Annotated in this window: 52 protein-coding genes, 1 tRNA gene, 1 other RNA gene and 1 pseudogene (1 of these 55 running past the window's edge); 32 read left to right on the top strand and 23 right to left on the bottom strand. The window is 35.0% G+C overall.

Annotated elements, in window-relative coordinates:
* The 3 genes from IPI15_RS18870 to IPI15_RS18860 all read left to right on the top strand — a co-directional run.
* Positions 1 to 1,993 carry the 3' portion of a TonB-dependent receptor gene (locus IPI15_RS18870; protein WP_287421755.1) on the top strand. The gene continues 806 nt to the left of window position 1, outside the view, so only the last 1,993 of its 2,799 coding nucleotides appear in the window; its start codon lies beyond the left edge, outside the window; its stop codon occupies positions 1,991 to 1,993.
* A gap of 43 nt (positions 1,994 to 2,036) precedes the next feature.
* On the top strand, positions 2,037 to 3,542 hold the full coding sequence (locus IPI15_RS18865; protein WP_287401374.1) for a T9SS type A sorting domain-containing protein: 1,506 nt from the start codon (positions 2,037 to 2,039) through the stop codon (positions 3,540 to 3,542).
* 78 nt (positions 3,543 to 3,620) lie between these two features.
* The gene (locus IPI15_RS18860; protein WP_287421754.1) at positions 3,621 to 3,941 is read left to right on the top strand and encodes a DUF4870 domain-containing protein; all 321 of its coding nucleotides are present in this window, start codon (positions 3,621 to 3,623) and stop codon (positions 3,939 to 3,941) included.
* A gap of 217 nt (positions 3,942 to 4,158) precedes the next feature.
* Here IPI15_RS18860 and IPI15_RS18855 read toward each other — a convergent pair whose 3' ends face one another.
* The 8 genes from IPI15_RS18855 to IPI15_RS18820 all read right to left on the bottom strand — a co-directional run bounded on the left by IPI15_RS18855 (position 4,159) and on the right by IPI15_RS18820 (position 14,196).
* Complete coding sequence (locus IPI15_RS18855) at positions 4,159 to 4,611, bottom strand: GyrI-like domain-containing protein (RefSeq protein ID WP_287401373.1); 453 nt, start codon at positions 4,609 to 4,611, stop codon at positions 4,159 to 4,161.
* 7 nt (positions 4,612 to 4,618) lie between these two features.
* Positions 4,619 to 4,906, bottom strand: a complete 288-nt coding sequence (locus IPI15_RS18850; RefSeq protein WP_287421753.1) for a T9SS type B sorting domain-containing protein — start codon at positions 4,904 to 4,906, stop codon at positions 4,619 to 4,621.
* 8 nt (positions 4,907 to 4,914) lie between these two features.
* Positions 4,915 to 9,054 (bottom strand): L-type lectin-domain containing protein, encoded by a 4,140-nt coding sequence (locus tag IPI15_RS18845; protein WP_287421752.1) that lies wholly within the window; start codon positions 9,052 to 9,054, stop codon positions 4,915 to 4,917.
* Positions 9,055 to 9,263: 209 nt separating this feature from the next.
* Positions 9,264 to 9,998 carry a hypothetical protein gene (locus IPI15_RS18840; protein WP_287421751.1) on the bottom strand — a complete coding sequence of 245 codons (735 nt, stop codon included), beginning with the start codon at positions 9,996 to 9,998 and terminating at the stop codon, positions 9,264 to 9,266.
* Positions 9,999 to 10,052: 54 nt separating this feature from the next.
* On the bottom strand, positions 10,053 to 10,622 hold the full coding sequence (locus IPI15_RS18835) for a YqgE/AlgH family protein (RefSeq protein ID WP_287401370.1): 570 nt from the start codon (positions 10,620 to 10,622) through the stop codon (positions 10,053 to 10,055).
* Positions 10,623 to 10,652: 30 nt separating this feature from the next.
* Positions 10,653 to 11,531: an ACP S-malonyltransferase gene (fabD, locus tag IPI15_RS18830; protein ID WP_287401369.1), complete on the bottom strand. Its 879-nt coding sequence runs from the start codon at positions 11,529 to 11,531 to the stop codon at positions 10,653 to 10,655.
* A gap of 153 nt (positions 11,532 to 11,684) precedes the next feature.
* Positions 11,685 to 12,398 carry a Sir2 family NAD-dependent protein deacetylase gene (locus IPI15_RS18825; protein WP_287401368.1) on the bottom strand — a complete coding sequence of 238 codons (714 nt, stop codon included), beginning with the start codon at positions 12,396 to 12,398 and terminating at the stop codon, positions 11,685 to 11,687.
* Positions 12,399 to 12,693: 295 nt separating this feature from the next.
* The gene (locus IPI15_RS18820; protein WP_287401367.1) at positions 12,694 to 14,196 is read right to left on the bottom strand and encodes an NAD(P)H-hydrate dehydratase; all 1,503 of its coding nucleotides are present in this window, start codon (positions 14,194 to 14,196) and stop codon (positions 12,694 to 12,696) included.
* Positions 14,197 to 14,306: 110 nt separating this feature from the next.
* On the opposite strand from IPI15_RS18820, the gene IPI15_RS18815 reads away from it, so the two are divergent.
* Genes IPI15_RS18815 through IPI15_RS18805 form a run of 3 tightly spaced genes read left to right on the top strand, consistent with a single transcriptional unit; the run spans position 14,307 to position 20,782 of the window.
* A complete protein-coding gene (locus tag IPI15_RS18815) occupies positions 14,307 to 15,335 on the top strand; it encodes a PorP/SprF family type IX secretion system membrane protein (protein ID WP_287421750.1) in 1,029 nt (342 codons plus the stop codon).
* A 28-nt stretch (positions 15,336 to 15,363) separates the two neighbouring features.
* Entirely contained in the window at positions 15,364 to 17,775 is a 2,412-nt protein-coding gene (locus IPI15_RS18810) for a hypothetical protein (RefSeq protein ID WP_287401365.1), read from the top strand.
* Positions 17,776 to 17,809: 34 nt separating this feature from the next.
* Entirely contained in the window at positions 17,810 to 20,782 is a 2,973-nt protein-coding gene (locus IPI15_RS18805; RefSeq protein ID WP_287401364.1) for a PKD domain-containing protein, read from the top strand.
* Between the two features lie 639 nt (positions 20,783 to 21,421).
* Here IPI15_RS18805 and IPI15_RS18800 read toward each other — a convergent pair.
* Complete coding sequence (locus IPI15_RS18800; protein ID WP_287401363.1) at positions 21,422 to 21,820, bottom strand: DoxX family protein; 399 nt, start codon at positions 21,818 to 21,820, stop codon at positions 21,422 to 21,424.
* A gap of 58 nt (positions 21,821 to 21,878) precedes the next feature.
* Here IPI15_RS18800 and ffs point away from each other — a divergent pair.
* The 3 genes from ffs (at position 21,879) to IPI15_RS18785 (ending at position 23,412) form a co-directional block, all read left to right on the top strand.
* Positions 21,879 to 21,972: signal recognition particle sRNA small type (ffs, locus tag IPI15_RS18795), an RNA gene on the top strand.
* Between the two features lie 51 nt (positions 21,973 to 22,023).
* Entirely contained in the window at positions 22,024 to 22,683 is a 660-nt protein-coding gene (fsa, locus tag IPI15_RS18790; protein ID WP_287401362.1) for a fructose-6-phosphate aldolase, read from the top strand.
* 60 nt (positions 22,684 to 22,743) lie between these two features.
* Entirely contained in the window at positions 22,744 to 23,412 is a 669-nt protein-coding gene (locus IPI15_RS18785; protein WP_287401361.1) for a tRNA1(Val) (adenine(37)-N6)-methyltransferase, read from the top strand.
* Here the strand turns inward: IPI15_RS18785 and IPI15_RS18780 are convergent.
* Positions 23,409 to 23,660, bottom strand: coding sequence for a DNA-binding protein (locus tag IPI15_RS18780; RefSeq protein ID WP_287401360.1), 252 nt, complete (start codon positions 23,658 to 23,660; stop codon positions 23,409 to 23,411). The two genes, IPI15_RS18785 and IPI15_RS18780, sit on opposite strands and share 4 nt — an antisense overlap.
* A 170-nt stretch (positions 23,661 to 23,830) precedes the next feature.
* Here IPI15_RS18780 and IPI15_RS18775 point away from each other — a divergent pair, with 170 nt between their 5' ends.
* Complete coding sequence (locus IPI15_RS18775; RefSeq protein WP_287401359.1) at positions 23,831 to 24,802, top strand: quinone oxidoreductase family protein; 972 nt, start codon at positions 23,831 to 23,833, stop codon at positions 24,800 to 24,802.
* Between the two features lie 2 nt (positions 24,803 to 24,804).
* Positions 24,805 to 25,302: a metallophosphoesterase family protein gene (locus IPI15_RS18770; protein WP_287401358.1), complete on the top strand. Its 498-nt coding sequence runs from the start codon at positions 24,805 to 24,807 to the stop codon at positions 25,300 to 25,302.
* On the opposite strand, the gene IPI15_RS18765 is transcribed toward IPI15_RS18770, so the two are convergent.
* A complete protein-coding gene (locus IPI15_RS18765; protein ID WP_287401357.1) occupies positions 25,299 to 26,393 on the bottom strand; it encodes a TolB family protein in 1,095 nt (364 codons plus the stop codon). The two genes, IPI15_RS18770 and IPI15_RS18765, sit on opposite strands and share 4 nt — an antisense overlap.
* A 90-nt stretch (positions 26,394 to 26,483) precedes the next feature.
* Here IPI15_RS18765 and IPI15_RS18760 point away from each other — a divergent pair, with 90 nt between their 5' ends.
* Together IPI15_RS18760 and IPI15_RS18755 are read left to right on the top strand one after the other, a co-directional pair.
* Positions 26,484 to 27,725 carry a M28 family peptidase gene (locus tag IPI15_RS18760; protein WP_287421749.1) on the top strand — a complete coding sequence of 414 codons (1,242 nt, stop codon included), beginning with the start codon at positions 26,484 to 26,486 and terminating at the stop codon, positions 27,723 to 27,725.
* A gap of 4 nt (positions 27,726 to 27,729) precedes the next feature.
* On the top strand, positions 27,730 to 28,572 hold the full coding sequence (locus tag IPI15_RS18755) for a hypothetical protein (RefSeq protein ID WP_287401355.1): 843 nt from the start codon (positions 27,730 to 27,732) through the stop codon (positions 28,570 to 28,572).
* Between the two features lie 20 nt (positions 28,573 to 28,592).
* Here the strand turns inward: IPI15_RS18755 and IPI15_RS18750 are convergent.
* Positions 28,593 to 28,670: transfer RNA gene (locus IPI15_RS18750), tRNA-Val, on the bottom strand.
* A gap of 67 nt (positions 28,671 to 28,737) precedes the next feature.
* On the opposite strand from IPI15_RS18750, the gene IPI15_RS18745 reads away from it, so the two are divergent.
* A complete protein-coding gene (locus tag IPI15_RS18745) occupies positions 28,738 to 28,941 on the top strand; it encodes a hypothetical protein (RefSeq protein ID WP_287421748.1) in 204 nt (67 codons plus the stop codon).
* A gap of 217 nt (positions 28,942 to 29,158) precedes the next feature.
* On the opposite strand, the gene IPI15_RS18740 is transcribed toward IPI15_RS18745, so the two are convergent.
* The 8 genes from IPI15_RS18740 to alaS form a co-directional block, all read right to left on the bottom strand.
* Positions 29,159 to 30,208, bottom strand: a complete 1,050-nt coding sequence (locus IPI15_RS18740) for an NAD(P)H-dependent glycerol-3-phosphate dehydrogenase (protein ID WP_287401353.1) — start codon at positions 30,206 to 30,208, stop codon at positions 29,159 to 29,161.
* A gap of 31 nt (positions 30,209 to 30,239) precedes the next feature.
* On the bottom strand, positions 30,240 to 32,093 hold the full coding sequence (yidC, locus tag IPI15_RS18735) for a membrane protein insertase YidC (RefSeq protein ID WP_287421747.1): 1,854 nt from the start codon (positions 32,091 to 32,093) through the stop codon (positions 30,240 to 30,242).
* 39 nt (positions 32,094 to 32,132) lie between these two features.
* Positions 32,133 to 32,669 carry a dCTP deaminase gene (gene dcd / locus IPI15_RS18730; protein ID WP_287401351.1) on the bottom strand — a complete coding sequence of 179 codons (537 nt, stop codon included), beginning with the start codon at positions 32,667 to 32,669 and terminating at the stop codon, positions 32,133 to 32,135.
* A 64-nt stretch (positions 32,670 to 32,733) separates the two neighbouring features.
* Positions 32,734 to 33,180, bottom strand: a complete 447-nt coding sequence (gene rplI / locus IPI15_RS18725) for a 50S ribosomal protein L9 (protein ID WP_287401350.1) — start codon at positions 33,178 to 33,180, stop codon at positions 32,734 to 32,736.
* Positions 33,181 to 33,203: 23 nt separating this feature from the next.
* Positions 33,204 to 33,470 carry a 30S ribosomal protein S18 gene (gene rpsR, locus IPI15_RS18720; RefSeq protein WP_287401349.1) on the bottom strand — a complete coding sequence of 89 codons (267 nt, stop codon included), beginning with the start codon at positions 33,468 to 33,470 and terminating at the stop codon, positions 33,204 to 33,206.
* 31 nt (positions 33,471 to 33,501) lie between these two features.
* Positions 33,502 to 33,987, bottom strand: a complete 486-nt coding sequence (rpsF, locus tag IPI15_RS18715; RefSeq protein WP_287421746.1) for a 30S ribosomal protein S6 — start codon at positions 33,985 to 33,987, stop codon at positions 33,502 to 33,504.
* Positions 33,988 to 34,398: 411 nt separating this feature from the next.
* Entirely contained in the window at positions 34,399 to 34,824 is a 426-nt protein-coding gene (locus IPI15_RS18710) for an RNA recognition motif domain-containing protein (protein ID WP_287401347.1), read from the bottom strand.
* A gap of 236 nt (positions 34,825 to 35,060) precedes the next feature.
* Positions 35,061 to 37,703 (bottom strand): alanine--tRNA ligase, encoded by a 2,643-nt coding sequence (gene alaS / locus IPI15_RS18705; protein WP_287421745.1) that lies wholly within the window; start codon positions 37,701 to 37,703, stop codon positions 35,061 to 35,063.
* A gap of 188 nt (positions 37,704 to 37,891) precedes the next feature.
* On the opposite strand from alaS, the gene IPI15_RS18700 reads away from it, so the two are divergent.
* Together IPI15_RS18700 and IPI15_RS18695 are read left to right on the top strand one after the other, a co-directional pair.
* Positions 37,892 to 38,869 (top strand): M23 family metallopeptidase, encoded by a 978-nt coding sequence (locus IPI15_RS18700; RefSeq protein WP_287401345.1) that lies wholly within the window; start codon positions 37,892 to 37,894, stop codon positions 38,867 to 38,869.
* An 84-nt stretch (positions 38,870 to 38,953) separates the two neighbouring features.
* Complete coding sequence (locus IPI15_RS18695; RefSeq protein ID WP_287421744.1) at positions 38,954 to 40,411, top strand: aldehyde dehydrogenase; 1,458 nt, start codon at positions 38,954 to 38,956, stop codon at positions 40,409 to 40,411.
* Positions 40,412 to 40,528: 117 nt separating this feature from the next.
* Here the strand turns inward: IPI15_RS18695 and IPI15_RS20070 are convergent, their stop codons facing one another.
* Positions 40,529 to 40,873 (bottom strand): fatty acid desaturase, encoded by a 345-nt coding sequence (locus IPI15_RS20070; RefSeq protein WP_353738735.1) that lies wholly within the window; start codon positions 40,871 to 40,873, stop codon positions 40,529 to 40,531.
* 61 nt (positions 40,874 to 40,934) lie between these two features.
* Positions 40,935 to 41,888, bottom strand: coding sequence for a GSCFA domain-containing protein (locus IPI15_RS18690; RefSeq protein WP_287401343.1), 954 nt, complete (start codon positions 41,886 to 41,888; stop codon positions 40,935 to 40,937).
* A gap of 251 nt (positions 41,889 to 42,139) precedes the next feature.
* On the opposite strand from IPI15_RS18690, the gene IPI15_RS18685 reads away from it, so the two are divergent.
* The 11 genes and pseudogenes from IPI15_RS18685 to IPI15_RS20065 all read left to right on the top strand — a co-directional run bounded on the left by IPI15_RS18685 (position 42,140) and on the right by IPI15_RS20065 (position 54,415).
* A complete protein-coding gene (locus IPI15_RS18685; protein ID WP_287401342.1) occupies positions 42,140 to 43,189 on the top strand; it encodes a PorP/SprF family type IX secretion system membrane protein in 1,050 nt (349 codons plus the stop codon).
* 60 nt (positions 43,190 to 43,249) lie between these two features.
* Positions 43,250 to 43,666 carry a bactofilin family protein gene (locus IPI15_RS18680; protein ID WP_287421743.1) on the top strand — a complete coding sequence of 139 codons (417 nt, stop codon included), beginning with the start codon at positions 43,250 to 43,252 and terminating at the stop codon, positions 43,664 to 43,666.
* 6 nt (positions 43,667 to 43,672) lie between these two features.
* The gene (locus tag IPI15_RS18675; RefSeq protein ID WP_287401340.1) at positions 43,673 to 43,903 is read left to right on the top strand and encodes an AtpZ/AtpI family protein; all 231 of its coding nucleotides are present in this window, start codon (positions 43,673 to 43,675) and stop codon (positions 43,901 to 43,903) included.
* An 822-nt stretch (positions 43,904 to 44,725) separates the two neighbouring features.
* Positions 44,726 to 48,286, top strand: a complete 3,561-nt coding sequence (smc, locus tag IPI15_RS18670) for a chromosome segregation protein SMC (RefSeq protein WP_287421742.1) — start codon at positions 44,726 to 44,728, stop codon at positions 48,284 to 48,286.
* 120 nt (positions 48,287 to 48,406) lie between these two features.
* Positions 48,407 to 48,667: a phosphopantetheine-binding protein gene (locus IPI15_RS18665; protein ID WP_287401338.1), complete on the top strand. Its 261-nt coding sequence runs from the start codon at positions 48,407 to 48,409 to the stop codon at positions 48,665 to 48,667.
* Between the two features lie 3 nt (positions 48,668 to 48,670).
* Positions 48,671 to 49,876 carry a beta-ketoacyl-[acyl-carrier-protein] synthase family protein gene (locus tag IPI15_RS18660; protein WP_287401337.1) on the top strand — a complete coding sequence of 402 codons (1,206 nt, stop codon included), beginning with the start codon at positions 48,671 to 48,673 and terminating at the stop codon, positions 49,874 to 49,876.
* A 1-nt stretch (position 49,877) separates the two neighbouring features.
* A complete protein-coding gene (locus tag IPI15_RS18655) occupies positions 49,878 to 50,876 on the top strand; it encodes a beta-ketoacyl synthase chain length factor (RefSeq protein ID WP_287401336.1) in 999 nt (332 codons plus the stop codon).
* Positions 50,877 to 50,912: 36 nt separating this feature from the next.
* Positions 50,913 to 52,139 carry an exodeoxyribonuclease VII large subunit gene (gene xseA, locus IPI15_RS18650; RefSeq protein ID WP_287401335.1) on the top strand — a complete coding sequence of 409 codons (1,227 nt, stop codon included), beginning with the start codon at positions 50,913 to 50,915 and terminating at the stop codon, positions 52,137 to 52,139.
* Positions 52,140 to 52,328 carry an exodeoxyribonuclease VII small subunit gene (gene xseB, locus IPI15_RS18645; protein WP_287421741.1) on the top strand — a complete coding sequence of 63 codons (189 nt, stop codon included), beginning with the start codon at positions 52,140 to 52,142 and terminating at the stop codon, positions 52,326 to 52,328.
* Positions 52,329 to 52,434: 106 nt separating this feature from the next.
* On the top strand, positions 52,435 to 53,136 hold the full coding sequence (locus tag IPI15_RS18640; RefSeq protein WP_287401333.1) for a response regulator transcription factor: 702 nt from the start codon (positions 52,435 to 52,437) through the stop codon (positions 53,134 to 53,136).
* Positions 53,137 to 53,204: 68 nt separating this feature from the next.
* Positions 53,205 to 54,415 (top strand): annotated as a pseudogene (locus IPI15_RS20065) (IS256 family transposase).
* Between the two features lie 89 nt (positions 54,416 to 54,504).
* Here IPI15_RS20065 and IPI15_RS20060 read toward each other — a convergent pair.
* Positions 54,505 to 54,615: a hypothetical protein gene (locus IPI15_RS20060; protein WP_502711658.1), complete on the bottom strand. Its 111-nt coding sequence runs from the start codon at positions 54,613 to 54,615 to the stop codon at positions 54,505 to 54,507.
* 359 nt (positions 54,616 to 54,974) lie between these two features.
* On the opposite strand from IPI15_RS20060, the gene IPI15_RS18615 reads away from it, so the two are divergent.
* From IPI15_RS18615 to IPI15_RS18595, 5 genes are all read left to right on the top strand, one after another.
* Entirely contained in the window at positions 54,975 to 55,244 is a 270-nt protein-coding gene (locus tag IPI15_RS18615; protein WP_353845335.1) for a TetR/AcrR family transcriptional regulator, read from the top strand.
* Between the two features lie 493 nt (positions 55,245 to 55,737).
* On the top strand, positions 55,738 to 55,875 hold the full coding sequence (locus IPI15_RS18610) for a hypothetical protein (protein ID WP_287421737.1): 138 nt from the start codon (positions 55,738 to 55,740) through the stop codon (positions 55,873 to 55,875).
* 391 nt (positions 55,876 to 56,266) lie between these two features.
* Positions 56,267 to 56,455, top strand: coding sequence for a hypothetical protein (locus IPI15_RS18605; RefSeq protein WP_287421736.1), 189 nt, complete (start codon positions 56,267 to 56,269; stop codon positions 56,453 to 56,455).
* A 630-nt stretch (positions 56,456 to 57,085) separates the two neighbouring features.
* A complete protein-coding gene (locus IPI15_RS18600; protein ID WP_287421735.1) occupies positions 57,086 to 57,436 on the top strand; it encodes an efflux RND transporter periplasmic adaptor subunit in 351 nt (116 codons plus the stop codon).
* Positions 57,437 to 57,518: 82 nt separating this feature from the next.
* Positions 57,519 to 57,665, top strand: a complete 147-nt coding sequence (locus tag IPI15_RS18595) for an HlyD family efflux transporter periplasmic adaptor subunit (protein WP_287421734.1) — start codon at positions 57,519 to 57,521, stop codon at positions 57,663 to 57,665.
* Positions 57,666 to 57,671 lie beyond the last annotated feature (6 nt).

The following is a 57,671-nucleotide window of genomic DNA, read 5'->3' as shown; positions in this document are numbered from 1 at the left end:
TTTCTTTGGTTATAAAATAAACTTCTTTCATCTGCGAGCTAATGATTGGGAAGCTGATAATTATGATGCTGTCTTTGAGTCAAGAGACAAATCGACCAACCCTGGTGGCTATGATGCGGTGAATATTTATGGTGATGAAGATGATAATAGATTCAAAAATAGTAATCTAAATGGCTATAAAGGTCTTACCACTTGGTCGAGAAAGGGATATAAGGAAGTCGATCTTGTTGATTATAATACAAGAAACACCAAAGCCAATATTGCCTTACATTTTAAGACATCTCCAAAAAAGGATATTGAATCTCCAGAATTGATTTTATCATCAAGTTTTGGCTCAGGTACCACTGTTTACCAAGGGGACAATAGATTTAGCTTGAAAGATATCCTCTTTTTTCAAAATAAACTAGAGTTCAGAAAGAAAGATAAATTTTTTATACGAGCATATGCTACACATGAGGATGCGGGCAATTCTTATGATCCATACTTTACCGCGTTACAGCTGCAAGAAAGTAATAAAACTAGTGAAAAGTTCTACTCCAATTTTATAAAGTATTGGCAGACAAATTTGAATAAAAGAATTACAGAAACCGGCTACCCTAAATTAGTTGCAATGCCAGATGGATCTTACCAATTCGAAGCAGGCAAGTTGGAGCAATGGTTTGGCACTCATCAGGATTCTCTCAATTCTTGGTATTCAGAGGCAAAAAATTATGCAGATGGTCTGGTCATTTTACCTGACGAAAATGGATTTTATGAGCCTGGGACAGAAAGATTCAATAAAAAATTCAATGAGATTACTAGTGCAACTTCAAACAGTAAAGGTGAAAAATTAGGGAGTAGATTTTTTGATAAATCAGCATTATATCACGTTCAGGGCGAATATAAGTTTAATGATAATTTTGCATATTACACTGTCGGTGGAAATGGTAGATACTATACACCAAATAGCAATGGAACAATATTTTATGATACTGCTGGAATAAAAATCACTACTTACGAATATGGTGTTTACGGAGGTCTAGAGAAAAAACTTTTTAAAGATAAATTTACATTTAATGCAGCTGTAAGAGCTGACAAAAACAAAAATTTTGATTTACTCATCTCACCTGCAGCAAGCGTAGTGTGGAATCCATCTCCTAATAATTATTTCCGCTTCTCATTTTCTTCGGCGATTAGAAACCCTACCTTGACTGATCAATACCTGAATCTGAATGTAGGTCCTGCTACCTTAGTTGGGAATCTCTATGGGGCAGATAGTGTTATTACAGTTGAATCCTTTATTGATCACCTTACAGATCTAAGTAACAAGGTAGAATATTTTAACATTGATCCTATTAAACCAGAAAAAGTTAAGTCATTTGAACTTGGCGCCAGAACAACTTTATTTGAAAAAATATATGTTGATGCCGGCTATTTCTATAGTATCTATAATGACTTCATCGGATATAATATTGGTATTAAGTCTGAATTTGATCCTGTGACTAGCCTTCCAAATTTTGTCAATGTATATAGATATGCTGCCAATTCAACCAATACTGTTACTACACAAGGTTTCAATATTGGGTTGAACTATTATTTTGCAACTTATTATATGGTTGCTGCGAATTATTCGTGGAACAAATTAAATAAGACATTTGCTGAAGATCCAATTATTCCAGCTTTCAATACTCCTGAACATAAATACAATGTTTCAATTTCAGCTAGAAATCTTGAGATTAATCTTGGAAGAAAATCTTTAAAAAATATAGGCTTTAATGTAACTTATAAATGGCTACAAGGGTTCATATTTGAAGGTTCACCTCAATTCACAGGTTTTATTAATAGTTATGCGCTCATGGATGGGCAAATTTCACTTGGATTGGATAAAATTAATTCTGTCGTTAAAATAGGTGCTTCAAACTTACTTAATAATAAAGTCTACCAAACATACGGTGGCCCGAGAGTAGGGAGAATGGCATATATTAGTGTAGTATATAATTTTGTAAAAAAATAATTATTTGTATTTTAAAATGTAATTTTATAAAAAAATGAATTCTATGATGAAGAAAAGTTTACTAACTTTATTTTTGGCTTTTATGATAATATGTAGCTCTTATAGCCAAAAAAGATACCTGGAACCGGTTTTTTCAGGTGTCACTAAAAACACATTAATCTATGGATATAACTTCCATATATTATTTGTTCCTGTAACTGGACACTCAACTTTACAGCCGTTAGTTGCAGATGTTTATACTCCTAATGGAGATACCGAAACAAAGAGACCTTTAGTAATATATTTCCACTCAGGAGATTTTTTACCTCACCCACAAAATCAAAGTATTAGCGGTAAGAGATCTGATTCAACAGTTGTTGAAATGAGTAGAAGACTTTCTAAAATGGGATATGTAGTAGCCTCAGCTGACCATCGTCTTGGATGGAATCCTGTTGCTCCTGAGCAGGATGCAAGGGTTAATACCTTGATCAATGCTGCATATAGAGGCGTACAGGACGCTAATTCTGCGATCAGATTCTTTAAGTTAAATGCTGAAACCTTTGGCATTGATACTAACAAGATTATCCTTTGGGGACAAGGAACAGGTGGTTACATTACTTTGAATACTGGTGCTTTAGATAAATATAGTGAGATAGTTACGACTACTTCACCTGAATCTAAATTTATTGGTACAAATGGTTTTCCAATGGTAATAGAGCAGTTCAATGGAAATATTTCAGGTACTACTTTAGGTAAAAATCCACAAAATGGTGATACACTTAATTTACCTGGTAATATTGGTCCATCTAATAAATTCCAACTTATTGTAAATATGGGTGGAGCTATGGGTGATATATCCTGGATGGATGAAAATACGCCACCGGTCATTTCGTTCCAAACTACTAATGATCCATTTGCTCCATATAAAGATGATGTATTAATAGTGCCTGGTCCAAACTTACCTGTAGTTCAGGTTCAAGGTGCTTATGTAATCCAACAAAAGGCAAAGGAACTAGGTTTAAATGCAGCTTTTGCTGATCATGAATTTATAGATCCACTTTCTGTTTATATATCTTCTATAAATGAAGGTAATGAAGGATTATTCCCAATGTACAAGGCAAATAGGTTTGATTCTTCTCCTTGGGATTATTGGGATAGAGCTACCAATGCAAATGATACTACTGGTATAAAAACCAATCCGGATATGTCATATTCTAAAGCATCTTTGTACATGGATTCTATCATTAATTATGTAGCTCCAAGAGCTTGTTTAGTATTGGATCTAGGATGTGATCTGACTGGAATCTTATCAAGCAAAACTATTACAGCGGACAATGCAGGCCTTATAGCTATGCCAAATCCTGCCAAAGATTTTGTTACCATACTTTCAGATAACAGAACCATAAAAGGTATTGTAATTTATGATGCTGCTGGTAGAACAATTAAAGCAATTCCTAATGTCAATTCAAATAAATATGAATTACAAAGGAACAACTTGCCGGCTGGTGTCTACTATGCTCAGGTGCGTTTCGAAAAAGAAAATGCAACTGTTAAGTTGATGTTCAATTAAATATAAATTAGGAGATGTTACTAATGTAAGTAGCATTTCCTTTTTTTAATATCCTTTTTAACCCTAAAATTTATTTAAATGACAAATAAAACTGCCTCCATTGTATCTTACATGACTATAATTGGCTGGATAATAGCATACGTAACCTATAGTAACCAAGTCGAGAAAAGTTCATTACTGAAGTTTCACTTAAAACAATCTTTAGGATTGTTTCTAGTGTATATGGCTTACTATGTTCTTATCTCTTTTATTCCAGGATTATGGAGAATCGGCTCTCTTTTGGGTTTGGTTGTATTTGTATTTTGGATAATTGGGGTCGTAAATGCTGCAAATGAGGCTGAGAAGCCATTACCTTTGGTTGGTGAAATTTTCGAAAAAAACTTGACATTTATTAGCTAACCAAATTGATGTATTAAATATAAGAGGAATGGATTGTTAAGATTCATTCCTTTTTTTATGGGTAAGGAGTAATGGGTGATCGGGTGATTTGGTGATTGGGAAATCGTTTGATCGTGAAATCGGATGATGAGCTTCTATGTACAATCTCCAGCATCAAGCATATAGAATCTATCATTTATAATCTGACTTCTGTCCCACTGTCCCACTGACCGCTGACCTATTTCACCGATATTAAGATCTCAACGACTGAGTCATCTCCATTTTGAGACCTTTCATCATAAACTTCATAATCAGCGTTGTAAGCCCTATTTAGATCACTATTCCATATTTCAATCCACTTGCTGTAAACTGATCCGGTCTGAGGATCACCATGGGCAACATATTTCTTGAATCTTCCTCCAGGCAAAATGATTCCTTTCAATCCTTCAGGTACTTCATCCAATGAAGAAACTTTGCAACCTAAAATAGTGGTATAAGGATTAAGGTGATCACTTTCATACTCTGCATAAACACAATATATTTTATCATCAATTTTATTTGGTATAGTATTAATTAAGCCCTCAGACATAAATTTGTTCCAAAGCCTAGGTATATCAATTATCGACTTGCCATCTTGATTGGTAGTTCTCACATATGCACCGATTATGTAGAAACTTTCTAAAAACTCCATATTTAATTTATTGTATAATGGTAATTCCCCCTTTAAAAGTTAAGGACTCTCCATATATGTCATGGCATTTGACATAGTAAACATATACACCAGGATTGGATAATTTGCCGTTAAAATAACCGTTCCAACCTGTTGCTTCATCATTAGGTAAAAAATCTACTTTAGAAAATACTTCTGCCCCCCATCTGTTATAAATTTTAAATTCATCGATGAGTGGGATAGTATTAATTTCAGTAAATACCGTTACATTATCATTGATTCCATTGTGATCACCAGGGCTGAAGACATTTGGCACGAAAAGGTTTATATCTTTTTAAAAACCCTTATTTCTATATCTTCTGTAGCGGGACAACCACTTTTGTCCTTAACCGACAATGTTAAATTTGAATTATATGTGGGCATAATAGTAGGGTAGAGGCAAGGATTACAATCGAGGTAATCTGCCCCTATCCATGCATCGTAAGTCATACCAATGGTATCAAATAAGAATTCAGGAATTATTTGATAAGGATGTCCGAATTCGATTGCTACTGATTCCGGAAGATTAAATGAGATGGCACCATCAGATGCAATAGTCCCTGCATAGTTGAACATACAGCCATTCTGATCTTCTCCCTCTATGTTATAATCTCCTGCTTTAAGTTGATCAAATAGAAGATTGTTATCACTTATACTGACTCCATTAATCTTAAATATGTATGGTCCCGATCCATTTTGAATAGATTCAAAGTAAATTGAACCATTTTCTCCAAAACAATTAGCATCGGTTATATGAGGTGAAACAAATTCTGGCTCCGTAATATTTTTAGACACATTGACTGTATCTGATGCGGTGCATTGATTTGCCAAGTTAATTACGGTGAGTACATAAATACCGCTTTGGTCTATTACAGGGTCTAAACTTGAAGCACCGCTAATAATATTACCACCACTGACCCCTGTCCAATTTACACCATAATTTGACACATTGTCAACTGAACCATGAAGCACCAACTGAGATATCTTACAATTAAGTATTCCCTCACTTCCAGCATCTACGATTGGATAATCACTAGATACCTCAACTTTCTGAGAATAAGTTGAACTACAGCCATTGTTTGTGTCCTTCACTAATAAATCATACGTACCCGCTGATCCGGCTTGAACACTGATTTGATTAGTTGGAGAAAGTATGGTACCATTCATAGTTGACCAGGAGTATTGATATGAATTGTCGTTATTGTCAAAAATAACAGAAACGTTCAGTTTACCGCAAGTGATATCATCAGGTACAAGTATAGTACCTGAAGGCTTTAAAATATCCTCATCTACATTAACCTGAATTACCGAAAGGCAATTATTTTGAGGATTTACTACTTGAAGTTGATAAATACCACCTGCATCTACGACAAGAGCCGAATCCTGTATTATTTTAACAATAGAACCATTCAACGTACTCCAGGAAATAATAGGATTGTTACCTGCATTTTGCCAGTTTGGAATAATTGTTTGGGTGATACTATCACAAGTAATTATAAACATATCCGAAACATTTAGAATTGGTTTGTCATTACTCTGAAAAACTTCAAGAGTGTCGCTGGCCTTGCAACCATTGATCAGATTAGTAACTTCGAATATGTAGTGACCAGGAGAGAGTACTTCTACACTTAAATTGTTAGTATTTCCATTAATGCTTCCATCATATGTTGACCATGAAAAATTGATAAAAGCAATGTCATCAGTTGATATGTAACTGCCTGTCACTATCGCCGAAAGTGCTGCACAGTCAAGTGTCTTATCAGGTCCGGCATCTGAAATTGGTTGATCAGGTGATCCATTTACATCAAAAACATGGTTTGTTTTACATCCATTTATAGGGTTAGTAACTGTCAATGAATAACTTCCCACACTTTTAGCTACGATGAAAGAATCATTTGCCTGTCCTGAAAATGTTCCATTAACTGTTTCCCATAAGTATATAGTTGAAGGTTGATAATTCATTAGTGAAGCCAAAAGCTTTATTGAGTCTAATGAACAGGTGATCATATCGGGCGTAGTAATTACAAGGTCCGGTAAATTTATATCCTTTAATACCGTGACTGTATCTATTGTAACGCAATGGCTCAAAGTATCCTCAACTTTTAAAATGTAAAAACCCGGATCAGATACTGCAATACTTAACTGCTCTGGATTACTGATTATATTTCCAGGACTATACCAAAGTGATATATAATCAGTAATTGGAGTTATCACAGATCCTTGCAAATTAATGATAGAATTAATGCAGTTTATAGTATCATTTAGCCCTGAATCAATAATTGGCTTAGTGACATTCTTTGATACTGTAATAGAATAATCTTTCGTGCAACCAGCACCGTCAGAAAGCGTAAATGTGTAAAGTCCAGGTTGATTGACCTTGATAGAATCTTTGGAAGGATCCGATAAAATATTACCATTCATCGTTGACCACATAGAACTCAGACCTCCTCCATTTGTCACAATTGGTGAAAGATCAATCGTTGTTTCTTGGCAATTTAGGTCAGAAGATTTTTGCAAAACAGCAGATGCATTAAAGGCAGTTTTTATTACCTTGATCGTACTGGTATCTTTACATCCGGTAAGAAAATTTTCTACAATCAGCGAATAGTCGCCTTCTTGATCAATTAGTAATATATTATCAAAATTATTGCCTATATAATTTCCATTTAAAGTAGTCCAAGTAAAAAGTAAGGGACCCGGATTAGATGCTGAGCCATCAAGTATAGCCTGTGTATTGGTGCAATCCAATGGTCCTTGTTGGACAATTATAGAAGTCGGAGGTTGTGAATTGTCATCAACCGAGATAGGAGCTGATGTGTAAGAGCAGGTGATTATATTATCAAGTGCATAAATTAACACCTGATACTGTCCCGGTTGATCAACGATGATCTGGTCAGTTCCTTGGCCTGACACAATGTTTCCTCCACTTGTAGTCCAGTAATATTCAAAATTGCCCATGAATGGATTGCTGGAATTATCTGTCAATGTAGCTTGTAAAGTAGTGGAATTGTTGATACAATCTAAATCGTTTGATTTGGAAATTATGATGTCAAAATCTATAATACTTAAATTAAGGTTTGCTATAGTATCACAAGGAATTCCAGGTAGAGTAACCGTGTACTGCCCTGCGGCAGTATATGAAGTGCCATTTAGGACATAGGATTCATCAGAACATATTATTTTATCTATTAATTTGATCTGCACAGGTATGATTTCAATATTGATTGTTCTAATGGAGTTACATCCATTGGATGCAGTAAACTCTTCCATAAACTCTCCTTCAGTAACATATGTGTTACCATTTGGTGAAGTATAACTTTCACCATCACATAAGAGCAAATCAACTGTTTCATTTATTGCCGAAGTATTGTCAATAGCAGTTTCAAAGCAAAATGATTGTTGATTGTTAGCGCCACCTGTAGATGCTGTCCAACCCCAAAATATTTCATTTTGACCCATAAACACATTATTTACTGCATCGTAACCAACTAGCTGAAGCACTTGTGCGCCATCCAAAAATATAGATAAAGTCTGCGTAATAGGATCCCATATAATTCTGGCAGGATGACTTTGCCCATCTTCAATATTACCCAAACCTACCGGACCGGCAATAGATGAAGTAAAGTCTCCATTAATATGTATTGAAGTATGATCTTCTGGGATATCATCATATCCCACCATTCCATTATCCCATGTATCGAATTCTATGATAATTGAATTAGGAATTCCACTGGCTCCGATACCTCCACCTGTTCCACCACAATTTTGATTAGTAGAAAAAACCAGACAGATTCCATCTGCCCCGGCATCATTATCTCCAAAATATAAATCAAACTCTAATTCAAAAGCTTCCTCGAAATCAAGAGGCGCATTATACCAAGAGCATCCTCTTTGAGTATTTGATGCTGCAGTAAGCTGAACACAATTGGGCGCCGTATTGAAAGCATTGAATTGGTTTGAAAAATTGGATTGATTAAGATTTAATATCCGCATTTTAAATTGTCCACCTCCGGCTACTTCATTCCAAACCCTGATATAGTAAGTAGCGCCAACAGCAAGGTCATTAAGTGATACACCCGGGTTGGGATTGTCACCGCAGTGTTGGTCATCATAACATCCTTCCAAAGCCACCGCACCGCAATTCCCTGAATATATTGCCATCGCAGGGTCATTGGCTGTGATCCCTTTTATTTCAATAGTCACACTACCACCTGCAGGTGCTATAAATGAAAACCACATATCTGGATCATTGTATGTCCCGCATGGTGGAGATTGAACGCCGCTGGCAGTTTGCCCGGTAAGATTATAGGTATTAAATAGCACCCCATTATTTGGAACGGCAATAGCTGTACAAGGATTATTAGCAAAAATATAGAGTGGATAGAAACAAAATTGAAATAAAAACAATCTAAAAAAAGTAATCATCTGTTGTGTGTGTGGCAATGCAATAAATGAAAATATATGTTGGCGAACTATGTCAAAGATAAGGCTAATATTTTAAATTTATAGAAAGTCAATATTATATAAATACCGATCTAAATTTATCTCAAAATTATATTCGTTAACTCTCTTTAAATTAAAGGCATAAAAAAACCCGACTAAAGAGCCGGGTTTTTAATCTTTTTAAAATGAAATTAATCTCTATACCATTTGGCAAGGTTGACACTAATCCCTAAACTGGAGAACTTAGATTCATATTTAAGATCTCCATCTGTAAGTTTACTTGCAAAGCCTAACTGTGCTTGTAATTTGATGAATTTATAACCAAATCTGGCAGTAATAGCCGGCTCTATAAACATCCATGTTTTATCTTCCACTGCGCTTTTATTCAAAAATTCAGTATCCAATTCAGACTGGGTATAACCTGAAGTGTTTAGATCATTGTATTTCACCGCCGAAAATCTTGGAGTAAATCCGAGATCAAAATATTTACCGACATATCCTAAAGCAGGTTGAATGAAGAACTTAGTGGCATTAACATCATAATATTTTCTAGAATTATCATTGCTAAAATCAATTTTGCCGAGTCCACCACCAGCATATGTTTCGAAAACAACATTGTCTGATATGTTAAAGAAATATCCTATTCCAACTTCATAAAGGTTGCCCTTATTAACGGTTTCAGATGTTATTCCATTTGATGTTGCATCGACTTTAAAGTTATTCCAGTAAGCGTTTCCTATGACACCAACATGATCAGTCAAACCAAATGCGGCTTGGAAATTGTTAAATCCAATACTAGCTTTCAATTCACCTTTTTCTTTTAATAGCGGTGCGTTGACCGCATTTGGCACATATAGTGTGGTGTTGCAAGAAGCAGCCATGAGGCAGACCATCAATATTGATGCAAAATTCACATACTTTTTCATAAATATAGTTTTTGTTTAAAATATAAAATTTTTCATTCTTCAAATAAAAAGGCGTCAATTATAATTTGTAGTATCGGGCATTTCTGAGATTATTTCGTAAATAGTCCCTTTATCTACCATTACTTGCTTCCAAAGTCCATTTGCATTAGACTTAAAAACATAGTTGGCATCACCATCGGATATAACCCAGGAGCCGCCTTTCAATTCTTCCTCCAATTGATCAGGAGACCATCCTGAATAACCTACATAAAATCTGATTTGAAATGGTTTAATGAGTTCAGACTTCACTAAGAATTTTAATTTATCAAAATCTCCGCCCCAATATACTCCCTCTGCTACCATTTTACTTCCTTCCAAAAGACTTCCAACATTATGAAGATAATGAATGGTATCTGTAGCAACCGGTCCACCAAAAAATACATCAGAATCAATTTTAGGAAAATTAGCCAATAAATCATTTACTTTCATATTGATCGGCTTGTTTAAAATAAACCCAATACTCCCTGTGGGATGATAGTCAGTCAATAAAATAGCAGCTTGTATAAAATTTGGATCCTGCATGAAAGGCTCCGCTAAAAGAATGTCACCTTGTTTTAATGTTTTTTTCTTTAACTCTTTCGGCATAAAAGATTCTTTAAGTTTTTCAATTTCTGATCATGCAGTTTCGGAAGTAATGCTCCTGTCAACTCTCCTTAATAACCCTCTTAACACAGAACCAGTTCCTCCGACTTCCATAGCAGATGTCATTCCATCAGCTATCATGTTCTGTATTGTTTGAGTCCAACGCACTGGTGCAGTAAGTTGAGCAATTAAATTTAGCTTTATTTGATCAACATCCATCCCAGGGATTCCTTTTACATTTTGATATACAGGACAAAGAGGCATTTTCATATTTGTATTGCGGATAGCCTCTTCCAATTGCTTGCGAGCATCCTCCATCAGTGGGGAATGGAATGCCCCACCCACCTGAAGAACAACTGTTTTAGTCGCCCCCCTGGCATTCAATTCAACACAAGCTTTATCTATACCTTCTATGGTCCCAGATATAACTAATTGTCCCGGACAATTATAATTAGCTGGTACTACAATATCATCGATAGAAGCACAAACTGATTCCACCACATCATCATTGAGACCTATAACAGCTGCCATAGTGCCGGGATTATTCTCACAAGCTGACTGCATGGCTCTAGCTCGCATAGAAACCAATCTCAATCCATCCTCAAAACTCATAGCTCCGCAAGCAGCTAGAGCTGAAAATTCACCTAGAGAATGTCCCGCTGCCATATCAGGCTTAAAACCATCTCCCATCATTTTGGATTTAACCAGTGAATGGATGTAAATAGCCGGTTGAGTTACATCTGTTCTTTTCAATGCTGCTTCATCATCTCCAAACATTATGCTCGTGATGCTAAAACCTAATATTTCATTAGCATTATCAAAAATTGCAGCTACTTCATCAGAACTTTCATACAGGTCTTTACCCATACCTAAAAACTGTGCACCTTGACCTGGAAATAAATATCCTTTCATCTATTAAATCTTTGTATTTAAAAAATTGAATTAATAACACCCATTCATAATTAAAGAACCTTGGTTATAAATTCTTTCTGATTCATAATATTATCAAAGCAAATATGCAATTTTTAATTTATTCTCCAACTTGTATGATAGAATTGTTTTAATTTAAAAATCTTTAATACCGTTATCTCTCATTAAAATATCATATACTTCTTTCATTCCTTCTGTAGCTGGTTTTTCAACAATTGTTAAATTTTCTCCAAGTCTCCTTGTCTCATAACTTTCCACTATTGCCACATCTATTAAAAATATCTTTTCTGCTCTGTGGGCGAATCCTACCAAAGATGCTGCAGGATATACCTGTAAGGAGGTCCCAACTATAATTAAAATGTCGCATTCTTTGATCAAATCCATTGCTGCACCCAGCAAGGGGACATCTTCTCCAAACCAAACTATAGCAGGCCTTATCTGGCCTCCGTCATCTGCTTTATCTGAAAGCGTCATATCGCCACTCCAATCAAAAATTACCCGATCATTCAATACACTTTTGGCTTTTAATAAGCTACCGTGCAAATGAAGAATATTTTTTGAACCGGCTCTTTCATGAAGATCATCGACGTTCTGAGTAATAACTTGGACATTAAAGTCCGTTTGTAATTCTGCACACAAGAGATGAGCTTTATTGGGTTTGACATTATTTAAATCCGCCCGACGCATATTATAGAAATTGAGCACCAACTCAGGATTACTATGCCAACCTTCAATACTTGCCACTTCCATTACATCATGATTCTCCCAAAGCCCATCAGCATCCCGAAAAGTACGTATTCCACTTTCTGCGCTGATGCCGGCCCCTGATAATATGACTATATTCTTCATTTTATTTTTTTTAATATCTCATTTAAATAAATTAATTTAAGTTTCGGTAGCCAAATTTTCCTTTTTGAAGAAGAATTTTTTTTTAATAAAATGCTAGAAGGTAGATTTTAGTCCCGCAACTGCGGGACCCATCAATCACATGGATATTTTTTTCTAATAAACCTATTAAAGAAAAAATATGAATCAATTGACTAAACTCCCCGCCGTCACTTTCTTTAGTCGGGCAACCATCTAACATCTAACATCTAACATTAGCCATCTACCCTTGTTTCTTAACTGCCAAAACTTGACTAAATTAATCCAGGGTAAGGTATGCCTGACCAATATTATCAATTATATCAGAAGCAATTAAAGACCTGAACCCAAATTTTTCCTTTGCAATATTCCCTGCTGTTCCATGCAAGAATACACCAATTATGGCTGCGTCGATTGTATCATATCCCTGTGCCAATAGTGAAACTATCATCCCTGTCAAAACATCACCAGACCCACCTGTAGCCATTCCACTGTTGGCAGTGTTATTAAAATAAATCTGCCCTGACGGTGCAGATATTACAGTATCAGCTCCTTTTAGTACAATTACAATCTTATTTTCAAAAGAAAATTCTTTCATAAAATTAATTCTCTCAATGTGGTTATTGAAAGTGCCAAATAATCTATCAAATTCACCTTGATGCGGAGTGATTATTGAGTTTAAAGGAATCAGTTTTTCCCAATGATCGAGTTGTGAAAATAAAGTAAGCGCATCCGCATCGATGACTTTGGGAACTTCTAATGTCTCTTTTAAAATATTTTTTAACATTTCAGATTGTACAAAAGTCAAGCCCATACCAGGACCGATAGCAATGGAGTTGATTTTCGGCGGAATGCTACATCTAGTAACTTCATTTGGATTTATATCAGGATCTATAAGTGCTTCCGGGAAAGCTCCTTGTATAAAATTGGCAGAACTGCCCGGAACGTGCAATGTAACTAGCCCACAACCAGTTCTAAGCGCTGCCTTACCTGCCAGTAAGATACATCCTGCTTTGCCAAATGTGCCACCAACTATAAAACAACTACCTGCATTATACTTATGATTAAGTCTATTATATGGTTTCAGTAGATTTCGAACGAATTCGGAATCTATATATTCAAAATCAGTTTGAATATCTTCTAAAAATCTATTAAAAGGCGCAATGGGTGCCAAGGACAGTTGACCTATCTTATTTTCTTTTAGATCAAGAAAATAAGCCATTTTCAAAGTGCCCAAAGCAACGGTGTGATCGCAAGCCATTGATACGCCTTTACTACCTGAGTCAGCGAATATTCCAGTTGGTATATCAATCGCAATTTTAATGGAAGAGAACTTATTTAATTGCAAAATAAGTATTTCAAGATTTTCTTCCAAATCTCTGTTAAGTCCTGTTCCAAATATTCCATCTATCAAAATTGTATGTTCAGGAATAATATGTTCTATTAATCCTATCCTTGAAACATGCTCAAAATCAATAGAAAGAGGTAATTCAGATGAACATATCATCATCTCTTGACTAGGTTTTGATGAAGTTTCAATAAGTATCAATTTAATATTGAATCCTTTAATTACCAATCTTTTAGCGATTTCTACAGCATCTGCTCCATTCCTTCCACTTCCAGCATATATAAGAATTTTATTATTTATATTATAATTATAATCAATGAAATATTTAACAAAAGCATCTGCGGCTAGTGATATTAAGTAAACAGAACTTATATCCAATTTATTTATTACTTCATTCTCTAGTTCTAAAACTTGTGACCTGGACAGTATCTTCACGTCTTCATTTTTTATTATTATTAATAGTCAAAACTACTTTTTTTGTTACTTATGAAAAAAAAGAAGTATTTTTGACGAAGATAATTAGTAAACCCATAAACATATTCGCTTTGGAAAAAAAACGTTTACTCAAATGTATAGGTATTTTTTTGATGTTTTGCTATGTAAATATTGGACATAGTCAAAATGAAATACACTATTCCCAATTTTATAATGCCACCTTAAATCTTAACCCGGGTCTCACCGGTATATTCAATGGAGACAAGAGGATATCAGGCAATTATCGAAGTCAATGGAGATCTGTTCCGGTGGACTATTTTACAGTTAGTGCCAATTATGACCAAAAGATTTATTCTCAAAAAAATGATAAAATCTTCTTTGGTGTCGGTGGCAATTTTAATTTTGATCAAGCTGGTGACGGAAAATTAGGCTTGCTAAATTTGAATTTGCAAGGATCATTTACTTATATGGTTAATCAACATTTCTTTCTGACTCCAGGTATTGGTGTCGGATTTGGTCAGAGAACTATCAACAGCAAAGGATTAAATTTTGCTGATCAATGGGATGGAACTCAAGTAATTTACAATCCAACAACAGGCGAAAAAGTAGATTTGGATACAAAGTCATTCGTATATCCGGAGACTTCTGCTGGTTTAAATATTAGATTACAAAATAGTTCGCGAACAAAGATTGATGTTGGAGCTGGTTTTTGCCACTTAAATTCTCCTAGAATGAGATTTTATTCAGGTTATGATTCAAAATTACCTGTAACAATGTCAGTTTATGGTCTTGGGTCGCTTTACCTGGCTCAACCTTTTGATTTGTTGCTAAATGCTGCTTATCGTAAGTCTGATGAATATAATGAAACTTTGCTCGGCGCAGGTCTTAAAGTATATCTTAGTTCGAGAAGAGGTAAAGAATTTGCTATTGTAGGAGGTGTTAACTTTAAAACTGATGATGCATGGATTCCGACAGTAGAACTCCATATTAATCAGATTAGAGCCGGAATAAGTTATGATATCAATAATTCTGATTTCAAGATAGCTACTGAAAAGAAGGGTGGTCTTGAAGTTTCTCTCCAATATATCATTACTGAAGTTAAACCTTTGAAAGATTACAGATCTTGTCCTGTTTATTAAATATAGCAGAAATCCCAAAGTTAAAAACATGATGAAAAATATACTTATAATTATAGTTTGCTTTTTTGCACTAAATCAAGTGCAGTCCCAAACTAAAAAACAATATCTTAAGGCAGCCGAAAAAAGTCTTGCTATTAAAGATTACAAAAGTGCAATGGTTAATTTTCAGATTGCCGCAGAATTCGATCCAGGTGATCCTGAATTGTTATTCAAAATAGCAGAATCTGCCAGAAATTTCCATGCTTACACTAAGGCAGAACAATATTATACATTGCTCCAGCTATCTGAAAGAAAGAATGAGCCTCAGTTCAAAGAATCTCTCTTTTGGCTGGGTGAAGTTCAAACGATTCAAGGTAAATATACTGAAGCTCAGGATAATTACAATCTGTACATATCTCAGAATGAAGGTGCAGAGAACGAAAACGTAACAGTTGCAAAGCAAAGACTTGAATCTTTAGATTGGGCTATAAAAAATGCCAGTGATTCTGTTGAATTTTACAAAGTGGAACAATTGGGTAGTGATATTAACTCTCCCTACAATGATTTTGCTCCATTTGCTAAGAATGATTCATTCTTTTATGCTTCAAATCGATTCACCAATCCTAAAAACAAATGGTTAATTGGAAAGACATTATTGAAAGACTCAATCAGCAATGGTGAGTTAAGCAATGCATTCAATGAGGACACTAAGCACAATGTAAATCTTACATTTACTCCTGATGGAAACAGAGTGTATTTCTCTAATTGCGATAATGCAAACTTTTCCGAAATCAGATGTGAATTATACTACAGAGATGTGATGCCTGATGGCACACTTGGAGCTGCAGTCAGGGTTCCCGACCCGGTTAATATCTCAGGATATACTTCAACTCAACCAACTATTGGTCGGGTCGATGGACTTAATAAAACGATTCTATTTTTTACATCTGACCGTCCGGGTGGAGTAGGGAAGGAAGATATATGGTATGTAGAAGTGAATGGTAACAGCTATGGCACTCCTATCAATGCAAAAGACTTGAACACTATTGATGCTGAAGCAACTCCATTTTTTCACCAAAACTCTCAGACATTATATTTCAGCTCTTTTGGACTGAAGGGATTCGGAGGATATGATATTTATAAGACTTCCTTCACTGATGGCAAATGGTCAGATCCGGAACAAGAACCGGCTCCACTAAACAGTAGCTACAATGATATATATTATACATTGTCTGACAATTCAAAAACAGGTTATTTTGCTTCAAACAGAGCAGGTTCCTTATATTTAGATCCAACAGAGGAAGCATGCTGTAATGATATTTATAAAGTTGATGTATTGAAAGTCAACTTATTGGCTTATGTTTTTGACGCCAATACACGCGATTCTTTACCAGGTGCTAAAGTTGCTTTATACAAGAGAAGTGGTCCTGAATTAGCTAGTCAACAAATTGAAACAAGATCTTCTTATTTATTCCCATTAGATCCTGGTTATGAATTTATGGCAGTAGCTTCCAAACCAGGCTATTATCCTGATACAGTATACTTTTCCACTAAAGATTTAAAGGACAATTCTGATATAGTTAAATTGTTCTACTTAAAATCTAAAGAATTAGATTTGGATGTATTGACATTTGCCAAAAAAACAGGTTTACCATTAAATGGCACTACTATAAGAATTATAGATACTAATGATCCAAGTAAAGAGCAAATCATTCAATTGACAGAATCAACTAACAGACATATATTCCCAGTAGAAAGAGGTAAAAGATATCTTGTAATTGCTACTAAAAAGGGATTTGCTCCTGACTCTGCTTATGTAGATACAAGAAATGTACCTGATAATGTAAGCAAAATTGAACAGAAACTATACCTTGGCAAAGGTAACCTTGAAGATTATCTGCCTATAGAGCTATTCTTTGATAATGATGAACCTGGTAGACGTTCAAGAACCTTAACTACAACTAAGACTTTCCCAGAAACATTTGATCCTTATTACAATAAGAAATGGTTATATAGAGATAAATATGTACAACCACTCAAAGGAGACGAAAGAACTCAGGCAGAGAAAATCATGAACAACTTCTTTGAAAATAAAGTCAAGAAAGGAAATGATGATCTTATCGCATTTACAGAAGCATTAGAAGAAGTTTTAGATAGGGGAGAAGCTGTAGGAATAGTTATCCAAGGATTTACTTCACCATTGGCTTCAAGTGCTTACAATGAAAAACTTGGATCCAGAAGGGTTAATAGTATTATCAACTATCTTAATAGAGCAAGTAAAGGCGCTATCGCTCCTTATCTGAAAAACGGTAAACTTAAGGTTTCTGAAGTCTCATTTGGTGAATCAAGGTCTCCGGCTGATGTAGTATCAAGCTATAGTGATCTTAGAAACTCTGTATACAGCGTAGCTGCTTCTAGAGAAAGAAGAGTAGAAATAGTTAATTTAAGTAGAACAAAATAATCCATATTTAGTCAAACTAGATAAAGTAATATCCATGAACTCATTTTTAAAAAGGTATATACAAATTGGCTTTAACAGCAATAAGTTAAGCAAGGTAGTGAAGCAATTATGCTTCTTTGCGTTGTTTATATTTGTTGGATTTCAAGCACAGGCAACGCATATAGTAGGTGGTGAAATGACTTACAGATGTCTTGGAAATAATAAATATGAAATTATTCTAACAGTCTACAGAGACTGTTATTATGGTGACCCATCAGTAGGTTTCGATGACCCTGCATGGATTGGTTTTTATAGAAATTCTAATAATACTCCTGTTCAGACTATCGGAATTCAAGGTGTATTATTCGTGCCTTATGATGCCACTGATACATTAGATGAGCAGTTAACTTCAGAATGTAATATTATTGGTCAGGATGTATGTGTGCACAGGGCTGTTTACAGAACAGTTGTTACTTTGCCTCAGATACCTGGGGGCTATACAGTAGTATATCAGAGATGTTGCAGAAATGAAACTTTACAGAACATTGAAGTTCCATTAAATACTGGAGCTGTATTTTCAGTAAAAATTGAAGGCCCTGCTTTGACGAGCTGTAATTCTTCTCCAAGATATGAAGACTGGCCTCCGATCTATGTTTGTGCCAATAAACCATTAAATTATGATCATAGTGCCATTGATGATGATGGTGATGAACTAATATACACTTTGTGTAATCCTTTTGAATCAGGTGATACGGCAGAAGGTAGAGTTTATCCTCCACCGCCGCCACCATTCACTGAAATTCAATGGGGTCCTGGATATAGCCTTAATAATCTGCTTGGGGGTCCTGATCCCTTACAGATTAATAGTTCCACCGGATTTATAACCGGTACACCTATCACCGTAGGTCAATTCCTAGTTGGTGTTTGTGTTACTGAAAGAAGAAATGGTGAAACACTATCAGTTATCAGAAGAGATTTCCAGTATAATGTAAGAGATTGTTCAAATCCTACAGATGCTTGTTTTGCCATACCTGATACCTTATGTAATACAAAAGAAATACATTTTAAAAACTGCTCTGTCAGTACCTTTGAATATAAATGGACTTTCTATGATGCTCAAGGAGGTATATTTGCCACTTCGACAGATTTTGAACCAACTATTACATATCCTGATTATGGAACCTATAGGGTTATGTTGATTTCTTCTGATGGCCCTGCTTGTGTAGATACAATGGATAGAAATATTGTGATCAGTCCGACTAGTATTAAAGCTGGATTTAGTTTAACAGTGCCTAATTGTAACAATGACATCACTATCAAAACAACTAATACATCAGCGGGTGCTTCTAATTATCAATGGTTCGTAATTAAAGGCGGAAACACAGTTGCCACAAGTAATGATTTCCAACCGGAATTTGTAGTTACCGAGGAAGGACTATACAATGTAGTATTGATAGCATATGCACAAAATGGATGTAGTGATACTATACAAAAATCAATAACTGTTAAAACACTTGGAGACGAAATTATCCCAAATGAATATACTTTATGTCTTGGTGAATCTGTGGATTTAAATCCAAATGGTGATCCAAATTTATTGTACACCTGGACACCACCTACTTATCTGACTCCTGGACCAAATGTACCTAACCCCACATCTACACCGCTGTCCAGCATCACTTATTTTGTAGATGTACTGGATCCAATTTCTGGTTGTGTTCTAAGAGATACTGTGGACGTAAAGTTAAGGACAGAACCAAATCTTGATTTTGATTGGACCAATGCCTGTGGTGTTTTAGTAGTTGACTTTATAAATAAAACAAATCCACCTGAAACTTATTTTTGGGATTTTGGTGATGGCATAGGCACTTCAACTGATGTGAATCCTTCTTATACTTATTTGACACCCGGAAGCTATTGGGTGAAATTAAGTAATATTGGAGGATGTGAAAGGGTTGATTCTCAATTAATTAAAGTTAATTATATCGATCTTCCATCGATTAATGATTCTATATATTTATGTGGAACCAACACAACTCCATTAAACGCTAATGGAAATCCAAATTACAATTATGTTTGGTCACCTGCTGATAAAATACTAGGTCCTAACAATATTCCCAATCCGATTGCCGTGATTGATGGTTATACTGTCTTTACTGCTACTGTTAGCGATCCTACCTTTAACGATTGTACTGTTGAAGCCAGAGTTGCTGTAGATTTGGCTGTATTAAATATGGTTAGCGAGAATGTTTTCGTTTGTGAAGGCGACAATACAACTTTGGGAGTCACGTTGAATGGTGGTGTTGGTACACCAACTATTGTATGGTCACCTGATGTAAATATAGTGGCAGGGCAGGGGACTACTCAAATAACTGTTCTAGGAGTAGAAGATCAAATTTATACAGTTACTGTAACATATCCTGAACCAGCTCCTGAAGGATGTACAATTAGCGGTTCCGTTACATTAGACGTTGGTACTTATGGGGGGGCAGTAACTGCAACAATTGCAGAAGTAGAAATTTTTGATGTAGAAAAAGTTCAATTATTTGCAAAACCTGATGGGTTACAATATTCATGGACTCCAACTGCCGGTCTAGACAATCCTAATGCACAAAATCCTATATATACACCACCACTAGGAACACTAGGACCAATAACTTTTACAGTTACAGTGACACAACCTGATGGTTGTAATAGAACTGCATCTGTAGATTTAACAGTCAATCCAACACTGTGTGACAAAGACCATGTATTCTTGCCGAATGCATTTTCTCCAAATGGTAAGGGTGATGTAGTAAATGAAACATTACGATTGTTGCAACAAGGCCAGGTTAATAAACTCAACAAATTGGTTATATACAATAGATTTGGACAAGAAGTATTTACTACTACCAATATCAATTTTGTTTGGGATGGAACATTCCAGGGAAAAGTACTTGATCCTGATGTTTATGGTTTTTATATTGATGTAGAGTGTATTGGAGGAGCTCAGTTTAAAAACCAAGGTAATATTACGATTGTAAAATAATATTGCTTTTAAAATTAAAAAAGCCGGTGTCGTTCAACATCGGCTTTTTTTATTATCTTAAAAGGCGACTTTGATATTATACGAAGGAATTTTGGATTGTTAATCAATTTCATTTAGTATTGGATGATAGTAAGATAATACTAAACGATCTAATTTCAATCAAGTTAAACCAAATAGAATTGACTAAAATTATTACAACAAACTGGTCAAGCAAAAATATGAATTTTGCAGTACTATTTTATTTCAATTGGAATGAGGAATAAATCAAGGTAGGAGGAATACTCTTTTAATTATTCTATTTAACATAATATTAATTATAGGAATATTATATCGTAAGATTAATTATACTGCAAGTTAACATGTGATGCTAATCCTTTGTTAAGAATAAAGTTTATTCCGGTTAGTAATCAAATAGTAAAAGTTGCGTAACATCAACATCCAGTTCAACTAGAATGGAACTTACTATCCATAAACTTGAGTATTTAAAGTTTACCAGAATTTATGTGCTGAATCATTAACATAAGCCTAAATTATTGGTCTTTTTGTTTTTGCAAAATTTTGTGCTTTATAATCTAGTCTAATTACTACCCTTCTTAATTTCTACAAATTAGTACATATTGAAATTTCTAATATATTTGTTTATTTCCATTTGTTGTCAGCTGCATATTTACCGGGTCCAAAAACATAAATTGTTCCATAGCTAAATAAAAATAAAATTGCTGATTCTTTTTCAAAAATCGGATCATTCAATTTGACAATAAATATCACCACTAACATTGTAATAATTAGCGGTATTGTAGCCAATCTGGTTTTAAAGCCAATAATTATCAGCACTGAACAAACCACTTCAGCGAAAACTGCAAGAATTAGGGAAGCATTTGAACCTATTCCAATTGGGTCAGCAAATTTTATTGCTTCAGAATTAGTAAATTTCATCAGTTTTGGCCAACCGTGCTGAAGCATCAAAAGACTCACAGACACTCTGAATAAAAATAAATAAATCATACTAAGGCCTGGTATTGCTACATTTTTACTCATTATTTTAAATGTTTTTGTTATTTAATTTGGAAATATACAAAAAATATTACCTTTGGAGCTTGGAAGTCATTCAACATGCTCCTTGTGAACTCCCCCAGGGCAGAAATGCAGCAAGGGTAACAAGTTGAGCGGTTGGTTTGGCTTCCATTTTTTTTAAAGGCAACTTTTTCCCTATCCACTCATTATATATAAAAACATAAGAGATGAAATTTTTTATCGATACAGCAAACATTGATCAAATCAAAGAGGCTATTGACCTTGGTATACTAGATGGTGTAACTACGAATCCTTCATTAATGGCGAAGGAAGGTATCGTTGGTGAAGACAATATCCGTAAACATTACCTTGCCATAGCTGAGCTTGTTGACGGAGATGTATCAGCTGAAGTGATTTCAACTGATTTTAAAGGAATGGTTCGGGAAGGTGAGATACTTGCAGATTTAGCTGAGAACATCATCGTTAAAATTCCTATGATAAAGGATGGAGTAAAGGCAATTTCGTATTTTGCAAATAAAGGAATTGAAACCAACTGTACTTTAGTCTTTTCTTCCGGCCAAGCAATCCTTGCAGCAAAAGCCGGAGCTAAATACGTTTCCCCTTTTGTAGGTAGATTGGATGATATTTCTTTTGATGGTATGGAATTGGTTGAACAAATCACCAATATTTATGATATTCAGGGATATGCAACAGAAGTTCTTGTTGCATCTGTAAGAAACTCATTACATATTATAAAGGCTGCAGAAATGGGAGCCGATGTAGTTACCTGTCCCTTGAGTGCGATCCTAGGCTTGCTCAATCACCCATTAACGGATATTGGACTTAAGAAATTTCTTGAAGACCATCAGAAATCTCAAGGTAAATAATTGAAATCGGAACTTCCATTTCTTTTAAATAATCTTAAAATACTTCATCATCGATCTCCCATGAAAATTGGGACTGATGCCTTATTGTTAGGTGCCTATCCCAAAATTATTAAAAAAACTGGCACCATCCTTGAAATTGGTTCAGGATGTGGTATTATTACGATGATGGCAGCACTTCAGCATCCAGAGTCGCGTTTCCTTGGAATAGATATTGATGAGTCATCTGTGGAGGAATTTAAAGAAAATCTTTGCAATAACCAACTTGATGGAAGGTGCAATGCAAGGTGTATTGGTTTAACAGAATACTCAAAAGTTGTGTCGAATCAGTACGATGTTATCATTTCAAATCCTCCATTTTTTACTTCTGATATGTTACCAAAGGATCATAAGTCTCGAATTTCCAAGCACACCACTACCCTATCATTGCAAGAAATTGTAAATTCTGTAAATATCCTTTTGAAGGAAGGCGGATTGTTTTATGTTATTCTACCCGTTCCTGAGTCAGAAGCAATAAGCCATTCTTTCAAAGCAGTTGGTTTTGAACATATAGAGTCTATGGACATTAGAAGCCTTGCTAGTAGCCCATTTTTCAGACGAATTCAGGTTTTTTCAAAAGGTAATTTTGATCAAAAATTAATCCTGAAGCAACTTACCATATACAAATCCCAAGAAAGAAATGATTGGACGGATGAATACAAAAAATTGCTTCAGGAGTTTAAAAACTTTTAATTATTTGAAATACCACCAATTATTTTCCGAGCTGCCTCGATTATTCTGGTATCCTCAACATTTACAATCCCTCCACTTGGGCCTGGTTCTATGTGAAGATCAACTACATCTCCATTGTTGTAATGATCCCCACCGAAATAATTTCGTACTGTTTGCTCATCTATTTCTAAGTCTTGAGCTATTTTACTAATACTTCCGGTAGGTAAACTGTGTTTAATTTGTCTCAATTCATCAAATGTAATGTTCATACTCCAATTTGTTTTATTAGGAAACTATTAATTTAAATAAACACGTTAAATTAATACTTTGTTTTGAGTTTTCAAAGATTTGTGCAATAATATAATTTGATAATTTATGAATCATAAATTATTAAAAATTAAATCCTAGGTAATTTTAATTTTGAGGATAAAAATATTGTATGATTACAGAATGTATGGTGTTGAATGAAATTCATCAACCACTAGAATTTTCGGAGATTGAATTATTGGCAAAGGATCGCCAGGTATTAGTTGAAAATAAAGCTTCAGCGCTCAATCACAGAGACCTGTGGATCACGAAAGGTCAATATGCAAATATACAACTACCATGCATACTTGGGTCTGATGGAAGTGGAATTTATGAAGGGAAAGATATACTCTACTTACCAGCCACTGACTGGGGAAATAATCCTAATTTTCAAGGCAAAGGTTATAACATTCTTGGAATGCCTTCAAATGGTACATTTTCCAAAAATTGTTTTATTTATCCTGACCAAATGTATCATAAACCTGAGCATCTTTCATATGTAGAAGCAGCAGCATTACCACTGGCTGGTTTGACTGCGTGGCGCGCATTAAAGACGAAAGGACAGGCAAAGCCCGGTGAGAATATATTAATTTCGGGAACAGGCGGAGGTGTGGCTATTTTCGTCCTTCAATTCGCTGTGGCGATGGGTTTAAATGTCTATGTAACAAGTAGTAGTGAAGAAAAATTACACAGTGCATATGAGCTGGGGGCGAAGGGTGGCATAAATTATAAAGAGGAGAATCTGTCAAAGAAATTGCTTGCCATCTCAGAAGGTTTTGATATAGTAGTAGATAGTGCTGGAGGGCCAAATTCCGGACAATTACTTAAAGCATGCAGATCGGGAGCTCGTATGGTCATGTATGGAGGAACAAAAGGTGATATCCAAAATTTTAGCCCTCAGATTTTGTTTTGGAAACAAATATCTTTATTGGGAACTACTATGGGCACTCCTCAAGAATTTAGGGAGATGCTAGACTTCGTATCAAAACATAAAATAAAACCAGTCATAGATTCTATTTATGAGTTGAGAGATGTAAATGAAGCATTAAAAAGAATGGAAAGTGGCATGCATTTTGGTAAAATTGTCCTTAACACAAGCCGCTAAATATGAGAATAGGTTTATTATCTGATACACATTCTTACATTGACCAGGATTGGGCTCAGTATTTTGAATCATGCGATGAGATATGGCACGCAGGAGATTTTGGCAGTATTGAAGTCCTCGATTATCTTCGGACATTAAAAAAGGTCCGTGCTGTCTATGGAAATATTGATGGAAAAGAAATAAGAAGCGAAATACCTGAAATATTAAATTTTTCAATAAATGGTGTAAAAGTCTTAATGATCCACATCGGTGGATATCCCGGCAAATACGACAAATTGGCAAAGCAACTTATTGAGGAGCATCACCCTACCCTATTCATATGTGGTCATTCACATATACTTCGAGTTATATATGACACTAAATATAAAATGTTAACAATGAATCCTGGAGCAGCCGGATTACATGGCTTTCATAAGATTAAAACACTTATTAGATTTACATTGCTTGATTCCAAAATCAGTGATGCTGAGATCATAGAATTAGGACCAAAAAGAATTTAATCTTTCCATTTTGCTACGAAGACATTTGTATCTCTTGTGCCTCCATTATTTCTGTTTGAACTAAAAGCAATTTTCTTTCCATCAAATGAGAACATTGGAAAAGAGTCAAAAGCATTATCAAAAGTGATTTGCTCCAACCCTGTGCCATCCACATTGATCATAAATATGTTAAATGGAAAACCTCTAGGACTCATATGATTTGAAGAAAAGAGTATTTTATTACCGGATGGATGCATAAATGGCGCCCAATTTGCTCCTCCAAGTTTTGTAATCTGTTTTAAATCGCTGCCATCAACGTTACACATAAATAGCTCCATTTTTGTAGGTTGAACCATATCTTGTGCTATTAATGATTTGTATTCTGTTATCTCGTCAGAAGTGGTAGGTCTGCTTGCCCTGAAAATTAATTTGGTACCATCAGGAGAGAAAAAGGCACCTCCATCATAACCCAATTCCTTTGTAACCTGACGTACATCTGATCCATCTAGATTCATAGTAAATAACTCAGGATCACCTGTGCGCATGCTTGTAAATACTATTTTGTCACCTTTAGGAGAAACTGTAGCCTCAGCATCATAATGTGGTGTTTCTGTTAATTGCTTTAAGACATTTCCTTTAAGGTCTGCCTGAAAAATGTCAAATTCAGGATAAAGCATCCATACATATTTGCCATTTTTTGGCGGTTCAGGCGGACATTCTTTTCCTTTTAAGTGCGTAGAAGCATAGATAACACTCTTACCATCCGGCATATAATAAGAACAAGTAGTCCTTCCTTTTCCGGTACTCAATAAGTTAGGAGTATTTCTGATACCTTGTTTATTTGGCTTTTGCTCTTTAGCTACCATAGTAAATATTTGATCACAAGACAACCCCCATCCTGGATTATTAGATTGAAAAACTAAGTTTTTACTATCAAAAGACCAATAGGCCTCTGCATTATCTCCTCCATAAGTCAATTGCTGAACTTTCTTAAGATGTTTTTCTTTTTTATAATGTTTTGTTTGCTTTGCAGGGGCAGGTTTATTCTGAGCTTGAAGGAAGGATGAAAGTGAGAAAACCAAACTTAAAACCGTTATGTACTTAAAAAACATAGAGAATATTTTTATTAAAATGAAATGTGTACTTTTGTAACTATTAAACACATTAAAGCCACAAATATCGTAATTCTGAACAGATTTAACATGAAAAAAAATATAATATTTATAATTTTTACCTTTTTATATTTTGTTACACCTCCAGTATTTTGTCAGCAAAGCCGAGCTATTGCGCAGATGAAGGCTGATGTAGGTTTTCTATCATCAGATGCTATGAAAGGTAGATTAACAGGAAGTATTTTTCAAGATATAGCTGCCGAGTACATTGCATCGAGATTTAGTGAAATTGGGTTGAAAACTAAAGGTGATAAGAATACCTATATGCAAACTTTTTACTTTTCTCCAGCTGCAGACCCACACTCTACTAGTCCTACCTTGGCAACAGGACAGGATTCACTAAAAATCATTAATGTTGCGGGATATATTGACAACAATGCCGCACAAACCCTTATTATAGGTGCTCATTATGACCATTTAGGTGATGGCCATAGTGGATTTAGTCTTTCTACAGAAGGTGGAATACATAATGGAGCAGATGATAATGCATCTGGGGTAAGTGTTATGCTTTATCTCGCAGAAACACTTGTTAAAACAAAGTCAAAATATAACTATCTTTTTCTTGCATTCTCAGGTGAAGAATATGGATTATGGGGTTCGAATTATTTTGTAAAACATCCAACAGTAGATCTTACCAAAGTGGCAGCTATGATCAATTTGGATATGGTAGGACGATTAAAAGATGATAATTCACTTCTTATAGGTGGTGTTGGCACTTCCCCAATTTGGAAATCAAAAATAGAGGCAAGCAATGTATCTAAACTTAAACTAATCTATGAAGAATCAGGATCAGGACCATCAGATCATACTTCATTTTATTTTAAAGATCTGCCTGTTCTTTTCTTTTTTACCGGGCAACATAGTGATTACCACAAACCATCTGATGATTTCGATAAGATCAACTTTAAGGGTATGAATCTGATCATCGAGAACATTTACACTCTAATTAAGAGTCTTGAAAAAGTGCCTTCGATTCCATTCACTAAAACTAAGGATGAAAAACAAGAAAAGATGGAAATGAAAGTCACATTGGGAATCATGCCGGATTATATGTATAATGAAGGCGGACTTCGCGTTGATGGTGTAAAAGAGGACAGACCTGCTCAAAAGGCTGGTTTACAGGTAGGTGATATCATCATGGAATTGGGGAAATTTAAAATTGCTGAAATTCAATCATATATGGAAGCACTGAACGGAATTAGTCCAGGTGAAAAAGTAATTGTTAAATTTAGACGTAATAATCAGATGATGAGTAGTGATGTTCAATTTTAGACTTATGAAAATTCAGCATCTATTCTTCTTTCTAATATTTGGATTTTTGTCTTGTGATAAAACTAAAGTTACTGTCGATATCCCGGAAAAAAATTATGAAGGGGTATGGATTGTAAGATCTGTAACAGGCAAGGTAAAAGACGATCCAGCTTTAGTTAGTATGGATAAATTCTATAAAGGAAGATGGATAAAATATAATAATGACAGCTCCTACACTACTAATATAAATGGTCAGTATGATTATGGTAAATACAAGGTTAAGGCTGATGACCCGAAGGTAGTATTTTTAAATAGCTTTAGAGGCGATACATACAATATAAATGCTGTTTATGATAATGCAGGAAGAGGTACTATCAATCATAGAATAAGTATTCCTGAGATGACTGGTACACAAGAATATGAAATATTGTGTACAGTTAAAGATTTTAATTACGGAGATCCTGCCTACGATACTTATTCGGCAGAGAATAATTATTGGCGCTTACCGGCCGAATCAAGTGAAAACGATTCCTTGTTAACGAAACGGTTAATAAATCATATTGATTTCTGGATCGCTTATCTCAATACAGCAGATAAACTTGAGCTTAGCAGTTTTGAGTATTCAAATTTGAATACATGCTTTATCTTTTCCAATTATGGTGTTCAGGCTTTAAAGTATGAGAAATGGGAAAATAGTTTTAAAAGTTTGTTCTATACAAGGGAAGAGGCAGAAAGGGCATTTAAATTGCTGAGTAAAGCTTTTTACAAATGTACTTTCGAAAAGAATGAAAATGCTTACACCCAAGGAATTAATCTCTTCACTCAGATAAAATATCAGCTTAATCAAGCTATAAAGAGCGGAGAATAGAAATTAATTTTTCGAAAAAATGGTCGGAACTACTGGATTCGAACCAGTGACCTCTTCCTTGTCGAGGAAGCGCTCTAAACCAACTGAGCTAAGCTCCGGATAAAGAAAAAGGTCATCAAATAAATTTGATAACCTTTTTCCTAATTTGAAACAGAAAATTACTTCTTGATAGTATCAGTAGTAACTGTAGAATCAGTAGTAACAGTAGTTTCAGTAACTACTGAATCAGAAGGAGTTTCAACAGCCATTGTATCAACAACAGTAGTTTCAGTTTCAGTAGAAGTTGTTTCACTCTTGCAAGAAGTCATACCGACAGATAGTGCACCTGCAACAACAAAAGATAGAATTAATTTTTTCATTTCGAAATAAAATTATAAAGTTATGTTAAATTTAAACACAAAGATAAGTCAGTTTTTAATATGTACTAATTTTTTCTAATATTTTTTTTTCATTAAAAACATTGTACTACAAAGGTTTTCGTAAAAAGCAAAAATTAATTTTTTTAATTGTATACTTTTTTGCCTTAAAAAACCGCAATTTTCCTTAACACTATTTTAACACAAACGTTAAAATATGGCATAATTCCTTAAAGAAAATCAACATCCTGAACATAAGGATACCGCATGAGGAATTTTATTGCAGTATGAAGGTTATATCCTTCGAAGACAACTTTATGTAGAAGTGTAATAATAGGGGCATTGACTTTATAATGATTAATAAGGCCATTTGTTATTTTTAGTACTCTAACTCCTTCCGCAAGACCAGACATACTTTTGGCAATATCTTCTTTAGTCTCTCCCCTTGCTAATCTTTGTCCAAATGTATAATTTCTGCTTGAAGAGCTGGTTGCAGTGGCGATGAGGTCACCAATACCTGCAGTTCCTAAAAATGCTCTTGTAGGCACATCCATAGCCTTTCCGATGAAAATTAACTCTCTGAGTCCTCTGGTGATAAGCAGTGCTTCTATGTTCTTGCCCATTCCGAGCCCATTTAACATCCCGGTACAAAGTGCAATTATATTCTTTAACGCTCCTGCCAACTCCGCTCCTAGTAATTCTCGAGAACCAAAAACAGCAAAATTTGGTCCATCCAGTATTTTTTGACAAATTTTAATAACTTCATCGTACTTACTTGCCACTACAGTTGCAGCAGGTTGACCGTCAAGAATCTCTCTGTAAAGATTTGGACCTGAAAGTGCGCCTATTCTAAGAACAGAAGTTTCTTCAAGAATAACTTCGCTCATGGTGCGAATATCCTTTCTTGATAATGTCGCATCTTCGTAATTAACCTGATTGATTATATCGAACCCTTTTGTCCCGTGGATCATTATGTGCTTCGGAGAAACAAATTCTGCCACCTGGCGAATTGCGCTTCGAAAAAACTCAGAAGGAATAATTGGAAAAATGATTGAACATTTTAACCCAATTTCACTGATATCATTTGTCGCAGATATTCTAGGATGCAAGTCATGATCAAACATTCTATGTTTAACGTTGATCTCATCCACTATTTCTTGCCTGCGACTATATATAAGCACATTCACGTTATGAGAAAGCAGGTGCGCTATGGTTATAGCAAATGAACCTGACCCAATGACCCCAACCGGTTCCTTATAAACTAATGGCGAGACAGGCATTTTTAAATTCTAATGATTGCGTAAAAATAGATTATTTTTTAGCATTCTTTGCTTCGGCTAATTTTTGCTGTTCTTTTAACATATTTCCCAGTTTCTCTGAGAAACCACCTTTCTTCTTTGGCTTCAATTTATAATCATCAAGTTCCTTTTGGATCTTATCCGAATTGATCATATAGTTTTTAGTCACAATAGTTTGTACAATGTTGATGATATTACTAAAAACCAGGTAACACGTCAGTCCTGAAGCAAAACTATTAAAGAAGAACATGAAAATTAGTGGCATAATATATTGCATATACTTTAAAGCCGGATTAGCAGCAGTAGATGTAGTATCTATGTTTTTGAAGTTATACCATGTATAAAGCAAAGTTGTTATAGTCCAAAGTACTGTGAACAAACTTAAATGGTGTCCTAATAATGGTACATTACCAGAAAAAGTTATAAAAACGTCGTAACTGGATAAATCTGTAGCCCACAGGAAGCTTTCTTGCCTGAATTCAATAGCCGCTGGAAAGAATCGATATAATGCAAACCAAATCGGCATCTGTAACAGCATGGGGAGACATCCACCCAGAGGATTGACGCCAAATTCCCGATACATGGCCATTGTTTCCATCTGGATCTTTTGAGCATCATCTTTATGCTTTTCCTTTAATTTATCTAATTGTGGTTTAAGTGAAGACATTTTTGATTGTGAGTAAATCATTTTGTATGTCAAAGGCCACAAAACCAATTTCACCAAAAGAGTTAGTAATAAAATTACTAAACCTTGATTATTAAAGAATGTGCCCAGAAAATTAAATATTGGTCGCACCACCCATTTGTTGATTGAACCAAGAATACTGCTCCCAAATTGTATTACATCTTCGAGGTTATTGCCATAGGCGCGTAAACGATTGAATTCATTTGGTCCTGCATAGATTTTCATCTTAAATGCTCCTCCATTAGAAAACTCTGCAGGAACAGATACAATCGCTTCAGTTTTTTTTAATTGAACATCATTCTCCCCTCCTTGTACTATTGAAAAGTCAGCGGTTTCAAAAGGTTTTTCAGGAATCCACGAGCTATTAAAAAACTGATTGACAGTAGAAAACCATTGAATTTTTTTGTCTGAACCTAATTTTACTGTTGCATCCTTTGTATATGAGACATAGTCACTTGATTGTTCAGGTGACTTATAATATAAAGTAGAATACGTTTTTTCGTATTTAAAGTTTTTTTCAAGCTTACTTAGATTATTTACCCATTTTATCATAATAGGCTTTCCGGAAGCCAATCCAGGATTGCCGATAATTTTTGATTCGTAATTAATCAGGTAATCAGATGTATCAAGGTTATATCTTTGTTCAAGAACTGAATTGTTGGGAAGTTGTGTCCTACTAATGAGTACATCACCTTCTTTAAGAGTTTGCGTTGGAAGAATTCCTGTGCTTAGCGTGGTTCCATTAGCTAGAGGAATTTGGTATTCCATGCTATTTGAGGGAGATTCCTGCAATTTTAAAGGATTGCGTATTTCTTTACCTTTATTGTCTTCAGCACTGGTTTTAAAATTTTTGAGTAGAATTTCTTTAATTTTTGCTCCTTTATTGGTCACAGTAAGTGACATAACGTCATTACTTATGGTCTCTGTCATTTCAGGTGTTCCTGACGGAATGTTTGCGACAACTGAATCATTTTTCACGATAGAAGCAGAATCTTTAGTATTAGCAATTAATTGCAAAGCCTTAATAGAATCCGCAATAAATTTATTCTTACTATCAATTGCCAGGGAATCCTGGTGCATTTTTTCTTTTTCTACCTTTTTTTTCTGGCTAGTGTTCACTTGCATCCAAACAGTAAATAGTGCCGCTAAAAGTAAAAAACCGATTATATTATTTCTATCCATTTTATTCTTGAATTGTTATGATGCTTTGGGGTAAGAACTTTAAAAATTGTTTTTCCACATCATGCTTTCAGTTGGTTTATCAGACCTAACATTATATTTTGCACTTTGTTTTTTGTTGTAATAGTTATCAATATCGCCATCAACTTTAAAATAAATTAATTGGCCGATGGGCATGCCTTTGTAAATTCTTACTAGATGCGAAACGCTAATCTCCAAGGTCCAGTGATTACAAAAGCCTACATCGCCTTTGCCTGCTGTTGCATGTATATCGATACCCAATCTACCAACAGAAGATTTTCCTTCCAGAAAGGGCACAGTTGCATGGGTCTCTGTATATTCTTCAGTGATGCCAAGATACAAAACACCTGGTTCTAATACAAAACCTTCTTCCGGAATTTCAAAAGTATTTATTTTATTATGCTTTTTGGCATCGAGTATTTCATCACAATAAGTGGCAAGATATTTGCCTAGATGAACATCATAAGAATTAGTTCCTAATGCAGATGGTCTAAATGGCTCAACCACAATAGTTCCATCATTAATGCCTTGTAATATTTGCTTGTCTGAAAGTATCATATCTTAATAAAAAAGGAGATCAACGTTAGTCGATCTCCCAGTATTCAATTAGTTGATAATGAGATTACTCTTCAATTATTTCGAAAGCTACAGATGTCTGAACATCTTTGTGTAAGTTCAGTTTAGCACTATAAGTACCAATTGATTTTACTTCTTCTTCTAAAACAATTTTCTTTCTTTCAATCTCGATACCAGCTTGTTCTTTCAATGCGTTAGCGATTTGGACATTTGTCACAGATCCGAAGATTTTACCACTTGTACCGGCTTTAGCACCGATTTTAAGTGTAACACCATCCAATTTGGCTGCCATTTCTTTGTATTCATCCAATCTCTTGGATTCTTTTTTGTCCTCTTGCTTAACCAATTCGTTTAGCATTTTTCTGTTACCTGCGTTTGCAACGATTGCAAGGCCTTGAGGAATAAGGAAGTTTCTACCGTAACCGTCTTTAACTTTTACGATTTCGTGTTTACCACCTACCTTATCTAATTCTTTTAATAGTATAATATCCATGTTATTTCTATCTTTTTAATAAGTTATTTCAATAAATCCGCTACATAAGGAAGCATGCCTAAATGTCTAGCTCTCTTGATCGCTGTAGCCATCTTTCTTTGATATTTCAAAGAGTTACCGGTAATACGACGAGGAAGAATCTTACCTTGTTCATTAATGAATTGTAATAGAAAATCTGGATCTTTAAAATCAATATGTTTGATACCGAATTTACGGAATCTGCAATATTTCTTTCTATTTTGACCTAAGCTTGGATTACTCAGGAATTTTATATCGTCTCTTGAAGCCATGTTCAATGAATAATTTAGTTAGTTAATAAGATTAGTTTGATTCAGGTGCATCGTTAACAGCAACCTCTTCAGTAGCTACATCAGTAGTAGCTTCCTGAACAGGTTCAGGACGTGGCTTGTGAGCAGGTCTTGCTGGTGGAGAATACGGCTTTGGCTCTTCAGGCTTTACCTTTTCTTTAACCTTACCTATCTTACCTTCTCTCTTATCAGCATTGTATTTGATGCCAAATTTGTCAAGGCTGACAGTAAGGAAACGCATGATGCGTTCATCACGTCTAAGAGCCAACTCCAATTTGTCGATGACAAGACCGTTTTCAGACTGGAACTCAACAGTATAGTATATACCTGTTGATCTTTTTTTGATATCATAAGCCAATTGTTTAAGGCCTAATTCATCAATAGCTATTATCTTACAACCTTCATTTTTGATCATGTCGGTATAAGTGCTTACTGTCGATTTTAAATCATCGCCCGACAGTACAGGATCTACGATGAAAGTTACTTCGAATTGCTTCATTCTTAAAGAAGTATAGTTTAATTAATTAAAAATTTTAAAATAGGGTGCAAAGGTAGCATTTATATTATATATGACCAAACTATTATAATAATAAATTGAAGAAGAGTGATCTGGTGATGAGTAATCAGTAGTCAGTAGTCAGTAGTCAGTAGTCTGTGATCAGTAATCAGTAATAAGTAATCAGTAATCAGTGATCAGTAATTAGTGATCAGTGATCAGTATTAGAATGTAGTTGACAAAAAAGGTATATCTAATTTAAAAATGGCAACTTTAGGGACAGGTCGCGACCTGTCCCTAAAGTTGCCATTTTTAAATTAAAGTAAACATCCTTACCTTTTCATCTTCTCACTACCACACAAAAAAAAGCCCGTTCAAAAATTGAACAGGCCATTTTTTATAAAGACTTTACGCTTAGTTGTAAGAGTTATTGTCTTCTCTGCTTCTGTAACCACCTCTGTTGAAGTCGCCACCACGGTCTCTGTTACGATCACCGCCTCCACCTGAAAAGCCACCAGGTCTGCTGAATTTGTTTCCACCACCAGAACCGCCGCCGAAGCCGCCTCTGCTTCCACCACCACCACCTGGTCTTCCACCAGTTTTAGGTGCAGATTCTTTAACAACGATAACACTACCGTCTAATTCAGAATCGTTAAGTTCTGCGATGGCATTCTGACCATCTGATCCGTTAGCCATTTCTACGAAACCATAACCTTTAGACATTCCTGTCTCACGGTCCATAATTACTTTCGCTTCTTTGACTTCACCGAATTGTTGAAAAATTTCAATTAAGCCTTCGCTTGTTGTACTGTTGCTTAATTTAGCTACAAAAATGTTCATTAGAAAAAATTAAAAAATTAAAAAAAAAATTGTGAGTGTGACATAGATCCGAAATGATTTTGAATAACTATAAAGTTGATTCTATTCCAACCCGGTGCTTAATCCATTACAAAGATAATCGTATTAATCAATTATTAGTTTTTATTTTATATTACTATTTTGTTAAATTTTATCAAATCTGATTTTTTTAAATTTAATATCCAAATTCTATTGCTTTGAGTGACTGGTTGGCCAGATTAAATAACTAATTTTTTTATATCTAACAATGCTTCGTCAAGGCCTTCTACCCTATCTCCTCCAGCTGTTGCATATCCTGCTTGACCTCCTCCGCCACCATTTATCCTAGTAGCTACACTTTTAATCAATTCACCGGCACTAAGTGCTCTTGATTGAATTAGATCTTCTGATATGTTTATTTGTATTGTTGCTTTACCATTGGTTTCATTTCCTAACACAACTACTCCACTGCCCATTTCTCTAATGAGATTAAAACCAAGATTTTTCAATAATTTACCATCTGAAATGTTTGTCCTTGAAGTAATCATATTGACAGCTCCTATCATCTGAACGTTGTTTAATAAATCTTTTTGAATCTGACTAACCTTTTCAAGAGAGAATTGATCCAATTGTTTGCCAAGTGCTACATTTTCTAGTTGCAACTCCTCAACTTTGATTTTTAAATCTTTAGGATTATTCAATAATGATTTCAATGCCTTGACTTCATCCTGAAATTCATTTAAGTACGATAAGGCAGCACTGCCAGTCATTGCAACAACTCTTCTTACTCCTGCCGCTACAGCAGATTCAGTTGATATCTTGAATATCCCAATTTCCCCTGTAGAGGCGACATGTGTCCCACCACATAACTCTACTGAATAGTTTGGATCAATAATAACTACCCTTACTTCATTTCCATATTTTTCTCCAAATAACGCCATAGCGCCTGTCTTCATAGCCTCATCCTTTGGCATGGTAGTAATGACTACAGGGATATTTTGTCTAATTCTTTCATTTACAAGTGCTTCAACCGACTTTATTTCTTGGTCCGTCAACTTTGCAAAGTGAGAAAAATCAAATCTTAACATCACCTCATTAACCAGACTTCCCTTTTGAACGACATGCTTACCAAGTATTGCTCTCAATGCTGCATGCATTAGGTGCGTGGCTGTATGATTCAGTGTGATGAGATGTCTGCGAGTGGCATCCACCTCTGCATATAAATCTAATGCAGGATTTGACGGCAAATTATCAGTAGTGTGTATGATCAGGTCATTTTCCTTTCTTGTATTTATGACGTTGATAATTTCTTTGCCAGAAGTCAATTGGCCTAAATCTCCAACTTGTCCACCGCTTTCAGCATAGAATGGGGTCTCTTTTAGTACGATTTGATATCCTTTTTGCTCCTTTTGTCTAAAAGCCCGATATTTTATAATAGAAGTCTCTGTACTTAATTTATCATAACCTATGAACTTGACTTCAACATCCTCTTTGAGTATAACCCAATCTTCATTTTCAACAACTGAGGATGCCCTACTTCGATCCTTTTGAAGTTTAAGTGCTCGATCAAATCCAGCGACATCCACTTCTTTTCCTTTCTCGTGTGCCATAAGAATTGAAAGGTCGATCGGAAAACCAAAGGTATCCATAAGTTCAAAAACCTTATCTCCTGGCAAAACATCACTTGATTCAGAAACTATTTGCTCAAATCGCTTAATACCGGAGTCTAGTGTCTTAAGGAAAGAAATCTCTTCTTCATGTATTGCTCTTTGGACAAAATCCATTTGCTGATATAGTTCGGGGAAAACATTCTTAAATTGCATGGCAAGGACAGGAACAAGTTGTGACATCAATGGCTCCTTAAAATTAAGAAAGGAAAAATAATATCGAATTGCTCTTCTCAATATCCTCCTGATCACATAGCCTGCTCCCGTATTCGAAGGAAGTTGACCATCTGCTATCGTAAAGCATATTGCTCTGATATGGTCTGATAGCACTCTAAAAGCAATATCTGCTTTAGACATTGTCCTACCGTAATGCATGCCAGTAATTTCCTCGATTTTTTGCAATGTAGGGGTAAATAAATCTGTATCGTAGTTTGATTGTTTATTCTGAAGAACACGCACAAGTCTTTCAAACCCCATTCCTGTATCAACATGTTTAGCAGGCAACTGGCTTAAACTCCCATCTTTTAGCCGGTTAAATTGAATAAATACATTATTCCAAATTTCTATGACTTGAGGATGATCGTTATTGACAAGGGAGGCACCATCAACAAGTAATTTTTCTTCTTCTGTTCTGCAATCAACATGGATCTCGGTACAAGGTCCACAGGGACCTGTATCTCCCATCTCCCAAAAATTATCCTTTTTATTACCTAAAAGAATTCTTTCCTTGGGTAAATATTTAGACCATTCATCAAAGGCTTCCTGGTCCATAGGTATGTTTTGTTCTTTATCACCTTCGAAAACAGTCGCATAAATTTTATCTAAAGGAATACCAAATTTATCATGTAACAATTCCCATGACCATTGAATTGCCTCTTTTTTAAAATATCCGGCTGTAGGATTTTTAGGATCACCAAATGACCAATTACCAAGCATCTCAAACATGGTATGGTGATATGTATCCACCCCAACTTCTTCAAGATCATTATGCTTACCACTTACTCTAAGGCACTTTTGAGTATCTGCTACTCTATGATATTCAATAGAACTATTACCTAGAAAAAGATCCTTAAATTGGTTCATTCCGGCATTTGTAAACATCAAAGTTGGATCATTTTTAACCACTATTGGTGCAGAAGAAACGATTTGGTGCCCCCTTTCTTGAAAATATTTTAAAAATATGTCGCGAATTTCATCAGAAGTAAAGTTGCTCACAGGTTATTTTATTTTAATAGTTATGCTTTTATGTATGCAATTTAAATAACATATATATAAAATATATATAATAATTTGTTTAATCCTTGGGTAATTGGACATCAGGATGTATTTTTGCGCATCCCGTGTTCATTTAACCTAAATTTTACTTATTGCTGCGCAAAAGTAAATAAACCATTATTAGGAAAATGCAGAAAAAAGAAAAAATTGTTTTTAATAAAGAGACTTTACAGTTTGAAACCGTAAAGTCAGGTAGTTATCTCAAAGGTATTTTCTTTACCTCTATTCTCTTGATCTCAGGATTGACTTTTGGATATTTCGAATACAATACGTCAATTAGAACCAATACGGATAACGATTTCGCAGCTTATGAACTTAAAAAGCTCGAAGACAAATATGCCTTGATCGATCAGAAGCTCAATAAATTTTCAACTAGCCTTGACAAACTGCACAAAAAAGATGCTCAGATCTATAGTGTAGTAATGGGCGTTACACCTGTAGATGAGGATATTTGGCAAGGTGGTACCGGTGGTAAACAATCTAACAACTCTTTCGCCAACTTATTCAACTTGAATATTAATAAAATAGAAGATAAAGCCGACAAACTTAACCACCAGATTAGTTTGCAAACTAAATCTTTAGACAAAATGTATAGAGAAGCACTCGAGCATGAGGATTATCTTGAATGTGTCCCAAGCATTAAGCCGGTTAAAGAAGGTGCTTTAAACAGAGATATAACCTTGTTATCTGGTTTTGGTAGAAGATTACATCCTGTTTTTAAGATATGGAAAAAACACACCGGGATAGATTTTTCATGCCCAAGAGGCACACAAATAGTCTCCTCCGGGAAAGGAGTTGTTCTTAAAATCAATGGTAATGGCAGAGGCTTTGGAAAACACGTGCTAGTTGATCATGGATATGGACTGCAAACCTTATATGCACACATGTCTGAGATCGATGTTCATGTCGGACAAAAAGTAGAAAGAGGATCACCACTTGGCAAAGTTGGTGCAACAGGAACTGCTACCGCTCCGCACCTTCATTATGAGGTGCATAAGAATGGCGAACCTATTGACCCAATTGACTTTGTTTTAGATGGTCTGAACCCTGCAGAATATAATGCTTTATTAAAGCAAGCTGCAATCGAAGGAAAATCTATGGATTAATGCCAAAAATTAATCCTTCAAATTAATTCAAATATCTGTTTGTATATCAATTACTTAGGCTTACCTATATTTATTTCCCTTTAAATGAAAGTGATTAAAAATTTTATTGGAGGCCAATTTTATGATGCAGTTTCCAATAATTTCCTAGACAATGTGACCCCGTCCTCAGGCTTGGTTTATGGAACAATCCCAGATTCAGATGAAGAAGATGTAGCATTAGCAGTCACTGCTGCCAAAAATGCTTTCCCTTTATGGTCTCAAACATCTTTGGATTTAAAGTTTCAAATTTTAAATCGTATCTCCGACTTGATCAATGAGAATCTTGAAGCGTTGGCTTTAGCAGAGTCTATTGATAATGGAAAACCTCTTTGGCTTGCGAGAAGAGTAGACATACCTAGAGCAGCATCAAATTTTCAATTTTTTGCAACAGCTCTAAAGCATTATGCATCAGAATCTTATCTAAACCCACCTAATGTAATATCTACTACCCTGCGCCAGCCTATAGGCATAGTTGGATGTATTTCACCATGGAACTTGCCATTGTATTTATTTACATGGAAAATAGCTCCCGCACTTGCTGCAGGAAATTGTGTGATTGCAAAACCATCAGAAGTCACTCCCATGACAGCTTTCTTGTTAGCTCAAATTTGTAAAGACGCCGGACTGCCTGATGGAGTTCTGAATATTTTACACGGAACAGGCCCCAAGGTTGGTTCAGCTATTGTAGAACATCCAATGATCAAAGCAATTTCTTTTACCGGTGGAACTGCTACAGGCCAGCAAATAATTCGGACTGCCGGTCCAATGTTTAAAAAATTATCACTTGAATTAGGCGGAAAGAATGCTTCCATCATCATGGATGATTGTGATTATGGGTTAATGATGAAAGAAACAGTTAGATCAAGTTTTGCCAATCAAGGCCAAATATGCCTCTGTACTAGTAGATTGCTAATTCACGAAAGCATATATGACAAGTTTAAAGCAGATTTCACATCTATTGTTGGTAAGATGACTGTGGGCAATCCGTTGGATGAATCAATAAAGATCGATCAAGGTGCTATTGTTTCAGAAATGCACTATAATAAGGTTCTTAATGCAATTCAGCGAGCACGAGATGAAGGGGGAACCATTCTATCCGGAGGGGCAAAAGTAGTTCTGGACGGAGAATTGGAAAATGGATTTTACATTCGTCCTACCATTATCGAAGGATTAGGTCCTGAAACACGCACTAATCAGGAGGAGATATTCGGTCCTGTGGTAACCTTACAGAAATTCTCGACAAAGGAAGAAGCGCTGGCCCTTGCGAATGCCAGCAAATATGGCTTGGCATCAGTTATTTGGTCACGAAATACTGATCACATACATTTTCTAAGCCAAGGCCTAGAATCCGGTATAGTATGGATAAATTGCTGGTTAGTCAGAGACCTAAGAACCCCATTTGGAGGAATAAAACAATCAGGTATTGGCCGAGAAGGTGGTTGGGATGCCATGAAGTTTTTTACTGAGGTAAAAAGTATTACGCAGGTGATTCCAAAATCCTAGATGCTTCAATCAATTGTAGAGGTTCCAATTGCTCTCAAAAACGTATTAAAAGTTAGAAATCAGAAATTAGAAATTAGAATGAGGCTTCGATAGTAGTGTCCAGCAGCTAGATACTTCTTACAGAATGCGATTTGCTTTTATTTGCATTCTTTCGAAGTATGGGTCTAATCTTCTAGCCAATTCTTTCCAATTTTTATGTGGAACCATTGGATATAGATGATGTTCCAAATGATAAAGGTGCTCTAAAGAAATTATAGAGTAAAATTTCCCCCTAAAAAGCCTTGTTTGCAATAATTCATTTGAACCTTCAGGTGCGTGTACCAAGTAAGATGTGAAAAATGGAATAATCCAACTGCCCATGATACTTAGCAAAATGTATAATATTAGAAATATTGAAATTTGAATAAAAAATATTTCACCTAAAATTATGAGTATAATAATGCCTAACTCAAGAAAAAACAGCAGCCATTCCTTCTTACTGCCATTATTAAGTACTCACTAGCATTATCAATTCTCATTGCCGTTATATGTTTAAATATGGATACTTAAGGCTTAACTCGCTCCGCTTCGTTTCAATAGTATTTTGAAGTTGAGCTGACTCCTCTGAATCGGGAAATAATGGCCGATGAGCACTAAGGCTATTAAAAGCCTCTATTTCTTTTAAAACCTTTTGATCAGTGGCAGTGAAATATGTTTTTTGGAAATATTGCCAGACTAAATCCACAGCTACTTGACTGGGATGTATCATATCACTTTTGTAAAAGCGATAATCCCTCAACTCATCCATAATGATCTCATAAGCAGGAAAGTACTCAATATTCTCGGGATATAATTCAATCAGCTTATTAAGTGCAACGAATAGGATTGATTTACTTAATTGATTCTCAACAAAACCGTCTTTAGCGTACCTCACTGGACTTACAGTTATGATCACCCTGAATCCGGGTTCAATCGGCAACATTTTTTCTAAATAAATGACATATTGATTTACTAACTCGTCTACAGTTAGCATTTTTCTATGAAATATAGAACTGGGCTGTTTATGACAGTTGGCCACGACTTGACCGGTTTCTTTGATGCGATATATAATAGCGCTTCCCCATGTAATAATTCTTACAGGATGCTCAACATTGTAGTGGATACTCTGCTGAACTAAAGAATTTATTTTATTTAATAAAATTTCTCTATCCTGATGCTTAAATGACCCATGATGTTCCCAGGAAAAGAATTGATTATTATGAATTTGAAGTTCACTTTGGATGTATAATTGTTCTTTCCGTATTCTTTCTAAAATATTAAGAATGGAAAGCGGATTAAAAAGTATACCAGCAGGGTTGTTAATCACAGAAAGCCCGGATTGGATTAACTTTTCACTTATTTCTTCAGAAAAACACGATCCAATCATCATGCATTTACTTGCCAGTGAAATAGGGCGAGATGGTGGAATGCGTATTATTGTCCTGAAAAGTGGATCCATGCAGTTTTGAGTTAAGTGTCAAAAGTAAAAAAAGATTATACTTTCTGTACATTTAGCATTAATATATAGATATTTAACAAGTGTTATATATTGTATAAATGAACACATAGTAGTGTATTATCGTAATGAAATCATAAAACGCAAAATTTAATATTGAAAATTTTAACTTTAAAATGAAATTTTAACATGCTTCATATTCAAAATATTTATACCTTTACTTCTATTGTTTTTAAGCTAAATATATATTTCAAATGCAGAAATCTTTACTATTAGTAATTCTTATGACTTGCGCAGCTTTAGTCACGCGTGCTCAGGACATTCATTTTTCTCAATTTTACGCTTCACCCCTTAACTTAAACCCAGCACTTACAGGTGTAATGAACTGCACTGATAGGCTTACAATGGTTTACAGAAACCAATGGGCAAGCGTTCTAAAAAGTAATGCTTTTAACACCATTGGTGTATCATATGACAGAAAAAACACTGTAGGCCGAAATGATTATTGGGGTTTCGGTGTAAATCTTTGGGCTGATAGAGCAGGTGAATTAAATTTCGCTACTGTTTCTCCACAAATAGCTGCCAGCTACAGCAAAAAAATGGGCGGTTCAAGAAAGTCTGCCCACTATCTTTCATTCGGTGTCGAAGGTGGTGCATCAAATAGAAGTATTGATTTTTCATTAGCCAAATGGGGTTTGCAAGGAAAAGATGGTGTACATCATCCAGATTTCCCATCAAATGAAAATGAAGCAAATTTTGACAAGTCATTCTGGTTTGGTGAATTATCAGCCGGTTTACTATGGTTCTCTACATTTGATGAAGATAATAGCTTTTATGTTGGTGGTGCTTTTAGCCACATTACAAAACCAAGTCAATCATTCTTAGTAGATGGACCGGATGTTCCATTATATGGTAAGATCACAGCTCATGCTGGAGGGGATTTTGCCATCACAGATCAATTGAGTCTGGTACCGGGAGTTGTTACATACTTCCAGGGACCTTCTTTCCAATTAAATGCTGGTACTTCACTAAGAGTATGGTTAGATAAAAGCAGATGGAGTCGTCAGGATATACAATTTGGTATTTGGACACGTATATCTAATCATTGGCAAAAAGCACTTGATGCTGATGCAATTATTCTTTCTACAAGATTGGATTATAATCAGTTCACAATAGGTTTTAGTTATGATTTAAATATTTCTTCTCTAACTCCAGCAAGTAATTATAATGGAGCAGTTGAATTTTCTTTAGGTTATTTGATCTGTGGTCCTGAGCGTAGAGGTGTTTATTGCCCTACTTTCTAATCAGTATTCTGATATTATATCGGATCTAGGAGTCTTCCTCTTTAGAAATAAAAAAATAATATGTTCAGTTCGAAAAAGAACGGCAATGGTTCATCTATGGAAGCGTTTTCAATAAACAGTATTGGTTTAGGTTCAACTATTTCAGGTGATATTGTCGCTAAAAATGATTTTAGGATAGATGGAGCTTTAAATGGCAATTTGACGTGCGATGCACGCATTATTATTGGTGAAAGTGGCAATATTGAGGGCAACATTATTTGCGCTTCTGCTGTCATTCAAGGTAAATTGACCGGGACCCTAAAAGTATCCGATACGCTCGAAGTGAATAGTAAAGCTATCATTAACGGTGAAGTATCAACCGGCAGATTGATCATCGAAAACGGTGCCATCTTTAATGTTAAATGTCAGATGGGTATGGCAGCAGGAAACAAACAGAATATTTCTAGTTCTAAAAGCAACACTAAAGAGTTAACTTAAATCATCTTGGAACCAAATCAACCTCAGCTTAAAGAAAAGTCCACCGCATACCTCAAATATTCTAGTTTAGGTTTTCAGCTTGTTGCAGTTATGTTAATATCTGTATTTTTGGGAGGTTATCTTGATAAAAAATGGAATGCCGGCAACCCACGATATTTTACTGTAGGACTAATTATGGTGCTTACTTCAGCATATTTATATAAAATCATTAGAGAACTTACAAAAGAGAAGCAATAGTTTTCTCTCCCAAATCATGCTATGCCATTTAAAAAGTTTCTTCTTTATCTTACCCTTTTCAGTGGTTTGGCATTAATATTGCATTTCTTGCTAATACTTAACTCTACCTTAGCAGTTTATGCTGATTTTTCATATTTGAGCATTGTCTTCTTCATAGGATTATCAGTTATATTTTATTACTTAGGTCAAATTGTATCTCGAAGTAAGAATCTTTATCTTTTCAATGGCCTGGTGGCATTTATTGTAATTACTAAAATGACTTTCTGCACCCTTCTGATCATTGTTTATTTTAAAAAAATGCACCCTCCTGATAAGTTCTTTGTTGTACCTTTTTTCCTATATTATATTATATATACCATTTTTGAATTATTCTTTATGTCAAAGTTTGCCCACAAAAAAATCAATTGACGCTGCGCTAACTTGGGCAATGAGTAATGGGTATTAATCAGCAATCAGTAATCTAAAGTTTCAAAATTATAGGAAGCATTCCATCTGTGTGAAAATTTTGTCAAAGACAAAATCTCTCCGTAATCTCTCTTAAGTGATGTTGTAAAAATTTACTTTTTATGATCGTTCAATTCAAAATGAATATCTCAATCTTTACGCTCAAATAAGTCATTAATCTGAGTAAAATTGATCAATTTATAGATAATGATTATTTTGAACTAAATTGCCTCTGTGATACAAAAAATCTGTAATGGGTAATGTGTGGTCGGTGATCAAAGTCTTTCCGGAAGGAATAGAATTCAGTACATATTCACATTTCTTTTATATATTCAATAGATATACCTTTCATCAATTTTTTAATACTTTCGCACTATAATGCGTTTCTCCAGATTAGAAATAAAAGGGTTTAAAAGTTTTGCGAATGAGACTGTCATTCACTTCAATGAGGATGTGACAGGAATTGTTGGGCCCAATGGTTCTGGAAAATCTAACATTGTTGATGCTATAAGATGGGTTCTGGGTGAACAAAAAAGCACTGAACTCCGATTGGATAAAATGTCTAACATTATATTCAACGGTACAAAGTCAAAGAAACCTGCAGGAATGGCTCAGGTATCTCTTGTCTTTGAAAACAATAAAAAGATCCTTCCCCTTGACTTTAACGAAGTAACAGTCACCCGGATCCTGTATCAGAATGGTGACAGTGAATACAAGCTCAACAATGTCACTTGCCGGCTGAAAGACATTTACTCATTGTTTGTAGATACAGGTGTAGGCAGCAATACATATGCCATTATTGGTTTTGGAATGGTAGAAGACCTGCTGAATAATAAAGATAATTACCGCAGGATGATGATCGAGCAGGCCGCCGGCATCTCAAAATATAAATCCAGAAAAAAAGAAACCCTCTCCAAACTGCAATCGACACTCGACGACCTTAGCAGAGTAGATGATCTATTAGCAGAGATTGAGGGTAATATGAATACACTCAGAAAGCAAGCAAGAAGAGCGGAAAAATATCTTGAACTTAAAGAGCGATATAAGGCCAATGCTTCTACTCTATTCAACCACCAAATAAAATCAATCAATGAAAGTATCATTTCAACTTTTGAAAAATATGAAAGGGAAAGAAAAGCAGCGGAATTAAAGGAAACAGAGATCCACAATATCGAAGCATTGGTCGAAGTTCAGAAAGCCGCTTTGCTTGAAAAGGAATTAGTTCTTTCTGAATTTCAAAAGAAGACTAATATTATTCTGGAAAATCAAAAGGCGCTTGAAAAAAAGCGAGATATGAATATCCAAAGAATAGCCTTCATAAAAAGTAGAGCTGATCAGTCTATTTCGGACTTGGGTAAGCTAAAAATGCAGCTCCAGGAATTGAATATGCAAAAGTCAGCTTTGATAACTCAACTACCTGATACTGAAACTGAAATTATTTCGCTCAAAAGTGATCTGGAAACGAAAGAAGCCCAATTAAAAGAGATTAAACTACAATTGGGATCAATAGAGTCAGGACTTGCACCAGTACTCGCTGCATATGATGCCGCCAATAATCGCCAATACGAGATAGAAAAACAAAATGCTATAGCCAATGCTCAGTTGTTGTCAATTCAAAGCGATACAGGAAAGAACAAAGCTCATGAAGAAGAGTTATCGAATCAATTAACTTCTTTAACGAACCAGCTTAACATTGTAATCAGCGTATCAACAACAAAAACGCAGGAGCTAAACGCGGCATTGGACATTGTAGAATTAGAAAATGCAAATCTGGCTTTAAAAAAAGAAGCGTTAGAAGGATTTACAGAAAAGAAAAAGCTTTTAGAAAGAAGATCAGACAACATTGAACACGAATCAAAGTTACTAAGATCCTTGATCGACAATTTGGAAGGCTATCCCGAAGCGGTTAAATACTTGTCAAGTAATGTAGATAAATCCAGAAAATTTTACCTATTAGCAGACCTGATTAATTGCGATGAAAAATATCGGACAGCCCTTGAAAATTACCTGGCACCATATTTGACTAATTTTGTAGTCCCTGACTACAATGATGCATTTAACGCTATCAATTTATTGAGTTCTAGTCAAAAGGGAAAGGCGGGCTTCTTTATTATGGAGTCATTTAAGGACAAAAAAAATGGAAGCCCGGATATTGATGGTGCCATTCCGCTCACATCATTAATACAATGTCACCCACAATACCAACCTTTATTTAATCATCTACTGCAAGATGCTTATTTGGTGCATAAAGTAGGAGCATCCAGTTTTGATTCCTTGAAGATATATCCCGGGGCACACTTCATAGCAGAAGATGGTAGTATCATAGTGAGTCGTGGTCAAGCAGCTGGAGGTTCAATAGGATTAGTGGAAGGAAGCCTACTAGGCAGAAAATTACGTTTGGAAAATCTGGAGGAAGAAATCAGAATTTTGAAAAAGGAGGATAGTGAATTATTTATTAAGATTTCAGACCTGGAAGATGAAATAAAATTAATCAACCAAATGACTGTCCGGCCTCAAATTGAAATATTGCAGAAGGAGCTACAGAAACTTAATGATAACTCTTTACAACTCAAAGTAAAAATTGAAAATGTAACGTTGCAACTCCAGAAAATAACTTCAGATGAGTTGCTTCTTATGCAAAAATTGACAGAATTTCATGCTGTAATAGAAAATAATGCCGCGCCTTTGGTGCTCTTAAAAGCTGATTTGATAAAGCTGAACATTGAAATACAGCAAAATAAAACAAACCAGAAGGAAAAGGGTGATGAATTTAACCAGCTAAATACATTGATCAATTCTTTGAAGATGAATCTTGTTCAGGTTGAAAACAAAAGCAACAGCATCAATAGAGAAGTCAACTTAATAGATCAACAAATCATCAATTTAAATAATAATAGCAAACAACTTGAGAATACTCAACAACAAAGTTTAATCGAAATTGCATCACTGGAAAGTAACATTCATGAGACAGAAAGTGAAATCGTCGCTATGTCAGCAGCTTTCAAAGGATCTCAAAATGAATTGTCAGAAGTGGAAAAACTATACTTTTCTGATAAGAAAATAATCGCTGAAGAAGAACAAAATATTAAAATAAATCAAAGGAATTTGTCGGGAATACAAACTATGGCAAATGAATGGAAAGATAAGTGGCAAGCAGCAAAATATGAAGCTAAAAGAATAGAAGATAACTTTGAAATAGAATTTGGTGCTATACCTGAACAAGAATCAGAAGCGTCTGGAGCAGAAAATGATATTTCTGTCATAGCTGACCAAAATTTAAAGCTGAAGAATTCAATTCTGCAATTTGGGGAAGTAAATCCATTAGCACTCGAAGCTTATCAGGAGATCAAAATCAGATATGATGAGATCGTAGCGCAGAAAACCGACATACTTGAATCAAAAGAAATGTTAGCCCAAACATTAAATGAGCTTGAAGCCACTTCTACAACTAAATATTTATCAGCCTTTGATCAGGTAAGAGATAATTTTAAAATGGTATTCAGAAGCCTCTTCACAGAAGATGATGATTGTGATCTAATAATAGAAAATGAAGGAAATCCATTGGATTCAGATATTTCAATTATTGCTAAACCAAAAGGTAAGAGACCTCAAAGTTTGAATCAATTGTCGGGAGGTGAAAAAACATTAACCGCAATAGCATTTTTATTTTCTCTATATTTATTAAAACCTGCACCTTTTTGCATCTTTGATGAATTAGATGCACCATTGGATGACGTCAATGTAGAAAAACTGAACAGGATCATAAGGAAATTCAGCGCTCAGTCGCAGTTTATTATTATTACACACAATAAGGCAACAATGGCTTCTGTAGATGTGATGTACGGTGTTTATATGGAGCAGCAGGGAATAAGTGGCTTGAGTAAGGTGGATTTTAGAGCATATGAACATAATATGATTCTTGAAAAAGTAGAGAATTAAAGTTACTTGCTGTAAAATTATTGATGCGCCTTCACTTTCACAACCTTACCAAGATGTGAAAGATTATACCAAAGATTTTTTTATGTTTGTACTGAATTTTAAATGAATAGTTATAACCAAATGGAAGATTTAATTCAAAAATTAAAAATTGAGATCATTGAAGCATTAAATCTTCAGGATTATTCACCTGCAGATATTGATTCCGATGCGCCTTTATTCGGAAGTGGTCTTGGTTTGGACAGCATTGATTCGCTCGAATTAATGGTTTTGCTAGAAAGGAATTACGGCATTAAAATCGAAGATCCACGAAAAGGCCGTGAGGTATTGGAAAGTGTACGTTCTATGGCTCAATTTATTCAGTCGCAAGAATCTGAAGCATAATATATGAACGGCCTGTCCGAAGTTTGGATTACAGGTATTGGTATTGTCTCTCCTTTAGGTATTGGTTTTGAAGAAAATATTCAAAAATTAAAATCAGGTGTTAGTCCACTTAATAAATTAACCGGGTTTAATTCTATACACAATGGTCTTTTGACAGTAGGCCAAATACCGTTTTCTAATGATGAGCTGAAAGACAAGCTTTACATCAGTAATATTTTGAATTACAGCCGCACCACCCTACTTGCATTGATTGCAGCTCGCGAAGCCTTAAAAGGTATTGACTCAAATGAATTAATGAAAAATATTTCCTTAGTTTCTGCTTCTACTGTTGGGGGAATGGGAAATACAGAATCACATTTCTCTGACATACTTAAAAAAGTTTATACACCTGATATTGATTTTATTGAAGAGATGGACTGCGGTTCTATAGCGAGATCCTTGATCAAGGAATTGCAAATAAAAGACGATTTCTATACAATAAGCACAGCATGTTCTTCATCCAGTAATGCCATTATGATGGGTAGTCGTTTTATTCAGACAAGCAAGAAAAAAATGGTATTGGTGGGAGGTAGTGATTCATTGAGTAAATTCGTCATCAATGGTTTTCTTTGTTTGAAAAATGTTGATCCAGAACTCTGCAAACCATTTGACCAAGACCGAGTTGGACTTAATTTAGGTGAAGGGTCAGCTTTTTTACTCCTGGAAGATAGCATCCATGCTATTAATAGAAATGCTATACCTTATGCTAAGGTAAGTGGATATTGCAATGTTAATGAGACATACCATATGACAGGTTCCTCACCGGAAGGAACTGGTGCTATTTTAGCTATGAAAGGTGCATTGAGCAACGCATATCTTAATTCAACCGACATTGAATTTGTGCACGCTCACGGGACTTCCACTGCTGATAACGATCTTGCTGAAAGTATAGCAATTAAAAATGTTTTTGGGCAACAACAATTGTTCGCATCGAGCAAACCTTTTACTGGTCATACACTTGCTGCAAGCGGAGTTATTAGTAGTGCATTAAGTATCGGCTGTATGCAACAAGATTTTATATTTCCTAATCTAAATTTCAAAACCCCAATAGAAAATGTGGGTATGAATCCTAATACTAGAATGATTAAAGGATTGGATGTTAATCATACCATGATCAATTCATTTGGCTTTGGAGGAAACAATACTTCACTCATCATAAGCCGAACTTGAAATGTATATATTATCCATCCATTCCGTAATTCCTTCTTCTAAAGATCCTAGCCAATTAGCTGGTAAGATGTATTTAGAAATGGCGGAACAAGATTTCTCAGATCTCTTTGAAAGAAATGAAATGAGGAGGTTAAGTAAATTGATCAAAAATGGAATTGGATGCGGATTGAGAGTGCTTAAGAATAGTAATCAACATAAAATAGATGCCATCATAACGGGAACCGGGAAAGGTAGTATCTCCAAAATCGAACAATTTCTATCTGATATTGACACTTATAAAGAAACAGCTCTCAATCCCAGTATATTTATTCAATCTACGCACAACACTATTAATGGTCAGATCGCTCTAAAAACTGGCAGCAATACTTATAATGTAACACATGTTAATCAAGGCATGACTCTTAGCAATGTGTTGAGTGATGCTGAATTATTTTTGTTACAGCATCCGGATGCATTGATATTGGTTGGAGTTTTTGAAGAAAATACTGAATTTAATATTGAAATTCATAATTCAGCTGGGCTTAGCGGCATAGAATCAGATGGAAGTTACCAAATAAAGTGGGGTGAGAGTGTTACCTTTTTTATATTATCAGGGAAAAGCACTCCTGGCAAAGTGAAAATAACATCCTCTAAGACCTACACTAATTTTAATGATTCAAATCATTGGGAGTCGTTAATAAAAGATATAAAATTAGATACATCAAAAATAAATAATACAGCCTTTTTGCTGGGACATAATAATGCGATTGAACTAAATAGCTATTATGTTGACATAATAAAATATTTGAATGAATCCAAAATTCCATTTAAAGGTTTTAAAGAAGTCACTGGCGAGCATGACACTGCTGGTGGTTATGCTATAGACCTTGCAAATCAGATTTTAACAAATGAAGTCACTTTCAATGAAATGTTTCAAACAGAAAATGTACAAAAAATAATCATCATCAATCATTTTAAAGATTACATGTGTCACGTATTGACTTTAGAACTAGCTGATTAATTTGTGTAATTTTGCATCAATAATGGTCAAACACTTATGAACAAAAAATCCTATTCCTTATTAGAGCTAAATACTTTTATAAAAAGAATTTTAGCATTAAATTTTGATCAGGACATCTGGGTGAAGGCAGAAATCCTGAGCTTGAATATAAAGAAAGGACATTACTACCTAACCCTCATCCAAAAGGAAGAAGGAAGTAATGAAATAGTGGCACAAATAAATGCCACAATATGGTCGACAGAAGTACAAAGAATTAAAAAAACAAATCCTGATCTTGATAGCTACTTTATTGCAGGACATGAAGTTATGTTGGGGGGGACTCCTATTTTCCATGAAAAATTCGGTCTGCAACTAAGGATTTCTTCTATTGATACTGCATTTACCAGAGGAGCTCTTGACCAAAAAAGGGAAGAATTATTTAATCGTATAAAAGTTGAAGGTCTGCATGAGATAAATAAAACCCTTAAACTCCCACTCGCCTTCAGAAACATTGCAATCATCTCTTCGGTCAATGCAGCCGGATATATTGATTTTATAAATCATTTACAGCATAATCCATATAAATTGACATTTGGGTTACATCTTTATGATAGTGTAATGCAAGGCATCAGCATTGAAAGTGAAATGATTAAAAGCTTGGATCAAATAACATCAGGTCATTTAGAATTTGATGCTGTAATTATCATCCGTGGTGGTGGGTCAAAGGTGGATCTTTCCGGATTTGATAATTATAATCTAGCACAGAAAATTGCTAATTATCCAATTCCCGTTTTTACAGGTATCGGACATGATATTGATATTTCAAGTCTTGACCTGGTCGCGCACAAATATTTTAAAACTCCTACAGCCGTAGCTGAATATTTTATTGAAACTAATAGTAGTTTCCTTGGCGAAGTTCACGAGCAGGTGAAAAAAATATTGAATATAGCGCAGAACGCTTTTACTCATATAAATTATGATTTAAAATCCATATTGAATAATTTAAGAAATGCATCTAAGGATAAAATAACTGGATTCAAATACAACCTGGATAAAATAAAGGGAGAAATCTATAAATCAGCCCAGATAAAGATTAATCATTCACAATTTTCTATAGAATCAATCAAGCAAAAAATAAACCTGCAGAATCCTTTAGAAATTTTAAAGAAGGGATATGTTATCGTAGTTCAAAATAATAAAAAGATAAAAACCGTCAAGGATTTTGACATATCTAAACCTGCTGACTTAAACTTTGCAGATGGTGTAATAATAGTAAAACATTAAATGGCTAAAAAAACAGAATTTTCTTTCAACGAAGCAATGGAGGAATTAAAAAGTATACTTACCAGGATTGAGAGCGAAGATCTTGAAATAGATGCAATACCTGCGCTCATTAATAGAGCAAAGGAGCTTCAAATAATTTGTCAAGAGAAATTAACGCAATTGCAACTTATCATTGATGATGATAAGTAGTATAATGACTATTTGTATGAAATTTATTGAAACTTAACTATAACTTAATATAGGATCGGTCATAGACATTACGATAGAAATGTACTTTTACATTCAAATAAAGTCTATGACGCAAACGATAACACAAATGGCTTCAAGAATACTAATTGTGGATGACGAAGAGGATATCAGAGAGATATTGCAATTCAATCTTCGGAAAGAAGGTTATGTAGTTGAAGTTGCAAAGAGTGGTAAGGAAGCACTTAAAATAGCTGATGAATTTCTTCCGGACCTAATCGTTCTTGATCTCATGATGCCGGAGATGGATGGTGTCGAAGTGTGTAAGATACTGCGACAGAACGAATTACACAATGATACAATTATAGCATTTTTAACGGCACGCAATGAAGATTACACACAAGTAGCTGCTTTGGATACAGGAGGAGATGATTTTATCTCCAAGCCAATTAAACCAATGGTATTGATCAGTAGAATAAAAGCGCTACTTAGAAGAACAACTAATTCGGAAGGACATAGCAATAAGCATATTTCAATTATCAATAACTTAACCATTAATCGTGAACAACATGTTGTAATGAAAGATGGTCAAAAGATAGACCTTGCAAAGAAAGAATTCCAGTTGTTAAACCTTATGATCAGTAAACCGGGAAAGGTCTTTACAAGAGATGAGATTTTTAGAAAAATATGGGGAAACGATGTCATAGTTGGCAATAGAACCATTGATGTGCATATTAGAAAGATTCGTGAAAAAATTGGAGAAGAAATAATTAAGACCGTTAAGGGAATTGGTTATAAATTTGATTTTTGATGGTACTAAGCCATAAAGTGTGTAAGTTATAAAAATGAATAAATTTATAACGAAAAACAAAAAAGCAAATGGATTCAAAAGATTTTATCAGTGATGAGATTTTAAAGCAATTTAAGACAGGAGATGAATTGATGAGTTTTCTAACATCGATTCAAAAACGAGGGATAGAAAAGATACTAGAGGGCGAAATGGATAGCCACTCTTGGATATGAAAAGCACGATAAAACCGGTGCACCAAACTCAAGAAATGGGTTTAGTAATAAGAAGATTAAAACTAGTTTTGGAGAGGATAACATTCAGGTACCAAGAGATAGAGATGGTAGTTTTTCACCGATGCTTGTTCCAAAGCGAAAAGGAATGGCTGAAGGTATAGAAAATATCATCATTTCATTGTATTCAAGGGGCATGAGTAATAGCGATATAGAAAACCAGATCAGGGATCTATACAATGTAGAAGTATCAACTTCAACGATTTCAAGAATAACAAAATGCTATAACAGAGGATATTGTAGCATGGCAAAATAGGCCGCTGGAAGATGTCTATTTGATTGTCTGGTTAGATGGAATTGTATTTAAGGTAAGAGAACAATCCAAGGTAATAAACAAGACGATTTATATAGCGATCGGCCTGAGGCAAGATGGTATAAAGGAAGTGTTGGGTTTGTGGCTAGGGTGGAAAGAGAGCTCCAGCTTTTGGATGAGTGTATTGACAGACATGAAAGCACGTGGTGTAAATGATATACTCATAACAGCTACAGACAATTTAAATGGTTTTACGGAAACGATCAAAACGGTTTTCCCACAATCAAACACTCAAATATGCATTGTCCATCAGATCAGAAATGCATGCAAATTTGTGTCATATAAAGACCGAAAGCCATTTACAGCTGATATGAAGAAAATATATGGAGCGCCAACGAAACAATCAGCAGAGGCAGCATTTAAGGACTTTGCAATGACTTGGGAAGATAAGTATCCGTATTCAGTACAATCATGGAGGACTAACTGGGATGAATTAACGACTTTTTTCAGCTTCCCTTAGAAATCCGTAAGATTATGTATACAACTAATTTAATAGAGAACCTGAATGGAAAAATCAGAAAATATATACAAAAACAAGCTTTCTTTTCCAACTGATGAATCTGTTATGAAATCAGTTTATCTGGCCATAAGAGAAGCTACAAGGAAATGGTCCATGCCTATTCATAACTGGGGCGTGGTAACCAATCAATTTATTATTATCTTTGGAGAGAGATTAACCAATTTTATGAAAGCTTAGGGGAGCCCAAAAAACAACTTACACACTTTGTGGGATAGTGTCTTTTGATCAATTCTACGCTTATTTTCTTTTTATAAGTTGCCATTACTTTAAGTATTTCGGAACATTTCCCGATAAACACTTTGGTAACTTAATTGGTTAATAAATTTACATTCAAAAAGTAATTCCAACCAAAATTGGGTTTCATCACATTCCTCCACAACAATAAACAACTTTGAATATTTCTCTTTTAAAGACCGTGCTCTGCAAGTCGCACCCTATCACACATTAACCACTCATGTCTTTCGTCGATTATTTTATCCCATTCGTCGATTATTTTGCTCCATCCTACCCAATATATCTACATTTCCAAATTAAACAAACGTTTAATTATGCCCCGAAAAAGATATACCAAATAAAAAAAAAAAAAAAATTTATGTTAGGCATTAAAAAGTTAGTTTTAAATACGGTGGAAAACGTTTTTTGTTTTTTGTTTCCAAAACGAAAATTAAATATATCCTCGCCGCATTATTTAAATAACATAATGTTCCGAACTAAAAGAACAAATAAAATTTAAAGCATTTCAAACATTTTTGAACATGGTTTTCGATCTGTGACCATGGACTTCCATCTTTGCAAAGAACTCACGATGTCCAAGAAAACACTTTACCAATTCTTCTCCAACAAGGAAGAACTATTGACTGAATGCATTGCATCCTTCCAAGCTAGGAATCAAGAGCAATCTGATGCAATTCAAAAAGAGGCCTCTAATCCATTAGAACTTATATTTTTGGTTTTTAGGCATTTCACAGAAGGAGGCCCAACAAAAACAATCAATAAAAATACCTGATCTAAAAATATTACTTCGATATATGGGAAAATGCAAATAGTTGCAATGAACATTACAAGTCATTAATAAAATTTAGACAATCTGAAAGAAGGTAAAAAGCAGGTCTTTACAGAGAAGATCTGAATGAAAAATAATAGCAAAGCTTTACCAAAAGACATTGCTACTTTCTGACCAGGATTTTTTCCAATAAATGAATTCCTGACCTGTAGAGGTAATTCATGAGTTAGTCGTCTACCACTTGAACGGTATATGTACAGATAAAGGCAGAAAGCTAATTAATGATTACAGCTTATAAAATACTTTAACAACTAATCAAACCGAAAAATATGTCAAAACGGAATTTAAAACATTTATTGCTCAGTTGCTTTGTAGCCATATCCTTTGGCAGCAAATGCCCAACAAAATTTTTCTGTGGAAGAAGCAGTCCAATATGCCATCAGAAATCATAGCAGCACTAAAAGATGGAATGAAATCTCTCAGATGCTGAAGCTCAATGAAGCGATTAAAGCAACAGGTTTGCCCTCAATTAAATGGTTCTGCTGAATATCAGTATTTTATTGAAGTGCCTGCGATGCCTTTACCGAAGGAGTTCGATCCAACCGGCGAAGGTGGAACTATAGGCCTTTCGTGAAAAGAAATAATCTTAATCTAGGGCCTAAATGCAAGTATGCTTGTATCGGATTTATCATATCTTGTGGCATTAAAAGCCGCTAAATTGTATAGGAGAATATGTCAGGTCTCAAACTGAAGCCAACTCCAATTACTATTAGAAAAAATGTAACTGATTCATACACACTGTATTGATTGCAGAAAAGAATAAAAGCACAATTAGAAAAGAACATTAACATTTATCCAGACGCTTAGAAAAGAAGTCGGTGAGATATATAAAGCAGGACTAAATGAGAAGTTAGATGTAGACAGAATTGATTTAAGTATCAGGTGTTTTACAATCAACAATAAACGCATTGAGCAGAAATATTGAAATACTGAAAAATGTACTAAAATTCCAAATGCAACTGCCTATGGACCAACAAATAACGTTGACGGATAATTTTGATGTAATATATAATGAAGCTCAAACAGAACAAAGTAAATCTGTTGAGCAAATTGAACATTCAAAAGGACCTGAATACAGATCTTATTGGAAAAGGAAATTGAATTGGCAAAGCTGGATATCCATCGTTTTAAAAAGGATATCTTCCATCCCTTAGTGTTTTTAATCTTTGGCCGGTTTTCAATCGGACAATATATTCAAATCAGGTGGTTTATGGATAACAACATCTCTAGTTGGTATAAAATTAGCAGTACCAATTTATGACGGAGGCGCCAAAAAGCTAATATCCAAAGAGCTCAAATCGTAGCTGAAACTAACATTATCGACAGAAACGATTTTGAGAGAGCTACCAACCTCGTGGAAGCAATAAATGCTCAACAATCTTACCTCAACGCATTAAAAACAGTTAAAGACAAAACAAAAGTCTCTGGACCTCGCGCAGGAAATCTTTCGCGTTTCTCAAGTGAAATATAAGGAAGGAATCGCGGCCAGTTTCGAAACTCAACAAGCTGAAGCAGAATTAGCAGAAGCGCCCAAGCGGGCTTGATCCAGGCTCCGTCAGAAGTCATTACTTCTAAATTTGCCATTGAAAAGCACTAGCAACTTCGAATAATTAAAAACGAAATAACTTATATCAACATACAATCATAAAAAATGAATTCAAAAATACCGACTTCCGTATTGCTATCTAGCGTCGATCATGCAATCATGGGCAGGTCCTTCAGATGAGAAAACACTTATTGCCAAGCAAAAATAACTCGACCAAAAGAAGCACAAAGAGATAATCTTGAGAAAGAAATCGCTATTCTTAAAAGAAATCGCAAAGTTTGATAAATCATCAAAAATTGAATTAGAAAAACTGGTTGGCATCACTCCGGTAGTGACTAAGCAGCTTTTACCTCTCAAGGAAGTAATGGGTAAAATAGATGTCGATGCAAATGCCCAAATTTCCGCTTCAATGCCTGGTACTGTGACAACCATCTTTGTAAAAGAAGGTACTCATGTTAAAACAGGTCAAACATTGGCTCAAATTGACAATGAATTGGTTAGTGAAATATCACTCAAGCAAAACAAGCAGGGAGCTTCACCACAGAACTATACAAAAGCAAAAGCACTTTTGGGACCAGAAGATCGGTAGCGAAGTTCAATAATTTCTTAATGCCAAAACAACAAGGATAATGCTACAGCTTCTTTAAATACAGTGTATCAGCAGAATGACAATGTATAAAATAAAAGCGCTATATCCTGGAGTGGTGGATGAAGTTAGCATCAAACTTGGCCAAACTACTTCGCCCGGTATGCCAGCATTTAGAATAGTTGGAACAAAAGGCCTTAAGCTCAAAGTCATTGCTCAACTATATAAATAAGGTAAA

This window comes from Candidatus Brachybacter algidus (assembly GCF_016707225.1).
GTDB classification, from domain to species: Bacteria; Bacteroidota; Bacteroidia; order Chitinophagales; family Saprospiraceae; genus Parvibacillus; species Parvibacillus algidus.
This window is presented reverse-complemented; position numbering and strand designations above follow the sequence as displayed.

Excerpts from the sequence above, each read along its gene's own strand:
- IPI15_RS18765 (WP_287401357.1), bottom strand. The coding sequence starts at position 26,393 with ATGTTTTTTAAGTACATAACGGTTTTAAGTTTGGTTTTCTCACTTTCA.
- IPI15_RS18605 (WP_287421736.1), top strand. The coding sequence starts at position 56,267 with ATGGACCAACAAATAACGTTGACGGATAATTTTGATGTAATATATAAT.
- IPI15_RS18690 (WP_287401343.1), bottom strand. The coding sequence starts at position 41,888 with ATGGATCCACTTTTCAGGACAATAATACGCATTCCACCATCTCGCCCT.
- IPI15_RS18660 (WP_287401337.1), top strand. The coding sequence starts at position 48,671 with ATGAACGGCCTGTCCGAAGTTTGGATTACAGGTATTGGTATTGTCTCT.
- IPI15_RS18805 (WP_287401364.1), top strand. The coding sequence starts at position 17,810 with ATGAACTCATTTTTAAAAAGGTATATACAAATTGGCTTTAACAGCAAT.
- rpsF (WP_287421746.1), bottom strand. The coding sequence starts at position 33,987 with ATGAAGCAATTCGAAGTAACTTTCATCGTAGATCCTGTACTGTCGGGC.
- IPI15_RS18695 (WP_287421744.1), top strand. The coding sequence starts at position 38,954 with ATGAAAGTGATTAAAAATTTTATTGGAGGCCAATTTTATGATGCAGTT.
- fsa (WP_287401362.1), top strand. The coding sequence starts at position 22,024 with ATGAAATTTTTTATCGATACAGCAAACATTGATCAAATCAAAGAGGCT.
- rplI (WP_287401350.1), bottom strand. The coding sequence starts at position 33,180 with ATGGATATTATACTATTAAAAGAATTAGATAAGGTAGGTGGTAAACAC.
- IPI15_RS18610 (WP_287421737.1), top strand. The coding sequence starts at position 55,738 with ATGAAGCGATTAAAGCAACAGGTTTGCCCTCAATTAAATGGTTCTGCT.
- IPI15_RS18800 (WP_287401363.1), bottom strand. The coding sequence starts at position 21,820 with ATGAGTAAAAATGTAGCAATACCAGGCCTTAGTATGATTTATTTATTT.
- IPI15_RS18740 (WP_287401353.1), bottom strand. The coding sequence starts at position 30,208 with ATGCCTGTCTCGCCATTAGTTTATAAGGAACCGGTTGGGGTCATTGGG.
- IPI15_RS18775 (WP_287401359.1), top strand. The coding sequence starts at position 23,831 with ATGATTACAGAATGTATGGTGTTGAATGAAATTCATCAACCACTAGAA.
- IPI15_RS18785 (WP_287401361.1), top strand. The coding sequence starts at position 22,744 with ATGAAAATTGGGACTGATGCCTTATTGTTAGGTGCCTATCCCAAAATT.
- fabD (WP_287401369.1), bottom strand. The coding sequence starts at position 11,531 with ATGAAAGGATATTTATTTCCAGGTCAAGGTGCACAGTTTTTAGGTATG.
- IPI15_RS18665 (WP_287401338.1), top strand. The coding sequence starts at position 48,407 with ATGGAAGATTTAATTCAAAAATTAAAAATTGAGATCATTGAAGCATTA.
- IPI15_RS18860 (WP_287421754.1), top strand. The coding sequence starts at position 3,621 with ATGACAAATAAAACTGCCTCCATTGTATCTTACATGACTATAATTGGC.
- IPI15_RS18840 (WP_287421751.1), bottom strand. The coding sequence starts at position 9,998 with ATGAAAAAGTATGTGAATTTTGCATCAATATTGATGGTCTGCCTCATG.
- IPI15_RS18810 (WP_287401365.1), top strand. The coding sequence starts at position 15,364 with ATGATGAAAAATATACTTATAATTATAGTTTGCTTTTTTGCACTAAAT.
- smc (WP_287421742.1), top strand. The coding sequence starts at position 44,726 with ATGCGTTTCTCCAGATTAGAAATAAAAGGGTTTAAAAGTTTTGCGAAT.
- IPI15_RS18845 (WP_287421752.1), bottom strand. The coding sequence starts at position 9,054 with ATGATTACTTTTTTTAGATTGTTTTTATTTCAATTTTGTTTCTATCCA.
- IPI15_RS18685 (WP_287401342.1), top strand. The coding sequence starts at position 42,140 with ATGCAGAAATCTTTACTATTAGTAATTCTTATGACTTGCGCAGCTTTA.
- IPI15_RS18700 (WP_287401345.1), top strand. The coding sequence starts at position 37,892 with ATGCAGAAAAAAGAAAAAATTGTTTTTAATAAAGAGACTTTACAGTTT.
- IPI15_RS18825 (WP_287401368.1), bottom strand. The coding sequence starts at position 12,398 with ATGAAGAATATAGTCATATTATCAGGGGCCGGCATCAGCGCAGAAAGT.
- IPI15_RS18865 (WP_287401374.1), top strand. The coding sequence starts at position 2,037 with ATGATGAAGAAAAGTTTACTAACTTTATTTTTGGCTTTTATGATAATA.
- xseB (WP_287421741.1), top strand. The coding sequence starts at position 52,140 with ATGGCTAAAAAAACAGAATTTTCTTTCAACGAAGCAATGGAGGAATTA.
- IPI15_RS18710 (WP_287401347.1), bottom strand. The coding sequence starts at position 34,824 with ATGAACATTTTTGTAGCTAAATTAAGCAACAGTACAACAAGCGAAGGC.
- IPI15_RS18595 (WP_287421734.1), top strand. The coding sequence starts at position 57,519 with ATGTATAAAATAAAAGCGCTATATCCTGGAGTGGTGGATGAAGTTAGC.
- xseA (WP_287401335.1), top strand. The coding sequence starts at position 50,913 with ATGAACAAAAAATCCTATTCCTTATTAGAGCTAAATACTTTTATAAAA.
- IPI15_RS18680 (WP_287421743.1), top strand. The coding sequence starts at position 43,250 with ATGTTCAGTTCGAAAAAGAACGGCAATGGTTCATCTATGGAAGCGTTT.
- dcd (WP_287401351.1), bottom strand. The coding sequence starts at position 32,669 with ATGATACTTTCAGACAAGCAAATATTACAAGGCATTAATGATGGAACT.
- IPI15_RS18755 (WP_287401355.1), top strand. The coding sequence starts at position 27,730 with ATGAAAATTCAGCATCTATTCTTCTTTCTAATATTTGGATTTTTGTCT.
- IPI15_RS18780 (WP_287401360.1), bottom strand. The coding sequence starts at position 23,660 with ATGAACATTACATTTGATGAATTGAGACAAATTAAACACAGTTTACCT.
- rpsR (WP_287401349.1), bottom strand. The coding sequence starts at position 33,470 with ATGGCTTCAAGAGACGATATAAAATTCCTGAGTAATCCAAGCTTAGGT.
- IPI15_RS18855 (WP_287401373.1), bottom strand. The coding sequence starts at position 4,611 with ATGGAGTTTTTAGAAAGTTTCTACATAATCGGTGCATATGTGAGAACT.
- IPI15_RS18770 (WP_287401358.1), top strand. The coding sequence starts at position 24,805 with ATGAGAATAGGTTTATTATCTGATACACATTCTTACATTGACCAGGAT.
- yidC (WP_287421747.1), bottom strand. The coding sequence starts at position 32,093 with ATGGATAGAAATAATATAATCGGTTTTTTACTTTTAGCGGCACTATTT.
- IPI15_RS18760 (WP_287421749.1), top strand. The coding sequence starts at position 26,484 with ATGAAAAAAAATATAATATTTATAATTTTTACCTTTTTATATTTTGTT.
- IPI15_RS18640 (WP_287401333.1), top strand. The coding sequence starts at position 52,435 with ATGACGCAAACGATAACACAAATGGCTTCAAGAATACTAATTGTGGAT.
- IPI15_RS18835 (WP_287401370.1), bottom strand. The coding sequence starts at position 10,622 with ATGCCGAAAGAGTTAAAGAAAAAAACATTAAAACAAGGTGACATTCTT.
- IPI15_RS18655 (WP_287401336.1), top strand. The coding sequence starts at position 49,878 with ATGTATATATTATCCATCCATTCCGTAATTCCTTCTTCTAAAGATCCT.